The organism is Francisella-like endosymbiont (assembly GCF_003069505.1).
GTDB lineage: Bacteria > Pseudomonadota > Gammaproteobacteria > Francisellales > Francisellaceae > Francisella.
Map to the genome: position 1 here is coordinate 1 of NZ_QAPC01000005.1, position 57,671 is coordinate 57,671.

Below are 57,671 nucleotides of genomic sequence, written 5' to 3' on the forward strand. Positions count from 1 at the left end.
TAGCAGAAGAGGATTCGTTAATCACACTAGAAACAGATAAAGCGAGTATGGAAGTACCATCTCCTGTAGCAGGTAAAGTTGTTGAAGTTGTTACAAAGGTTGGTGATAAAGTTTCGCAAGGTAGCTTGATTCTTAAAGTTGAGACTGGTACTAGTGCAGTAGCTCCAGCACTAGTATCAAGTTCAGTAAATGAGTATGCCGTAGATAACTCTAATGCTCATGCTTCTCCTACAGTGAGAAAGCTAGCACAAATTTTAAATGTTGATCTAAGCAAGGTTAAAGCTACAGGTCATAAGGGTCGTGTAACTAAAGAAGATTGCTACAATTATATCAAGCACGCTGTTATACAAGTGCAGACTGGAAAGGTCGCTGCTAGTGGAAGTCTTTTAGATCTTTTAGATGATCCAGTAGTAGATTTCAGTAAGTTTGGTGAGATTGAGACCCAACCATTATCAAGAATTAACAAGATTAGCGCTAAGAATTTACACCGTAACTGGGTTAAGATTCCACATGTAACATTCTATGATGCTGCTGATGTCACAGACTTAGAAGAATTCAGAAATGCTAAGAAAGTCTTTACTGAGAATGAGGGTATCAAGATTACACCTTTATCATTCTTAGTTAAAGCTGCTACAGTTGCATTACAAGAGTTCCCAAGATTTAATAGCTCATTATCAAATGATGGTGAGAACTTGATTATCAAGAAATACTACAATATTGGTTTTGCTGTAGATACTCCAGCAGGCTTAATAGTTCCGGTAATCAAAGATGCTGATAAAAAAGGTATTATTGAAATATCAAAAGATATTATGGAGTTGGCTGGCAAAGCTCGTGATGGTAAACTTGGTGCAAAAGATATGACAGGTGCTACGTTTACCATCTCAAGTTTAGGTGTATTAGGTACTACATCATTTACACCAATTATTAATATGCCAGAAGTAGCTATTATGGGTGTATCTAAAACAGCTGTGAAACCTGTTTGGAATGGTAAAGAGTTTGTTCCTAGAACTATGCTACCATTATCACTATCTACAGATCATAGAGTGATAGATGGCGCATTAGCAGCTAAGTTCTTAACTAGATATTGTCAGATTTTATCTGATTTACGTGAAATCATAATGTAAGTGGAGTTTTAAAAATGAGTGATATTAAAACACAACTTGTAGTTTTAGGTAGTGGTCCTGGTGGATATAGTGCAGCGTTTAGAGCGGCTGACTTGGGACTAGAAGTAACTTTGGTTGAGAGATATGAAAATATTGGTGGTGTGTGTCTAAATGTTGGTTGTATCCCATCTAAGGCACTTCTTCATATTGCAAAGGTGATAAATGAAGCTAGACATTTAGCTGCTGATGGTATCATTGAAATGAATGATATGAAAATTGATAAAGCTAAAATTCTTAAGTATAAGGATGATGTTGTAGCTAAGCTTACTGGCGGTCTTAAAGGTATGGCTCAAATGAGAAAGGTCAAGATCGTGCAAGGTTATGGTAAATTTATTTCTGATAAAGAACTAGCTGTAGAGGCTGCTGATGGTAAAGTTACAAAGATTACTTTTGATAACTGTGTTATTGCTGCAGGTTCAAGTGTTATTAAGCTACCGTTTGTACCAAAAGATGACAGAATTATTGATTCAACTGGTGCATTACAAATGAAAGAAATCCCTGAAACTATGCTTGTAGTTGGTGGTGGTATTATTGGTCTTGAGATGGCACAGGTTTACTCTGAGCTAGACACAAAAATTACAGTTGTTGAGTTTGCTGACCAGCTTATGAACGGTGTTGACAAAGATATCATCAAAGCCTACGAGAAGATGAATAAGCATTATGAAGTGCGTTTGAAAACTGCTGTAACAGCTATGGATGCGCGTAAAGATGGTATTTATGTAACTATGGAAGGTGATCATCCGGCTAAAGAAGAGCGCTATGATAGAGTACTTATGGCTATTGGTCGTAAGCCAAATGGTAAGTTAATAGATGCTGAAAAAGCAGGTGTTAAAGTTGATGAAAGAGGCTTTATCCCAGTAGATAAACAACTTCGTACTAATGTTCCGCATATCTTTGCTATTGGTGACATCGTTGGTCAACCTATGCTTGCGCATAAAGCTGTACCAGAAGGTAGAACTGCTGCTGAGGTTATCTCAGGTCTTAATCATAGTTTTGATCCTTTAGTGATTCCTTCTGTTGCTTATACTGATCCAGAAGTTGCTTGTGTTGGTGAGACAGAGACTTCTGCAAAAACTAAAGGTATTAAGTATGAAAAAGGTGTGTTCCCATGGGCTGCTAGTGGTAGATCATTAAGTATTGGTAGATCAGAGGGTATGACTAAGGTTCTATTTGATGAGAATCATAGAATTATTGGTGCTTCTATCGTTGGTACTAATGCTGGTGAGCTTATTTCAGAAGCAGCTCTTGCAATAGAAATGGGCTGTGATGCTGAAGATATAGCTCTTACAATTCATCCACATCCGACTCTATCTGAAAGCTTAATGATGGCTACAGAAGTTTATGAAGGTACTGCAACAGATCTTCCGCCACAAAAGAAAAAGTAATTTCTATTAATTTCAAATTCTGTAAACTTTTTTCTTTTTATATATTTCATTTTGTTATAATCATAAAAAAATTCTAAAAAATAGTCTTTCAATGGTTATAACTGAATCTCTATCAGCTAGAGGCTCATTTAGGTATTTAATTAATTAAATTTTACAGGAGTGCCAAAAATGACTTGGTCAGATATTCTCTCAGAAGAAAAACAAAAACCTTATTTTAAACAAATACTTGACTTTTTAGCTTGTGAAATCGCTAAAGGTAAGGTGATTTTCCCAGCTAAAGAAAATATTTTTAATGCTTTTAAATATACTGAGCTAGATAATCTAAAAGTGGTCATTTTGGGTCAAGATCCATATCATAGCTATAATCAAGCACATGGTTTGGCCTTCTCAGTACAAAAAGGGGTGGATATTCCTCCATCGTTACAAAATATTTATAAAGAGCTTGTTCAAAGTATTCCAGAGTTTGAAATTCCAAATCATGGTTTCTTAGTTGATTGGGCAAAGCAAGGAGTATTTTTATTAAATACTACTTTGACAGTTGAAGCTCATAAAGCAAATTCACATAAAGATATAGGTTGGGAGACTTTTACAGATACTGTAATTAGCAAGATTTCAGAACATAAGGAGAACGTTGTATTTATGCTTTGGGGTTCGCATGCACACAAGAAAAAAGCTCTTATTGATAGTTCAAAGCATTTGGTTTTAGAGTCTACACATCCATCGCCGTTATCAGCAAATAGAGGTTTTCTAGGCTGTAATCATTTTGTTGATTGTAATAAGTATTTGATTGAGAAAAAGGGTCAGAAAATAGACTGGAATTTACTTGACTAAATCATTCCACCATGGGCAGCCTAGAAAACCATGATTATTTAACAATATTCCAAGGATCTTGATATTGAGTATGATTTTCTACAGGATTAACTCTTTTATTCCACCATTGTACGGCGTATTCGACACCATTTATTTCAACAATGTCACCAGTAATATACTCTTTTGTAGGATCCCATGTGCCTACTGGAGTTGGTTTGGGTTGAGGGCTTAGGGTTTTCCTAAGCAGCATCAGAGAAGTTTCCTAATGGAGTGTAGGCAGAATTGTTGCACCAGTCAGCTACTTTACTCTTATACTCACTATTACCTGCTTTTAATACAAGTTCCATTTACATAGCTACCAATAACCATCTGGATATGTATATTGACGCTCTGGCGTAGGTCCAGACTCTGGTCCTGGTTTGCTTGCATCATAAGTTTTAGTGAAATCAATATCATTGTTTTGAGCAAGATTAGTTATTGATTTTTTAATTATCTTATAAGTTAATAATCTTTGTTGATTGGCTGTTTTTTGAGTATTTGAGGAACTTAGTTATTCTAGTATTTGCCCATCTGTTTTTGTAACTTGATTGATAGTTTGATCAAATGCTTTATTAACATCTTTTACACTGATAAAGTGAAGATCATTATTATCTCGATAAGATAATTTATGTATCACCATTGCCAATACTTGTTTTAGTCTTGCCACTGAGAAAGTAACTTGGTTGTTTACTTCAATATACCTGTATCTTCAAGTTTTTTGTTATTATTTATTGAATATTTGATTGATATAGAAAGAAACTTGACGTGGATATCTGTAATATGTAGCTTCACCAGTATTCGGCTTTTCAGCTCCAATTCTAGTTTAATAACTGATTGTATCTAATAACTAATTATTCATATTTTTATACTCTTTAGTGTTGAAACTACCTTCAGCACAGATATTTATAATATGTCTTAAGTACTGGACTATAGTCACCAGCATTATAGACAACATTCATCATAAATGGGAATGTTAAACCACCAGCAGTATTTTTTTGAGAGTTTTGTAGACATTTATTCCATTGCTCATGGTACATATACCAATCATCTGTCGAGTTAACATTCATTCTATTAATATCGTTGCAATGATAGAAAGTAGTTATCATTGGCCCAGAGTAGATATTATCTAATGCTTCAGGACCTATTTTTTTGTATGTGAACCATCACCTGATCTTGTATTGAATGCGGCTACAGCATCGTAGTTTGCTAGACCAAGAGCTACCTTAGCTTCAGATGAAGGTAGCTTTTTGAGTAGTCATTAATCTGATAAGGACCACCTTGATCAGCTTGTAGTAATATATTTGCATATGTGCTGTTATGAATCAGTTAATCAGGATTGTTTGGCTCAAAGTTTTGAGCTATTTGACTAGACATATCCGACTCTTGCATTAGCTGGCCTATCAATGAACCATATAAGATAGTCTTTGTTAAATTTCATGTTTGGATATTTTTGCTTAATCAAATAACCATACATCACACCAGCTATAGCATTTGACATAATAACTATATTTGCATATTCGGTATTGGTAATAAAAATATCATATGCCTCTGACTGACTGATAGGAAAAGTATTGTGATAGGCTACTTTCACCTTGATTTAATTGTTTATTTATTAGCAAAAGTTGCTGCTGGCAACATAATTGATACATTAATAGAACTAATGATAACTTTCTTCCTTGTTTTTCTAAAAAGTTAGATTTTAAAAAAGGTATTTCAGATTATAGATTTTTTTGCAAGATTTTCCTTATCAGTTATTTAAATAAGAGTTATCAAAAATTGATAGGTGTAATTTTATTATTTGTGATAGTCAAGATATTTTTGGCAGTTAGATTTTGTAAGGTTTTTGAATGGATTGCTAAAGAGTGCTTTTTGTTATAGGTTATGTTAAAATAACGATTATATGTTTTATCTTGATTAAAAGCGATAACTAATGTCTATAACTACAAAAGAATCATCATCGATAAATATCGAAAAAGAACTAAAACAATCATATCTTGATTATGCGATGAGTGTAATTGTTGGTCGTGCTTTGCCAGATGTGCGTGATGGTCTTAAGCCTGTCCATCGTCGTGTACTTTTTGCGATGAATGAGTTATCTAACTACTACAATAGGCCATATAAAAAGTCTGCAAGGATTGTCGGTGATGTTATAGGTAAATATCATCCACATAGTGATACAGCTGTTTATGATACTATTGTTAGGATGGCACAGCCTTTTTCATTACGTTACACTTTGGTAGATGGACAAGGTAACTTTGGTTCTGTTGATGGCGATTCGCCAGCAGCAATGCGTTATACCGAAATTAGGATGGAGAAACTAACGCACGAGCTTTTAATCGATATAGACAAAGAAACTGTAGATTTTTCACCTAATTATGATAATACTGAGTTAGTTCCGGATGTGTTGCCAACAAGAGTTCCCAATCTTTTGGTAAATGGTTCATCAGGTATCGCTGTTGGTATGGCGACTAATATTCCACCACACAATATGACAGAGGTTATCAATGGTACTATAGCTCTTATTGATAATTCTCACTTAACTATCGAAGAGCTTATAGAATATATTCCTGCACCTGATTTTCCTACTGGATCATACATTAATGGTACAGATGGAATACTAGAGGCGTATAAGACAGGTAGAGGACGCGTAATTATGCGTGCTAAAGCTAATATTCATGAAGATGAAGCATCTGGTAAATCACAAATAGTGGTCACAGAAATATCTTACCAAGTAAATAAAGCTAAGGTTGTAGAGAAGATTGCTGAGCTTGTTAAGGATAAGAAAATAACAGGTATTTCAGAGCTTAGAGATGAGTCTGATAAAGATGGTATTCGTGTTGTAATTGATCTGAAAAGAGATGAATCACCTGAGGTTGTCCTAAATACTTTATATGCCCAAACACAATTACAATGTAGTTTTGGGATTAATATGGTTGCTCTTAGTGACAACAAGCCTAAGTTACTAAACCTCAAAGAAATTCTAGAACAGTTTATTAAGCATAGAAAAGAAGTTGTAACTCGAAGAACAATTTTTGAGCTGAGAAAATCAAAAGAAAGAGCGCATATACTAGAAGGTCTGTTACTTTCATTAGTAAATATTGATGAGATGATTGAGCTTATCAAGGAATCTCCTTCACCGGCTGATGCAAAAGAGTCTATACTTGCTAGATCATGGAATGGTTCTATGGTTAAGAGTATGCTAGAGGGTGTGGATGTCAAAATGTATCGTAAAGAAACTTTAGCATCTCACTATGGTATACAAGCTGATGCTTCATATAATCTAATTGACGAGCAAACAGATGCGATACTTGCTTTGAGATTACACAGATTGACGGGTTTGGAGCAAGATAAGATTGTCAATGAATTCAAAGAGCTTATTGATAGAATTAAATATCTAATTAGTATTTTGAGCGATGTTAATGAACTAATTCGCGTTGTTAAAGAGGAGCTTGTTGAAATTAGAGATAAATATGGTGATCAGAGGAAATCAGAAATTATAGAGTCAAGATTAGATCTAACTAGAGAAGATTTAATTGCAGAAGAAGATATGGTTGTAACTTTGTCTATGGATGGTTATGTTAAAACTCAACCATTAAGTATATATAATGCGCAAAAGCGTGGTGGTGTTGGTAAATCTGCGACTAAGACTAAAGAAGAAGATAGTATATTTAAGTTAATGCTTGCTTCAACTCATGATACTATGTTGTGTTTCTCAAGTTTAGGTCGAGTGTACTGGTCAAAAGTTTATGATTTCCCAGTCGCAAGTAGAATTTCGAAAGGTAGACCAATTAACAATATTTTGCCATTAGAGAAGGATGAAAGAATAACATCAATGATGCCAATTTCTCAGTTTAACGAGGGTTGGTATGTGTTTATGGCAACTAAACTTGGCAGAGTCAAGAAAGTTGATCTGTCTGAATTTGCTAGACCGCGTTCAACAGGTAAGATAGCAATTGGCTTAAATGATGGTGATGAATTATCTTACGTTGCTCTTACAGATGGTAATAAGCAGATTATGATGTTCTCTGATGCAAGTAAAGCAATCCGTTTTGATGAATCTAATGTGAGGGCTATGGGTCGTTCAGCAGCTGGAGTAACTGGTATGCGTATTCAGCCTGACCAAAAGATAGTTTCAATGCTTGTGACAAATGCAGATGAGGGGATTGTTTTAGCAGCTACAGAAAATGGTTATGGTAAGAGAACAGCAGTCTGTGAATATCGTAAAACTAAGCGTGCTAGCCAGGGTGTTATAGCTATATCAACATCACAGCGTAATGGTAAGGTTGTAGTAGCTGTTTTGGTTGAGAATGATGAAGATATTGTGATGATTACTGATAATGGCACTTTGGTAAGAATATCTTCTGATGAGGTTAGAGAATGTGGTCGCTCTGCTCAAGGGGTTAGATTGATTAATCTGAGAAATAATGAAAAACTTATTAGCTTAAAAGTAGTTAAGCAGGATGATGTTGAGAATAATGAAGATATAGAATCTTCTGATGATACTGCACAGAGCGAATAGTTGGTATGTTTAAAAAAACTAAGATTACCATATTAGGAGCTACAGGATCTATAGGTGATAGCACTTTAGCTGTTATTAGAGAGAGTAATGATTTTGAAGTTTTTGCTTTAACAGCATTTAGTAATATTGAGAAACTGGCAAAGCTATGCCAAGAGTTTAAGCCTAAGTTTGCTGTGGTTCCAAATTTAGCTAAAAAACAAAAGTTACAGTCATTAGTTACTAATGTTGATATTTTGATAGCAGAACAGGGGCTTGAGAAAGTATCCAGTTTGCCAGAGGTTGATATAGTTATGTCTGCTATAGTTGGTATCGCAGGGCTTAGGCCAACTTTTGCAGCAGCTAAAGCAGGTAAGAAAATTTTGCTTGCTAACAAAGAATCGTTAGTAACAGCAGGACACTTATTGGTAGATGAAGTTATAAAAAATAATGCTCAACTTATACCTGTAGATAGTGAGCATAATGCAATATTCCAATGTATAGATAATGCTAACAAGCAATATGCCAAAGATATTGACCAAATAATTTTGACAGCATCTGGAGGACCTTTTAGAGATAAGCAGTTGCATGAGCTAATTGATGTAACGCAGGAGCAGGCATGTGCTCATCCTAAGTGGCAAATGGGACGCAAAATTTCTGTTGATTCATCAACAATGGTGAATAAAGCTCTAGAGGTTATCGAAGCATATTGGCTTTTTGGTGTCCTAGCTGATAAAATAAGCGTTCTAATTCATCCTCAGAGTGTAATTCACTCAATGGTGAGATATATTGATGGTAGTTATTTGGCTCAGCTAGGAGCACAGGATATGAAAACGCCTATAGCAAACGCCTTATACTATCCTCTTAGAGGTGAAACACAAGTCGCTAAGTTTGATTTTACAAAGTGTGAATTGACCTTTAGAAAAGCATGTTTTGAAAGATTTGAAGCATTGAAGATTGTATTTGAGAACTTACAGAATAAAAATTATGCTGCTAATATAGTTTTTAATGCTGCTAATGAGGAGCTGGTAGCAGCATTTTTAGATGAAAAGATTAAGTATTTAGAGATTATAGAAGTAAACAAAAAAGTAACAAAAGAGTTAAATTTTGAGAATCCAAAAAATATAGAAGAAGTTTTTGAAATAGATAGAAAAACTCGTGAGTATGTGGATTCTGTTTTGGGGTAAATTGAGTGTTTTTTTTGAGAAAGAAGTTTGTATTATCCTCTCTTCTTATGAGTATTGCATTTAGCGGCTGGGCTGATAATGACAACTTTATATTAGATAATGTATCTATTAATGGATTAGAGGGCTTACAGAGTGATGTAGTTAAAAGCCGCATTGGTTATAAGAAAGGAAGCTACATTACATCTGAAGATACAAATCAGATTATTAATAATCTTTATGGCACTGGATTTTTTAACAGTGTCGATTTATATCGTAAAGGAAGTAATCTTTTTATTAATGTCAAAGAAAGACCGATTATAGCAGGGTTTAGTTTTAGTGGTAATAAAAAGCTTAGTAAAGATAATCTTGAGAAAGTTTTTACTGATGCGGGTATATATGTAGGTAATGTTTATAATCCTAATATGATGTTTTTGCTTAAGCAATCTTTGCTTAATCAGTACTCTATGCTGGGTTTATATGGTGCAAAAATACAAGAAAACATCAGGAAACTACCAAATAATAGGATTGATATAAATATAAACTTTCAAGAGGGTAAACTTGCAACTGTTGATTCGGTAAACTTTGTCGGTAATAAAAATTTTGATGATGCCGACTTAGGTACTAGTGTTGCATTTCAAGTGCCTTCGATATGGAATTTATGGGGTTTTTTGTCATCTTTTGATAGTTATTCACCAGATGGTATGAGTCAGTCTGTCCAAGGCATAACAAACTATTATTTAGATAGAGGTTATTTAGATTTTAAGGTTACATCGAAACAAGTATCAATGTCCAAAGACCGTGAGCATTCATATATTACTTTTGATGTTGCAGAAGGACAGATTTATAAAGTTGGTAGTATTTCTTTAACTGGTAAGTTTATTTTACCAAAATCAGAGTTACAATCTTTGGTAAAGATAAAACAAGGCGAAGTGTTCTCAAAATCCAAACTGGTTGATACAGTTAAGGGTATAAAGACTCTGCTAGGTAGTAAAGGATATGCTTTTGCTACAGTTAATCCTATTCCTACGGTTGATAAGAATAATCGTATAGTTTCTTTTAAGATTGTTGTCGATGCTGGGAAGAAGGTTTATGTGAATAGAATAAATTTCTTTGGAAATAATGTAACTAATGATTATGTATTTCGGCGCCAATTACAATATTATGAGCAAAGTCAATATAATAAGGAGGCAATAGATAAGTCTCAAAGAAGGTTAGACCAATTGCCATATGTTGGCTCAGCTGATATGGAGCTTGTTCCTGTTGCAGGATCTGATGATTTGGTTGATATGAATTATAATATCAAAGAGAGGAATGCTAACTCAATAAGTGGAAGCTTAGGATTCTCGGATTTGTATGGTTTTATGATAGGCGGTAGGCTAAATATGCCTAACGTTTTTGGTACTGGTAATACTTTTAATGTTAATGTGCAGCTTTCGATCCCATTCCAACAATTAGATATAAGTTATATTGATCCATTTTTTACTACTACAGGAATTAGTCAAAATATTTCTGCATACGTAAATAGATCAAACTTTGCTAAGACAAATGCTGTTGCTGCGTATCAGTTAGATACTATTGGTGCAAGATTGATATATGGTTTACCTATATCAACGTTTAGTAATGTTTCAGCAGGTATAACTTTTGCTAATAATACAGTTAAGCAATCAACTATTTATCAGTCTTCAATTGTACAATGGTTTATCCAACAACAAGGCGGTAGAAACAACTTTAATGAGCCTGCATTGACAGCAGGTTGGAGTTACGATAATTCAAATAAATATATTTTTGCTACATATGGAGGATCATTTAATTTAAATGGCTCTGTTAACATTCCAGTTATTAGTAATATTAATGCATATAAGGTAGAAGTTGGAGGTACTTATAATATAGCTGTGCCAAATACTGATATGTCAGCGCTAACTATTAGAGCTGGAGTTCTATATGGTGGCGGTTTTGGTAAAACAAAAGAACTACCTTTCTACGAGAACTTCTATGGTGGTGGTTGGGGAAGCGTACGTGGTTTCCTACAAGGTTCACTTGGTCCACGTGATATTAACTTAATAGATGGTTCGACGGGTAACTCAATTGGTGGTAACCTTAATATTTACAATAACTATGATCTATTGTTTCCTGTACCTTTTATAAAGGATAGTTCTAATATGAGGATAGGCGCATTTGTCGATATAGGTAATACATATACAACTTATAATTTAAATGGGGTAGTAGCTTCTCAACCAAAGCAAGAAACTGTACCTTCATTTTCTAATTTGAAATACTCTATTGGTGTTGAGTTTAGATGGGCTTCGCCAATGGGACCATTAGCTATGTCATTTGCTCAGCCATTTAATGTGCAAAAAGGTGATATAACTCAAGTATTCCAATTTTCATTAGGACAAAACTTCTAAAACAGATATGTTATTTTCTTGTATAAAAAGCTAGATTAATTGTATCTGGTACCTAAAACGGCTTAACAACTTTGGTAATATTGTGTTAGAATCTATTATTAAAATGATTATAATAAATTTAAGAGAGATCTTCTAAATGAAAAAAATTGCTTTATCAATATGCGTTTTGGCGAGTGCATTTACTGCAGCGTATGCAGACACTAAAATAGTTGTAGTCAATCCAGTTGAGATCTTCAATGATTCTGATTTAGGATCTGTGAGCGTCAAAAAACTTGAAAATGATCTTAAGCCAGATGCTACTAAGCTTAAGCAAGAACAAGATAATATTATGCAGCAGATGAAAGCTTTACAAGATAATTCTGCAACTATGACTAAAAGTGAATTAGACAAGAAACACCAGCAAATCCAACAAGAACAACAAAACTTTGCTGAAAAAGCACGAATCTTACAGCAAAAAGAGTATATGGCAAAAGATAAGCTATCAAAGAAATTTCAAGCTTCATTTGATAAGGCGGTACAGACAATTGCTAAGCAAAAAAATTATAACATAGTGCTTACAACACAGGCATTAGCTTATGTCAATAATGTTGATGATATATCAAACCAAGTTATTGAGTTGATGAATAAAGACTCTGAATAATCTTAGGGAGTTTTATTAATGTATACTTTAGATTTTCTAGCATCAAAGCTTGATGGTAAAGTCAAGGGCAATAAAAGTATCGAGATAAATAAGATTGCTACACTATCACAAGCTGGTGAAGGCAATATTTCTTTTTGTACTAACCCTAAGTATTTAAAGGCATTATTTAAGACAAAAGCATCAGCAGTTTTAATTACAGAAGAGGAATTAGAATACTGTAATACAAATGCAATAGTGTTATCAAATCCTTATATGGCTCTAGCAAAGGTTATGGAATTATTTGATAAATCGCCGCGTCCAGATGGTAAAATTCATAGTAAAGCTGTTATAGCTGCAAGTGCTGTAATTGGTGAAAATGTCACTATAGGAGCTAATACGGTTATTGGCGAAAATGTAATTATCGGTGATAATGTCTGCATAGGTGCCTGTGCAACGGTTGATAATGGCACTAAAATAGGTAATGATACTCTTATTAAGAGTAATGTATCTATTGCTCATGATGTTGTAATTGGTGCTGGATGTATTATTCATCAAAATACTGTAATTGGTTGTGACGGTTTTGGTAATGCAAGAGATGAAGATGGTAGTTGGACTAAGATTCCTCAACTAGGTAGAGTGATTATCGAAGATAATGTTGAGATTGGCTCTGGAACAACTGTTGATAGAGGGGCTATTGATGATACGATAATTAAAAAGGGCGCACGTATTGATAATTTAGTACAGATAGCTCATAATGTAGTTATCGGTAAAAATACCGCCATAGCTGGTGTTACAGCTGTTGCAGGTAGTACAATGATTGGTGATAACTGTCTTGTTGGAGGTCAGTCAGCTATAACTGGACATATCAGTATTTGTGATAATACTATCATAGGTGGCGCATCTAATATTGGTAAGTCGATTACTAAGCCAGGGATGTACTATGCTGCGTTTGAAGCTAAACCTAGGATCCAATGGGGTAGGTTTGTGGCTAAACTAGCTAAGGTTGATACTCTAATTACAAAAGTAAAACAACTAGAAGAAAAAATTAAATAATTAAGGATTGTTTAATGAGTCAGTTTAATGAAAATAATAAACAGATAGATGTAATTGGAATTAGAAAAATCTTACTTCACAGGTATCCTTTTGCATTTTTGGATAAGATCGTTGATTGGAGTATTGAAGATAGAACGATTGTTGCACAAAAAAATGTCACTGTAAATGAGGATTTTTTTAACGGGCACTTTCCTGATTTTCCAGTCATGCCTGGTGTATTAATAGTTGAAGCAATGGCCCAAGCAACAGCAATACTTGGTGAATTAATGGCAGAAACATTGTTTGCTCATGTGGTTGAGAAAGCTGGCGGTGGTAGAAGAACGTTTATGCTAGCTGGTATTGATAAGGTAAGAGTTAAAAAACCTGTTATACCAGGCGATGTGTTAGTGATTGAGTCACGCATGGTAAAACAAAAAAATATCATCTGCACTGCAGAGTCAGTAGCGAAGGTTGATGGACAAGTTGTTTGTTCAGCTGAATTAATGGCAGCATATAAGGACTATTAATCGTGATACATAGTTTGGCAGTAGTACATGAGAGCGCCAGAATAGCCGATACTGCTATAATAGGACCATTCTGTGTTATTGGGAAAAATGTTGTTATTGGTGAGAATACTGAGTTAAAAGGCCATGTAACAATTGGCGATAATGCTGTTATAGGCAAAAATAATCGGATTTTCCAGTATGCTTCAATCGGTGATGACCCAATTGATTATACATATAAAAAAGGCGATTTTTCTCAGGTTGTTATTGGTGATAATAATATTATCAGAGAATGTGCAACCATTCATGGTGGAACCGCAAAAGAAACTGGAATTACATCAGTTGGTAACAACAATATTATTATGTGCTATGTGCATATTGGTCATGATTGTAAAATAGGTAGTTACATAAATTTGGTTAATGGGATTGGTTTAGCTGGACATGTGCATATTGATGATTATGCAATCTTAAGTTCTAATGTTGGTGTTCATCAATTTTGTAGAGTCGGTAAACATGCTTTTATTGCTCATGCAGCACTGGTTGGTAAGGATGTCCCTCCATATCTAATGGTTACTGCTGTGAATGCTGGCTCAACTCCTTGTGGTATAAATACTGAAGGCTTAAAGCGCCGTGGTTTTACACCTGAAGAAATGAAAAAAATCAAAGAAGTTTACAAGGTGTTATATCGTAAAGGTTTAATGATGAAAGAAGCTTTTGAGATAATCAAAGATATGGCTAAAGAAGACAAAGTTTTAGAGCCTTTTGTTGATGTGATTAGTACTTCGCGAAGAGGTATACTAAGGTAATGAGAATAGGTATTGTAGCTGGAGAACTCTCAGGTGATCAATTGGGTGGTACACTAGTTGAGGTTTTAAAGCTAAGATATCCTAATGCAACAATTGAGGGTATTGGTGGCCCTAAAATGGCAGCAGCTGGTTTTAAAAGCCTCTACTCAATGGATGCACTATCATTAATTGGTTTTTTAGAAATTATCTCAAAAAGTCTACGCATATTAAGTATTCGTAGCAAAATTATCAATTATTTTAAGCAAAATAAACCTGATATATTTATAGGTATAGATGCCCCTGATTTTAATCTTACGGTTGAAAAAGAATTAAGAGCTGCTGGTATTAAGACTATACATTATGTAAGTCCCAAAATATGGGTTTGGCGGGAATATCGTATCAAAAAAATACGCAAAGCAACTGATAAGATATTAGCAATTTTGCCTTTTGAAGTTGGATACTATAAAAAAAGGCATAATTTTGAAGCTATATATGTTGGCCACCCATTAGCTAAGAATATCCCAATACATATTGACAGAGCTAAGTATAAAGAAAAACTCGGTTTAGAAAATAATTCTTTGTCAATATTATCAGTTTTACCGGGAAGTCGTACTACAGAAGTTACAAGGCTGTTACCATTATTTTTGACAGCATTACAGAAATTAGTAGATGCCGGGTATAAATTTAAAGCTATTATGCCTTTAGCTAAGCCATCATTAAAACCACTATTTGCTAAATATAAGCAGCAAATTGATGATCTAGGGATTGAAGTTTTTGAAGCAAGTTCGCATGAAGTTTTAAAAGCATCTGATTTGAGTTTATTAGCATCAGGAACAGCAACATTGGAGGCTATGCTATGTAAACTACCTATGGTTGTAGGTTATAAGTTATCATGGCTTTCAGCTTTTATTGGCAAAATCCTTATTGGTAACCATAGTTATTGGGCTTTCCCTAATATCTTGCACAAAAGCGAAATCGTTAAAGAATTAATACAAGAAGACTGTACAGCAGATAATTTATTTAGCGAATTAAAAAGATTGTTTGATGATAAAAAGCGCAACGATCATATAGTAAAAGAATTTGAAAAAATTCATACAGAAATGGTTATTGATACTGAGAGTAAAATCATCGAAGTATTAGATATTATGATAGAAAAATCTTAATTTTTATAGTCTTTAGAGATATAATACATGAGTATAAAAACATTATAGGTGTTAGGTAAATGACAATAATATTGGCATTAGTTTTAGTTTTGGTGATATTGATCATAATAGATTTATATCGTAAAAGTTTGCGTCTCAAACAATTAGAAATACTTAGAAATATTGAACAAAGTAATACTCAAGAGCTTATAACTCAAGCTAAAAGTTACTCAGAACATGCTGCTAATGTTGAAAATATTCAGCATGAATATCCGCTCTTAAGAGATGGTTTTTTACTACTTTACTTTGAAGCGATTGAACCAATTCAAATAAAAGATTTAACCGAATTTTTAAAGTACTATGGAGTGAAATATACTGATGACAAGGTTTTCCAAAAAGTTAATTATAAGGATGTTATCTTTAGCATTTTACTTGATAACCAAGAGCAAGAGTTTTTTAGTGCTAAAGATGGTAGTATAACTGGTATTATCGCTGTAATGAATTGTAGAAAACTTGCCAGTATCGATTATGATGTTAAAACATGCTATAAATTAATGCTAGATGTCTTAGAAGATTTAGCTAAGTCTTTTCATGGTACGTTAATGAATGAGCATAAAGTTAGACTTACTAAAAAAGATAAACAAAACTATTTAGCAGCAATTTTATAACAATAAAAATATAAAAAAACTTTTATTTTTGGTTAATCATGTCCATAATTTTTGATAAAAAATGAATATCTAATATTTCTTAAACTTTACATCAGGTAGAATTTGTATTAGATTTCTGTCTTTTATATCTTTTTCAACTAAGCTATCAACAGTTAAAAAATTCCAATCCTATCTTTACAGACTTGATTAAGTACATTAAAGTCATCCATAAATAATATTGGTGTGGAACATGATATATAATCTCTTTTCTAAGAGCAGCTTTGTCCATGGTTTTCTTAGGCTATATGATATAAATGGATAATTGAGTAAATCTTTTATTGTATTTGGTGTACCGTATTTTTAAATTAAATCAAGTGGTGGTACATAATATATTTGATATGAGTTGCATTTTTCTATATTTAAGGTTGTCAGTAATAAGGGGAATTTGAGGAAAACCTACTATTATATTAATATTGCTTTTTGCTAAATCACCATTTTGTTCAGAAAATATTAGTTCACTCTCAATTAGAGGATATTTATTTATAAGGTCACTTAGATGCTTTAAGATTAGTTTTTTAGCTAAAGTCTTTAATACTAATACAGTTAATTTACCTTGAGGAGTTTTTTGTCTAGACTCTAGAAATTTTTGAAGATTATTTACCTTCTTTAAGTAAACTCTGGCATTTATCAAACATTATTATACCAAAAGTTATTAGCTGGACATTCCTCGTGTTACGAAAAAATAGTCTCTCAGATATTTGATTTTCTAGGTTTTTATTTGCTTACTTACAACTGTAGTTGAAATACAAAGTTCAGCACTAACTTGTTTGTAACTTAAATATTCTACAATTTTTATAAAACATCTTAATTGTGAATAATTTAAAATATTTATTAATCTTTTATGTTTCTGTTATTATTATAAACCAGAGATTTATAAAGCATGGCTATAATTTGATTAAATTAATTAATAATTTTTTTTATAATATAGATATAAATAAAAAATATGGATAAAAAGTTATGAAATACGAATACCACCATGTAGGAATTTCTGTCACTGAACGACGACCTGGAGAACGCTATAGCCCTATTATGGATATGTATACCTCAGGTGGTGAACTCCCAGACAGAATACAATATTATCGTTTTAGACTAAACTGCCTATAAATAAATTTAATTCAAACACTATCTCATATAGCCTATAAAGTAACAGATTTAGATAGTGTTATTAAGAATAAAAATGTTCTTTTAGAACCTTATTTTCCTATAGAAGGATTTAAAGTTGCTATAGTTGAGGAAAATGTAGCGATAATAGAGTTTATACAAACTGATTTGTCAGACGAAGAGGTATAGAAAGCATGATTTAAAAAAATCAATCTTGTATACTACATTTAGATTTTTTTATAAAGCTATACTTTCTATATTGTTTTCTAGATTTTTAATTTAGAAAAGGGAAAATAGAGTTTCTCAAGCTGGTTACTACTGACAAAACTATTGAAGTACAAATTTGGTGCCTAATAGATTAAGCACTCTTTCGGTAGCAAACCTAGAAAGTGCTTAATAATTTATTTTAATTAGTAGCATATTAATTATCTTTATATTGTATTATCCTGTCTCGTTACTACATTTTAAATTACTACATTAACTACAATAAAAATTAAAAATATTGAGAAAAGTTAACATGAAATATTTTTTTTAATAAAATGAGCTTTATTTAATACTAGTCTTGCTAGCAGATTTAGATAAGTAGCTGTGAGCGATGAATCTATCAAAGATATGTGTAATATTTTTGCTTACTTATTTTAGCCATGAGTGTAAATTGAAAATGGGTACAAGTACTCTTAATGTACACCACAATATAATCTACTACTATCAAGGATTAAATAATCTAAGTAATACATAGTTTGATACAACAAAGATATATCAAAACATCTTTATTATTTGATTTGTGATATAGTATGAAACAGTATGAGAAATATGTTTGGTGGGCCCAGTAGGACTCGAACCTACGACCTACGGATTATGAGTCCGGCGCTCTAACCAACTGAGCTATAGGCCCAAAACTTAGACGTAATTATATTTAAAATAAGGCTATTAGTCAAGAGCTATTTTTGTTTTAGAGTGTTATTTATATATTTTTGAAGATGTACCTACGATAAGAGGATCCGGTGGGATTGCTACCTCATGATCTTTGTTGTCATACTCAGCGTTATTAAGTATATATCTTATTGCATTTAGTCGGGCGCACTTTTTATCATCAGATTTAACGATTACCCATGGTGCGTATGGTTTGTCCGTATATATAAACATTCTTTCTTTAGCTTCAGTATAATCATCCCATTTATCTAAAGATGCTTTATCTATTGGGCTAAGTTTCCATTGTTTTAAAGGGTGACTTTCTCTGGCAGTAAATCTGTTTTTTTGTTCCTGTTGGTTAACTGAGAACCAAAACTTTATTATCATAGTACCACTATCAACTAGCATTTTCTCTAGTTGAGGAGCCTGTTCTAGGAATAAAAAATATTCCCTTTCGGTACAGAATCCCATAACTCTTTCAACTCCAGCACGATTATACCAAGATCTATCAAAAAGTACTATTTCCCCCCAGATGGTAGATATTCTATGTATCTTTGAAAGTACCATTGATTTCTCTCTCGTTCTGATGGTTTCTCTAGGGCAATTACCTTAGCACCACGTGGATTGAGATGTTCCATCATTCTTTTTATAGTTCCACCCTTACCAGCGGCATCTCGCCCTTCAAAAATTACCAGAACTTTTTTATTATTTTCTTTTACCCACTTTTGAAATTTTAATAGTTCTATTTGTAGATAATGCTTTTGTTTTTCATATACATTACATGGAATTTTATGCTTATATGGAAAAATATTTTCTAAAAGAGCTTTTGGCGCTCCTCTTGGCTTAAAACTTTCATATAGAATTATAAAAACAGCTTAACTTAGCTAATATATTATCATATAGAAGTGATTAAGAGATAAACAGATTAACTTTTTACAGGTTTAAAATTTAGCTTTAGACTAAAAAATATATAAAATATTGAGAACATTAATATTATTGTTATTAGAGGTGTTGGTGTTTTTAGTGGGTAAAGTAGTACTGCTAAGAAAGTTACAATAGCCACTAACATTGTGAAAATAAATGTAAATGTTTTGACAAATTTACTCTCACTAATATGCTCAGTTCTTGATAGGTATATATATTTTATCGGTATAAAAGAGAATATTGATAATATTATTATCGTTATTTCATTAATCAATTGACTTGACTGAAAACACATCATATACATTACTATAACATTCCAGTAACTTGGAAAGCCGACAAAAAAATAATCATTAGTTTTTGCATTTAGTTGACAGAACTGATAAGAAGAAGAAATAGTTATCATTATTATTATTGGAATTAGCCATTGTTGGCTAACTATTGCAGACACATATATCCAAATGCAAGGAACAATTGAATATGTTGTAAAGTCTATAATGTTATCAAGAAGGGAGCCATCTAGAGGAGCAAGTTTTTTGATATCAACCAATCTCGCTAGGCTACCATCTATTGAGTCAATAAATATCGCCATTATAATGCTAAACATTGAAAGCTTAATATAGTAGTGATGTAGATACGTTTGACCTAATACAATTGTTTTGGCAGCTTCTATTGAAAATATAATAGCTAAGACACCAAATACAGCACCTAATGATGTAAAAAGATGCACTAGCCAAGCATATATTTTTTGTAGGGTTTGCATTTTAAATTAACTTTTAAATAAACTTACGGAATTGTAGCAAAAATAACTAACAGTTTCTATTAATAACTAAATTAATAAGTTTTTCAAGTTTGATTGAGCTAATGTTGTTATTTTTGAGGTTGTTGATAATTTGATTGATTTCATTTTTTTTATCTAATAAATATTTATTTGCGCCTTCCAATCCTATTAATGAAACATATGTGGATTTATTAGCATCTATATCTTTAGCACTAGTTTTCCCTAGCTCAGTAGTTGTCTTCGTGACATCTAAAATATCATCTTTAATCTGAAAGCATAAACCTATTAAGTCTGATAACCTTATTAATAAATCTTCTTTTTTGTTATTTTGATTTTGTGAGAGAATATAAGGTAAAACTATACATGCTCTAAACATTTTTGCAGTTTTGTTAGCATGTAATATCTCTAACTCATTAAGCATAAGTTTTTTATTCTCACCCTCAATATCTAACTGTTGACCACCAACCATACCATTAGCGCCACAGCATTGAGCAAAGAATTTATTTATTTTTCTTAGTTTATCTATATCTCGACAGTTGATATCTTGTAATATTTCAAAAGCTAAAGATTGTAAGGCATCACCTGCTAATGTTGCAGTAGCTTCATTAAATTTGATATGACAAGTAGGTTTACCCCTACGGAGTCTATCATTATCCATAACAGGAAGATCATCATGTATTAGCGAGTAGGTATGGATAGATTCTATTGCAAAAGCAATTTTATCACAGTTTGCTTTATCAATAGCTAAAGCCTCGCCAATTACATAAACAAACTGTGCTCTTATTCTCTTACCACCACTAAAAAAACTATAATACATCGCACTTAGTAATGTTTTGGATATACATCCAAACTGAGTAAATACTTTTTCAGCAAAAATTTCGAAATCTTTTATTATCTTTTCACTACTCATAAAAATTTTACGATATTATTATACTGCTTTTCAAGCACATCACTATGCGCTTTAAAGGTTTTAAGCGCGCCTGAAGACATCTGTTGTGATAGTTGTTTATCTTCTAATATTTTAAGGATGTTATTTGCAAGCTCTTGTTGACTTCTTACACGAGTTAGAGCTTTATTACGAATTAGTTCTTTGGATATTTGACTAAAATTATAAAGACTTGTACCGCTTAAAATTGGTTTTGCTAGTGCAGCTGGTTCAAGTAAATTATGTCCACCATTATCTATTAAAGTTCCGCCAACGAAAGTTATATCTGCAATGTAATAAAGATGTAGCAGTTCACCCATTGTATCGCCTAAATATACTTGGGTGTGACTAGAGATTTGACATTCTAAAGAACTTCTTTTTTGGTATGTCAAAGAATTATTCGAGATTAGTTTTTCTACTTTCTGAAAGCGTTCTTTATGTCTTGGAACCAATATTAATAAACAGTTTGGACGTATTTTTAAGATTTGTTTATGTGCTTCAAGGATTATTTCTTCCTCGCCTTGATGAGTACTGCCTGCGATCCATGTTGGTCTAACTTCTAAACTATCTTTGATGCTATCTATTTTATTTTCAAGGTTTTCTGGAGTGATAAGGTTATATTTTAAGTTTCCTGTTACAGAAATATTGTTTTTATTTGCTCCCAAAGAATGAAATCTCTTGGCATCTTTCTCAGTTTGAGCATTGATGTGAGATAGATTCTTAAATAGAAATTCTTTACCAAAAGGAATTTTGGTATAGTTTCTCATTGATTTTTTCGATAGTCTGGCATTTGTTATTATTACAGGAACTTTTTCAGCAAAACATTTATTTAGAATATTTGGCCAAATTTCTGTTTCAATAATTATAAAAATTTTAGGATTGACTTTAACGAAAAAACTATTAATAAATGGAATTATATCATAAGGGATATACATATGATGTATATTTGAATATTTACTATATAAATTATTTACAACATCACTACCAGTTGGTGTAGTTGTGGTTATAATAAAATTTTCATCAGGAAAATTTTTTAGTAATTTTTTTACTAGTGGCGCAGCAGAAATAGTTTCACCAACTGATACTGAATGTATCCATATGCTGCTGTCAAATCGAAGGCTAGTTTGTGCGAATCTTTCAGCCCATCTTTTTCTATAATTGATATTTTTGAAGCTTCTTTTTAATTTTTTTACATATAGAAAGGGTATATATACAATAAATAAGCTCGAGTATATGTGAGCTAGAAAAACATAAAAGAATTTTTTTAATTGTTCCACTCTTTAAACCTAAAGCTAATTGTTATATTCTTGATAAGAATTATTTGTACATTTTAGCACATAACAATATAAATTTATATAATCTAAATTGGTAAAATTTAGTTTTCTATAGTAGTTGTATCATTTTATCAAGTGCAAGGGCTCTATGGCTTATTTGATTTTTATCTATTTCAGAGATTTCAGCTAAGGTTTTTTGCAATTGTGGCAATACGAATATAGGATCATAACCAAAACCATTTGAACCACTAGTTTGATAAGCTATCTGTCCCTCTAAAAAACCATAAGCTAAAATTGGGGTTGGGTCAAGCTCATGCTCTACATATGCTAGGGCACAAACAAATCTAGCGTTCCTATTATCATTACCAGCTAATTTAGCTAGTAATTTTTGTATATTAGCCTTATTGTTACCATGTTCTCCACAATACCTTGCTGAATAGATTCCAGGCTCACCATTTAAAGAAAATACTTCAAGCCCTGAATCATCAGCAATCGCAGCTCGACCTGTATGTTTAGCGCAGTTTCTTGCTTTTAAAATAGCGTTCTCAATAAAGCTAAGTCCAACTTCATCAGCATGAGGAACATTAAAATCTGTTTGAGGGATAATCTTAATATTCTTTTGATTAAAAATGTTAGTAAATTCTTTAATCTTACCTTTATTACTAGAGGCTAAAGCTATTTCTTTCATACTACAGACTTTATATAAGTTGTTTGCTTAAGAATATATTAGCAATATTTGTTGTAAATGTTATCCTTTAGGTACATGTATTTTGAAATATTGGTAGAGTAAATTAATGAAAATATGTTTTATCGGTGGTGGCAATATGGTAGCAGCAATGATTGCTGGCATGACTTCCCATGGTTATAAGGGTCAAGATATAATTGTTTTTGATAGAAATGATTATAAGTGCTTAAACTTATCTATAAATACAATATTGAGATATCTGCCTCATTACTAGATGCAGTTAAACTTGCTGATATCCTTATTTTAGCAATTAAGCCACAAAATATGCCTGAACTTATCAAAAATATTAGAGAGGTAGTTACATCTAGACAAGTAATAGTTACAGTAGCTACGGGGATACAGACTAATGCATATGAGAGATTATTTAATAAAGAGATCTGTTTTGCTAGAACGATTCCTAATATACTAGTAGCTTAGGCTATGGTGCTACGGGGATTTATTTTAACGGCAATATTACTGCTGATAAAAAACTATAGTTATAGACATTATGCAGACAATAGGAGTAGTAACAGTTGTTAGTGATGAAAGGGCTTTGAGCAAGCTTTTTGGGAGCATTAGTGATTTTAAATTAAATATTTATTTTATGTATCTTATACTATATACTTGTTTTAATAAAATGCTATGCAAAATATTTTTAACAGTAAAGGTGAATTATGAGATTATTGTTAGCTGAAGATGATCTTAATTTAGGAGAAGGTTTATTAGAAGCTTTACAAAAAGATGGACTTATTGTAAACCTAGTTTCAGACGGTGAAGCAGCACAAACTTTTATAGAATCTGGTTTGTATAACATAGTTGTTTTAGATATTGGTATACCAATAAAGACAGGTTTAGAAGTTCTAAGGAATGTTAGAAATAGAGGTATTAAAGTTCCAATAATCTTGTTGACTGCTAGAGATGGTTTAGAAGATAGAATTAAAGGCCTAGACCTTGGTGCTGATGATTATCTGACAAAGCCATTTGAGCTAAAGGAGCTTGTTGCTAGAATTAAGGCTATTTCTCGCCGCATCAATACTAGATGCGGTAAAAGTCTTAATGAAGAGATTAGATTTGGCGATTATAGTTTTAATCCAAGTTCTGAAACAGTAACTAAAGATGGTATTATTATTCCAGTGTCTAAAAAAGAGTTAGCACTACTTGCGATACTAGTACAAAATGCTGGCAGAGTAGTGCCGAAGACTCAGCTTTTAGAAGAGGTTTATTCTACAGATAAAGAAATGGATACAAACACCTTAGAAGTGCATATGCATAATTTGAGAAAAAAAATTAATATTCCTAATTTTATACAAACTATTAGAGGGGTTGGTTACTTTGTACAAAAGGATAAAGTAATTAAGTAACTTCATGGAACTGTTAAATTATATTCTAAACCTAGGTTTTACATTTTGGCTTTTGTTCTTAACCTTTGCAAGTGGTTTGATCTATATTATTGATCTTGTATTTTTCCAAAAATCAAGATTAGCTCCCTATGCTAATGAACTAAAAGGTTTTTCTAAGAAACAGAAATGCCAATTCTATAAAGATAAAGGGTTAAAAGCACCTTTTATAGCTGATCAAGCAAGGTCTTTGTTTAGTGTATTTTTTGTGGTATTCCTACTTAGAACTTTCTTGATTGGTAACTTTTTAATCCCAACTGCGTCGATGACACCAACACTTCCAGTTGGTGACTTTATTTTCGTTAATAAAACTGCTTATGGTATCAGAGCTCCATTTTCAAATGAAACTTTAATAAAAGTCGGTGAACCAAAAAGAAGTGACATTGTAGTATTTCATTTTCCAGTTAATCCTAATGTTGATTTTGTTAAACGCGTGATTGGTTTACCAGGTGATGTAATTTCATATAAAGATAAAATGCTAACAATAAATGGCAAAAAGCTTGAATATACTGATTGTAATCGTGATGCTATAAACTATTACAACCAATCTTTAGCTGATGGCAGTGGTGATACAGTATGTACAGAGAACCTTGGTAGCGTTAAGCATGAAGTTAACTGGATAAAGTCTATAAAAGGAACTGATTTTGAAAATCTTAAAGTCCCAGCTGGTCAATACTTTGTTATGGGAGATAATCGTGATAATAGTGAAGATAGTCGCTATTGGGGCTTTGTACTTGAGAGAGATTTAGTAGGTAAAGCAAAAATTGTCTGGATGAGCTGGGATAAGGTAGATAAGAAAGTTCGTTGGGATCAAATTGGTAAGGTCTTTTAACCAAAAATGGTTCCTGAATATTCACGATTTTATAATATACTTGGTTATAGTTTTAAAGATTATACTCTTCTAATAAGAGCCTTGACACATCGAAGTAAGACTAAAAAAAATTATGAGAGATTAGAGTTTCTTGGTGACTCTATTTTAGGTTTTGTAATTGCTGAAGCATTGTATCTACAATTTAGAGATATAGCTGAAGGAAGACTTTCGCAGCTTAGATCTAAACTAGTCAAAGGAACAACTTTAGCGCAATTAGCCTTAAGCCTTAAAATGGATGAGTACGTTATTTTAGGAGCTAGTGAGCAGGGTGGACGAAAAAGTGAGAAAGTATTAGAAGATGTTTTTGAAGCTGTTATAGGAGCTATTTATCTAGATAGTGATTTTGCAACTGTCAAGAAAGTTATATTGAAATGGTATCAATCAGTAATATCGAATATTAATCTAGATACTATCAAAGTCAAAGATAGTAAATCAAAGCTTCAAGAGATTCTGCTACAGAATGCTTTGAGTTTGCCAGAATATAGTATTGAAACTATAGAGGGTAAAGACCATGAGCAGCAATTTACTATAGTTGCTATATCAAAAGATTTAAATCTTCAAGTCAAAGCTAAGGGAACTTCACGGAAAAAAGCTGAGCAAAAAGCAGCTGAAAAAATGATAGAAATGTTATCACAACAAGGCTTACATGAAAAAAAATAGACTAAACTTAAATGGTGTGGTTGTTATCAATAAGACTAAAGGTGTTAGTTCAAATAAAGTTTTACAACAACTAAAGTATTTATTTAACGCACAAAAAATAGGTCATACAGGTACTTTAGATCCTATGGCGACAGGAGTTTTGCCTATATGTTTTGGTAGAGCTACTAAAATAGCACAATACCTGCTTGATGCTGATAAAGAGTATATAGCTACGATTAGGCTTGGTATTGAAACAGATAGTGGTGATGCTGAAGGTCAAGTAATAACTAGAAATAATAACATACCGAAGCTATCAAATCATCTAATAGAAAAAGTATTAGCAAATTTTCGTGGTAATATCGTACAGGTTCCGCCTATGTACTCTGCACTTAAACATAATGGTCAGCCTCTTTATAAACTTGCCAGAGAAGGTAAGAGTGTTGAAATTAAACCAAGAAATATCAATATTTATGAGCTAGAACTATTAGATTTTGACAAAGATACTTTGAAAGTTAGAGTTAAATGTTCAAAGGGAACATATATCCGTAGCTTAGCGATAGATATTGGTAAGAAACTAGGTTGTGAGGGGCATTTGATAGCTTTACAAAGAACTCAAAGTGGACCTTTTAAGTTAGCTGAGGCTTTTGAGCTAGAACAACTAAAAGATTTAAGTTTTGAGCAAAAAATCGCTAGTATAACTAGTATAGAGAGTGTATTTATCGACAAGCCGATATACTCTCTAGTAGAAAATGAGAAAGATGATTTATATAAGAGAGGACTCTTAGCTACTAAACGAAATTTAGATAAAACTGTAAGAATATATGATAACGATCAATTTGTAGCTATAGCAGAGTTTGATAAAGGTAAGTTGATTAATAAAAAATTTTTTGATCAGGATATATTGATAAGTGAGTAAATATAGCATACATAATGATCCGAATAGGGATATTGAAGCACAAAAATATGAAAATCCAATCCCAAGTAGGGAGATGATTTTAAATTATATAAGAGATGTAAAACTTCCTGTAAGCATTGAGAATATAGCAAATGCTCTAGAGATTTTTAAAAAAAATCTTTTTGAATGTCTTGTAAATCGTTTAGGTGCAATGGTTAGAGATGGTCAGTTAGAGAAAGATAAGTCATATTATAACTTACCAGAAATGGCAGCAATTTATATAACTTCTAAAGTTACATCTGATAAAGATTCTCACCTTGAGTTATTTAGTCATGCTTTGAATACTAAAGTTGTTATTGTCTCTTATCAAGCAAAAATGGTAATGGTTGGCGATGAGGTCACAGCAAAAGTTTTAGGTCTTAATAAACGTGGACGAATTGAAGCAGAAATCAAAACAATTGTTTCACGAGCACAAAAGACTATAACAGGTTATTACTATAAAAGCTTTGATTGTCATTTTTTAAAACCTATAAGTAAGAACATTACAAATAACATTGTTCTGTTACCACCGAAACAAAAAATAGAGCATAATTCGTTGATAGAGGCTGAAATGATAGTTTATCCTAGTATCAATAGTGCTGCAGTAGCTAGATTTAAACAAGAGGTAGAAGCTGTATCTCCAGTTAAAGAAGCAATGATGATGGCAACTCAAAAATATGATCTAGTAGAGCAATGGAGCAAAAAAGCGCTGAGGTATCTAGATGACATCTCAGAACAGATAACTGTAGGTACTAGAGTAGATTTGCGCGATAAACACTTTATAACTATAGATGGTGAGGATGCTAAAGATTTCGATGATGCAGTCTATGCACATAAAACTAAGAGTGGTAGTTGGAAGTTATATGTAGCAATTGCAGATGTTTCAAATTATGTTGAGAAAGATTCAGCTTTGGATTTAGATGCTACACGTCGTTCAACATCAGTATATTTCCCTGGTTATGTAATACCGATGTTACCAGAGAAACTATCAAATGATTTGTGTTCATTAAGACCAAACGAAGATAGGTATTCTCTAGTTTGCGAGATGAATATCAGTAAGGAAGGTAAACTTTCTAGGTATAAGTTTTATTCAGCAGTAATAAATTCAAAAGCGCGCTTAACATATACAGAGGTAGCTAAGCTTTTAGAAAAGAAGCAAAATCTTATTGTTGAGCAAAAGCCAGAGCTTGTAGTAAATATTTTTGATTTATATGAGTTGTATAAAATACTTCATCAAGCTAGAGTTGAAAGAGGCACTATAGATTTTGATACAGTTGAAACACAGATAATCCTTGATGAGCATAATCATATCGAATCAATTGTGCCAAGGCATCGTAATGATGCTCATCGATTAATAGAAGAATGTATGCTTGTGGCTAACGTTGCGGCAGCTAACTTTACAATAAAACATAAGAAGACATCACCATTTAGAGTTCATAGTGAACCTAAACAGGATAGAATGGATACTCTTAAGAAGTATCTAGCTAAATATGGTATACATCTTGCTTATGGTAAAAATGGTAAAGTCACTCCAAAAGCATTAGCACAGATGCTAGATAGCATAAAAGATCGTCCTGATTATGATGATATTCAGATAATGACTTTGCGGAGTATGAATCAGGCTATTTACAGTATAAATAATGATGGCCATTTTGGTTTGGCATATAGTGAATATACACATTTCACATCACCAATTCGTAGATATCCAGATTTAGTAGTACATAGGATAATTAAATCAATTATTGGTGAATATGAGCATGGTGCTGCTGATTATAAATCTTCTGAACTAGCTAATATTTGTGAGAATGCTTCAGATCAAGAGCGTAACGCTGATGCGGCATCTAAGCAAGTTGAGAATTGGCTTAAGTGCTACTTTATGCAGGATTATATTGGTCATGTCCTTGAGGCACAAATCAAGCATATAAATGGCTTAGGTCTTTTTGCTGAGCTAAAAGATATGTATATAGAAGGTTTGATACATGTATCAGCAATTCCGGGTGATTATTATATTTATGATGAGACTAAGGATATATTGATAGGTAAGAGAACACATAAAGTCTATAAGATTGGTCAAGATATAACAGTAAGAGTTGTACGTGCGGATCTAGAGAATATTCATATAGATTTCGAGTTATTTGATCCAAAAAAAACATTTGGTTACAATAACTTAGATAAACCATTTGCTAATAAAAAGACTAAGAAAGTTAAAAAGAGAAAAGCAAGACATAGAAGAAAAAATAAGTCAAAAGTGAAATACTAATCGTAATTTAATCTTAAAATTAAGTGGTTTTTTAGGTTGTTTAAAATCCCAGACAATCCTAAGTTTCGAATTATATAAATAATATTAATTTGCCAAAATTTGAGGTTGTTTCTCACCGAATAATCAAATTTATGATGGTTGTTGTGCCAGCCTTCACTGAATGTAATTAGTACTATAAGAAATTATTGCGACTATTGTCTGAAGTTTCGTAATCTTTAGATCCAAATATGTGGCAAATTGAATTTACACTAAATGTAGTATGATAAAGTAATACTGTACTTAAAATTCCTCCCCAGAATACAAATACTAAGCCTGATGTTTCAAGACTATGATAAAAGTGATTTATTAAACTACCTAAGATGAAAAGACCTATTAAATACAAGGCAAAAGATAAATGAGCGTGCTTATCAAACCAAACTATTTCAGGGTATTTAAGCCAATCTTTGATAGATTTAGGGTCTACTTTATCACTTCTTGTTTCAAAAAACCAACCAACATGAGATTGGAAAATGCTGTTTTTAGGTTAATGAAGATAGTATCTTTATCAGAGTGAATGTGGTGATATCTGTGATGATCTGATCACCATAATGGACCTTTTTGTGATACCCAAGTATCTATTAGCGCTAGAATAAATTGAAATACTCGAGAAGTTTGAAATGCCTTATGTGCAAAATAACGATGATATCCAGCAGTCAGTGCAAATGTTCTTACTGAAAATGTAACAATAAAAACCACTAGTGCAGTAATAATTATAATTCATAAAAAATATTGCCAAGTACGCTAAGTGTATAATAGCAAATGCTATTAATCGTCAATTTATTAGATTGTGTTTACATGATTTCTCCGATTTTAGATCATTTTCTTAGTAATCTTAAAGTATAGTTTATAAGGTAGTGCTGCAGTAAGTTTTAGAATTATAGTGAATTTTTTATAAAGTGAACCTCAAATTTACTTGTTTGAAAACCTTTAATAATACTCAAGGCTATGCCTATCGAGTAAATCTGTTGCCCATTTAAGAGATTTAGAGCCATCTCTCAAGCCATGATTTTATCATATAAACTATATAAATTAGGTTTGTTTATACTTAAAAAATTAGCTTTGTTTTGATTAAGTTCAAACATATCCAAAATTATATAGTATGACCTATATACAAAAGAATTTTGCTTAGGATGGTGTCTTTTGTGAAAGACTTTTGAGCTTAAAACAAAATCCTTCATCACGAGGTTGTAACTTCTAGTTTAGCTGTAACATTTACAGCACTTAGTATACCATATTCATGGAAGCCAATATGGCTCCACAATAATAGGTATTATTAACTCCTTGTATTTTATCAAAGTCTTCTTGTGCTTGTATCGCTTTTTTATCAAAAACAGGGTGCTCAAAAAATATGTTGATTAATAATTTTCGACTGCTGTGGTTTTTGATCAGGATTAATTGTTACAAAATAGTAGGTAGTGTTCAATGGTTGAAGATTATTCATCCAGTAACTAAGAGAGACAACCTTACGTTTATCTATAGTTTGGCTACTTAGATAGTTCCAACTTGACCAAGCAAGTTGACGCTTTGGCATGATAGAGTCATCTGTGTGAAGTATTGCCATGTTAGGTTGATATTATAATAGTTAAGATTAGCTTTTTTCATTATGATTTGGATCATCTAATAGCTCTAAAATTTGATTAAAATGACAGGCAAAAATTACTTTGTCAAACTCACTAATATTGTTATGGTTATTAGTAATGGTTATTTTATCAGCTCGTGATATTTATAGTCGCTTGTAGAGCAAACTTAACATCAGCTGATTTTAGTTGATTAATAATTTTTTCAACATATACTTTACTGCCGCCTTTAACTCGTATACCACTGAACTGGTTTAGTAGTTGTAAGTAATCCATGATTATTAAAAAACCTAATAAAACTAAGAGTAGGAAAGTCATACATCTTCTCTAACTGAGTACTCTAGATACAAGCTTCCATAGCTAATAAATAATAGCCTTTAAACCATCTACCAACTTTTATATCATCATAGATATTGTGCCAAAGTGATGTTTTCATCAAGAGTGTTTTATTCATGGTGTTGTTTTGATATTTTATTAAATTTTTAAGATATCTTTTATTATCCTATAATTATATAATAGCGTGGTCTAAATAATATTAGACCACTGTGCAAATAGGCTCTTGATACTACTAGAACCATATTTAAATTGACCATTCTTGATAGATACACCAAAAAGACATATTACTCTCAGCAACTGGTATATCTAAGTGCTTAAATAATCTAGATAAGTGATAGTATGTATGGTAATTAAAAACAATAAAACCTGTCTCTATAGGAGTATTATTTACTTCTAAAGTACGCGCATGACCACCAAAATAATTATTTTTCTCGTGGAGAGTGATTGATAATTATATTTAAGCAGATAGCTTATCGCAAGTTCAGATATATCGCTACCTATTACAGCTATTTTTTCCATATAATATGTATTTTTTATAAGCTAGTTATTACAATAAGGTTAATTTCATAAGTCAAAAAAATATAGTTAAAATTTGTTAATGTAGAGATAGCGATATTATTATTTTTAGACCTTGAGGATTGTTATTTTTGGCGATAATATTACCATCATGTAGTTGAATAATCTTTTTAACTAGAGAAAGTCCTAAGCCATTACCTGTTTGGCTACGGCTTTTTTCTTCACGGAAAAATCTTTCAAAGATTTTATCAGTATTTTCATTATTTATACCAATTCCTTGATCAGCTATTTCAATTATGTACTTGGAGGGTTGTATTTTTGTAGTAATTGAAATCTCAGTATTATGATCAGAGTACTTGTAGCAATTATCGAAAATGTTTGTAATACTCTGAAAGATCAGATTTTTATCAATATTAAGATTCCTAGGTAATATATTGGTTTGTAGCTGAATATTTTTTTGCTCAAAGATTGGCTCGTATAGTTCAATAGCATCATCAATAATATTTTTTATATCTAAGCGTTTTTTGATTAGATTCTCACGCCCATGCTCTAAGCGATTAAGCCTTAGTAAGCTATTAAAAATATCAAGTAATTGGTTGCATTCTGCTAGTGCTTCTACAATATCTTTGCTTGGATTGGTATGCTCAAGGTTTTCTAATCTATTTTTGAGCCTGGTCAAAGGTGTTTTTAGGTCATGGGCAATGTTATTTGAAACGCTTTTTATATCTAATAAAAGATACTCTATATTATTAGCCAAAAGAATGTTAAGAATATTAGCTAGATTACTAAGGTCATCCCAGTTAGTATTTGATTTGATCCTTTGACTAAAATCTTGGGTATTTACTATTGAGGCTGCTGAGCTGGCGATGTGATTAATTTTTCTTACAACAAAGACACTGATCAGATAGCTTATAATCACAACACTTGCTGTGCAGAAGATTCCTATACTCAAAGGAACTATATGTTCAATAACTCTATCTCCAAGAGCAGTGAAAATTATATAAACCCAAGAGACTATACTTAGTCCTAGTAATATGGTAAAAAGCATTGCCATTTTAAAGCTAGAACTTATTATGTATCTACGCTGAATAGTATCAGAGAGACTATTCTTGGATGACATAACCAAAGCCCCGCATAGTTTTTATTGGATCTGTAAGACCATCTTCAGTTAATTTGTTACGCAGACGAGAAATATGTACTTCTACTACATTGGTTTGCGGATCAAAATCATAGTCCCAAACTTCTTTGAGCATCATCGTTTTGCTGACAACTTCATTTTTATGTTTTAGAAGAAGGTGTAGAACCTTATACTCGCGTTGTTGTAGATGTATTAACGCACCATTACGTCGTACTTCATGGGCAAGCTCATCAAGAACAAGATCACCACAACTTAACTGATGAGTTTTAGCCTCGGTAATTTGTTTAGTTCTTTTGTAGAGTATATTTACTCTTATCATTAATTCATCTATCGAGAAAGGTTTGGTAAGATAGTCATCACTCCCTGATTTGAGGCCTTGAATTTTATTTTCAGTACTATCAAGAGCGCTTAGAATAATAATGGGAGTATTTATATTTTGCTTGCGTAATATCTTAAGCAAAGAAATACCATCTAAATATGGCATCATCCAATCTATAACGATGACATCATAGTTATTGGTGTCGATTAGAAATAGAGCTTCTTTACCGTCAAAAGCTACAGTTGTGTCGATGCTATTTTCTTCAAATTTGGTTTTTATGAACTGAGCTATCTTTTTATCATCATCAGCTACTAAAACCTTAGGGTTGTTACTCATCGTATTTGGTTTATAATTCTAATTAGATATTATATTATAGCTAATTAATAGCTTTCTATCTTGAAAAAATAGCTATAAAACTTATTTAAAAAACAAAATCTTTTATGTGTAAAATATTTATAGCAAAAAAAGGAGGTTAAAATGAAGAAAGTTCTAGCGACAATCTTAGGGTTAACTGTAGTTTCTGGAGTATATGCTGATAGCTACACAATGTATGTAAAGCCAGATACTAAAACACAAAAGCTTGCAACTATAAATGATCAAGATCCACGTTATAAAGCAATTTTTGCAAAAGATGACTGGATTGAGGTAGTTGATAATAAAGATGGTAGTGTAGGTTGGGTCAAACAAAAACCACAAGATAAAAGTTCACAAACTATCACTCAAGATCCAATTGAGCAAATGATGGCAAACTTTCACAAGCAACAACAGTTATTAGATGAGCATTTCAACAAAATGCTAGCTAATATTGATTACAATATTACTCAAATGCAAGCGCAGTCTGGCACAACTCAAGCTAAGAATAATCCTCAAGTATTTAAAAAAAATAGTTCTATTACTATAAATTTAGATGGAAAAACTGCAAAGATTGTTAAAAAGACTGAGGATAGTAATGGTGATATCCAAACTATAGAAAAAGAAATTCCTGCAGATCAGTTAGGTAATATTAAGCTTTAGTTGAGTATGGTGCTTATTCTGTTAACTGATATCTTCCGCAAGCTAATCTGCTTGTGAATCTATTTAAAAGCTTATTGTTATAAGTTAGTGTTATGAGTAGATAAATGATTAGTCTGAGGAATTGGTTATGTATGAAGAAGATTTCTTATTAGAAAAGTTACAACAGTTTAGCTTACTAGACATCACTTTAGTTTAAGTTGTCTATTTATTAATGTTTCTAACTGCAGCATAATAGTAATACATTTATTTTTTTTATTTGATTTCATATATTTAAAAGGTGCGTCAATACCTAAAAACTAATAAGCCATCGTATCAAGGCTTTTGTTCTTTAGTATGTTCTTTTTGCATGTATGTTAGCGGTGTTAATTCCAGCTTTAACACTAGTGCCATGGTATGTTTATCTGATACTAATAGTAGTTTTTGCAATTAAAACAATGCACTAAAATATGTTTTGGTAATAAAGAAATGGTTTTAACAATATTGCCAAAATGCTCAAGTATGATGGAGTAGCTTTCGGCTCAACAATAATCATCAATATAACTCAAAGTTAGTTACTACAGGTTGCAAAAAAATTAATGATAAAGGTATTTTTGTAATAAAAATGACACTAACAAATCTATAAAAATTATCTTAACAAGAATTTCAAACAATACTCAATTAAGAAAATAGGCTCAGTATGTGTATATACTATGAGCCAACCGCTAAAGTAATTTTTACTATTTATTAACAATAACATTATTAATTATTTTTGTTATAATCGCTATATAAGTAATTTTTAAAGCAACACATTAAATGAAAAAAACTTTTGTTTACAGCTATATCTGCTGGGTTAGTATTAGTACTTAGTTCATGTGGTAAAACTACTGTAGCATATGAAGATCCAAATGGTGTTGATACAACATCTATAAATTTTAGTTCAACAGATTTACAAGCTATAACTAACAAAATGGCTGAAGATATGCTTAATTCACCTGCAGTTAAAAGGATTACTTATATGGATATGCCGGACATTGTTTTTTAGTAATATCAGTAATGAGACTCGTGAGCATATAAATACGACTATGCTGTCAAATACAGTGCAAACGCAGATTATAAAATCAGGGTTATTCCAAGTTACAGATATGTCACAAATTAAAAATATCCGTGAGCAACTTGGCTATCAAGCAAATAGTGGTATGGTTGATCAAGCTACTGCAACTAAGGTTGGACAGCATATCGGTGCTAGATATATGGTCTATGGTTCTATCCAAGATATTGATAATACTAATGTTGATGGTGATAAGAGATCTAAGTTCTTCTTAGCTACACTAAAAATGATAAATCTAAAAACAGGTTTGGTTGTATGGCAAGATGATAAACAGATTCGTAAATCTCAAACTAAATCAACTTTTGGTTGGTAAGATATAAAAATTAGATATCCTTAATTACTGTTAAGATTCTTAAAAAGAAGATATTATATGAAAAAGAAAATTTTAACTTTATTAATTGCCTCGTCGTTGCTAGCAAGTTCATTATTTGCTGCAGATGCTACAGCTGTAGACTCTAAACCAATTGCGACAACTACTCAAGATAAAAGATCAGCAGAAGAGATATTAAATGATGTTATGGAAAATTACATTGATCAAAATAATCTCAGAGATAGGTATGATTATGTTGGTTCTACGATTGGTACAGCATCTGTTAATCAAAAAAATCGAACTATGTTGATAGTGTGCAGCTTGCATTTGAGAAAGTATTAATAAAGGCCCAAGCAAGAGTATATATCATTTATCTCAGCAAATGCCAAAGTTGATAAGAGTTTAAGTATAGATAATACTCAAGGCTCAACTGCGAATGAGGTTGATACAGATGCTGATAAACCAAAACAGGGAACCCAAGCAACTATTTATGCTAAGCAAAAGGCTCTTGATGAAGCAAAATTAGATAATCAGCTTAAAAAGCAAGGCCTAAATCCTAATGATTTTGCGACACCAGAAGAGAAGAAAAAATATCTATTAAGCCAGCAAATGACAATAAAAAGCTTAACTATAGGTTTTGGTAATTTATCAGGATTACTACCAATTAAGACTTTTGTAGTTGAGAAAGACGGCAATGCTGCTATTGGAGTAATAGTTATCTACTCAGACAAAATTAAAGGGTTGTTTGAGGATATTAAGCATGGTAATGAGTTAGTAATAGTTGGCAAAGGTGGTCAATCATCATCTGACTTATATAAAGATAAGTCAGGTGAGGATATGATGGGTGATTATGGTATCCGTGTTGGTTTTGGTGAGGATAACAAACCATATATTTTAGCTTATAGTCAAGGTTTTTATAATGGTCTGAGTATTCAAGGTGTTTCAGCAAGTGATTATGGATACAAACAAGCAGCAATTATGGCAAGAGCAAATCTTGTTACTCTAATTGCAGGACAGATGTCGACACAAGAAGCATTGACTATGTCTGAGGATATATCAAGTACTCTGGCTAAAAATACAAAGACCCAACAAACACTTAGAATAGATGCTACAGATATTGAAAAAACACTATCGATATATTACAAACCAAAAACTAATTTAGATATCATCGGTCTTAAAACTGTCAAGAGATGGAGCTATAAGCTGCCAGGTACTGAGAAAATCGTCTATGGTATAGTACTTAAATGGGATCCTAAGCAAGTAGCTAGGGCTAATAAGATTAAAAACTTTAGTTATGACGAGTATCGTAAGCAAAATACCCAAAATACTGAAAGTGGTCAAAGTTCTCTAAATGGTAAGGTAATTATCAGACAAAGTGATGATAATAAGTATCTAAATTAATACTAAGGACCTTAACCATGCAAAAAAGATTAATTGCTCTTTTAGTATCATCTATATCTTTTGTCACAGCTACAGCTATTGCGGCACAGAGCACTTTAGTAAGCACTAGTATGCTCTCAGGTAGTACAAATATGAGCTCTGCAAGTTCAATGCTTAGCTCAGCTAGTAGTGTTGGTTACAAAGGTGCAGATGAGCGTAGTAAACTAAAAATGTTTAGAGTTGCAATATTACCTTTTGATACAAAAGGAGCCAAGATAGATGGTGACATTGACCAAGAGCAACTTCAAGCAAGCTTAAATGATATTATAATTGCACAAATCACGCAGTCACGTAAATTTAGAGTATCAAATCATGATGTCAATGATGAGAAAGCTTATGAAAAAGAAATTAAGCGTATATTTAATTCTGATACAGATAATGAGAAAGAAAAACTTAATCAAAAAATAGACGTGGACTTTATCCTTACTGGCGATATTTTAAATCTAAATATAACTAAAAACAAAACCTCATACTATGGTGAAGGGTTTACGACACTAAATGTTTCTGCTACTGTGGCATATCGTATGGTAGAATTAGCGACAATGGAGGTTAAATGGTCAAATGTTGTTACTATTGAAGTACCAACAAATATTGCTAACCAATATGCTAATGCCGATGATGCTAATTATATGCAACTATTAAGATATTTAGGTAAGCAGCTAGGTAAGACAATATCAGACCAAGTTATTGGAGCTATATATCCTCTTCAAGTCTTGAAAGTTGATGATGATGAGATTTATTTTAATTAAGGTGGTACTAGAATTATCAAAGGAAGTGTCTATGAGGTTCGTCAAGATGGTCGAGTTATATTAGATCCTACTACTGGACAACATATTGTACTTGATAGTAAAGTTTTAGCAAAAGTTAGAATTACTGATGTTATGTCTAAATATTCTATTAGTATAGTGATTGATGGTAGTCTAGCTAAAGTTCAACCGGGTTTACGCGCTTATCTAACTAAATAGCATTATGAAAGCGAAGAGTTGTTTACTACTACTTTTGTGTGGGATTACTTCGAGTTGTGCTACATTGAGTGGTAGTAGTCATCCTAGCAAAGTTGGGAATGCTAAAAAAGCTATAGAAACTTGCCAATATAAGCCGGTAGAAACTAAGTTTATAAAAACTTTTGATAATGATGGTGTTGATGCAGCTATTGGATTTTTAGAGACTGGTCGTTTTGAGCAACTAATAGGTAATACATATTTATCACAAAAAAATATACCAAAGCAACTGAGTATGTTGCTAAGTCTGAAGCTGAAGCAAAATAAGAGTTAGAAATATTCTTAAAGATACTCAAGCAACTCTGTTAAGTGATAAAGAAAGATATTATTACATATCTGATTATGAGATAACTTTTTTATATGCTTATCAAGCACTTAATTACCTAAAACAGCATGATTTAGAAAATGCTGCTGTAAGTATCCGCAATCTATCCTATGCACAGTATGCAACATTTCAAGCCAAAGATTTAGCTACTCAAACTCGTGATACAAATTATCAACAGTTAAGTCATGTTAATTCTAGGCAGATATCATCAAATATCTCAAACTCAAAACAGTACAGACAGCTAGCAACAATCGCTAACAGAGTAAGAAACTCTTATGAGAATGCTTTTGGCTATTATTTAGAAGCGGTAATATATCAATCATATGATACAGATTTAAATAATGTTAATCTATCAATGAGTAATGCATTTAGGATTGTGGCAGATAATCCATATGTCAGCGCAGATTATCAACAAATTAAAAAGGCTTTTGATAGTGGTGGCAATATCTATCCACAAGGACAGGGAAACTTGTAGTTATCTATGAAAGTGGTTGGGTTGAGTCGCTAAAAAAGTTTGATATTCCAATAACTGTATTTTTCAACAAGCTGCTGGTGTACAAAAAATTTCTTTGCCATACTACAGCCCTTATAACCTAGCACAAAGTGCCGATATTAAGATTTTTAAAGATAACGAGCTTATTGATCATGGCAAAAGCGCCTTATTGGTTGATACTACTGCAATGGCAGCTAAGTCTTTAGCTGATCAGTATTCTGCAATTGTGACTAGAGAAGTTTTGCGTTTAGTTACCAAAATAGCAATTTCTGTAGCAGCAATTAAATCTTCTGGAGACTATGTAGCTTTAGCTGCTATCGGTACATCTATTTACAACTTAGCAACGACTCAAGCAGATCAAAGAAGCTGGAATCTTTTACCTAAGAATGTTGATTTGTTTTCTAAGAACTTAGCTGAAGGTAATTACACTCTAAAAATTAATAATAACACCACAACTATTACACTACAATCGCAAAAAATAACTCTTGTGTGGTTAACTAAAGAAGGCTGTTATGAGCGGATTTTATTAAAACAAGTTCTGTAATATAGCTAAATCACTATATTTTAGTTTTAATATTTCGTTCACTAGATTTTCGTCAAAAAGCGCTATTGATAAAAGGGTTAGAAGGTTTAACATACAAGCTACAGCAGATAGATTTAAAGTTCAAAACATTTATATTTAACTCTGCTAGATAATCAATTATAGCTAAATGTAAAAACTTTTTATTTCCTAGTGTTATTGATAAGGTTAGGTAAGATCTGCTACCGATAGGTTTTATGCTCATATTAAGGAAAATAGAAAGCCTAAATATAATAAATTAGATTCGAATTTATATTTTTTTATTATAGCTTGTTAAAAATATATAAAGTATTTTGTTAACAGTGTCATATGTGATTTATTAAAAAGATAGTCTTTATTGACAAGACTTTTTAACAGAGTGTTTAAAATTACAAATAGGAGTTATTTTACCTAAAATGACAGGAGAGATTTCAACTCCTATACTAAATTTTTGATGAGCTGGTTGAATTTATAAAGTCTGCTGGAACTAATATATGAAGATATAAATAAAGATGAAATAAAAGAGACATTAATCAAGGATTTTGAGATTTTTTAGATAAAAAGATAATTCCAGAATCACAACTCTTAAAAGAAAAGGTTAAAAGCGTCGTTGAAGACGAGTAAGCTAAAATGATATAGGATAACTTTTTGATCGAACCACAGGAAAAGTGGTCGGGTGGTAATTTTAGCTGTAAAAGTTTAAATTTGGTGTAACCTAGGGGTTGGGAATATTAAATCTGTCAGCTTATAAATGGATTTTTGTTTCATAGATAAATTAGTTTTCCATGAAAACCCTAAAATATAAAGCTACTTTAAATTACTAGCTTAATTCAAAGAATAAAATAAATTGAAATATTGTTAGTTTCTAAGACTAATAGAATAGCTTCAATTTTTTAGTTGCTAAATTGTAAGGAGATAAGTTTGAACTTAGTTATATATTTTTCTGGAACTGGTCAAACTGGTATTCTTGATAACTCGAGAGGGATGGACAACTACTAGTGGTAAAATGTGACACAATCGTTGTCATGAATCATAGACACCATTGCCGTATATGTAGTGAAGGGCATTTCTGTGATAAATGTGCCCCAAACTTTTCAGGCCTTGATAATCTAAGGGTTTGTGAAACCTTGTATTATACCATATAATAATTCTTATTTGGACTATGATATATAACTATCTATAAAACTAGTAAATATATACTTTTCTACAGAACGCTTATATAATCTAGGCTAGATGTAATGTTATAGTGGAGATTGATAGTAAATTTTGCCTTAATTATTCAAACATTAAACAGTTTTTAAGTATGACTTTTAAATTTTCTACAATTACGTATTCAAGAGATATATTCTGGCTTTAATGAATTATAGGTGGTACTTATATATAGTTTAATAATATTTTTAGTAGTAATTAATAGAAGAGCAGATTGGAATATAAGTAATATTACAAAGCTTTTAATCAAATCTATTAATAAACCAGTTTCAACAAGTAATTTTTTTAAAAATTATCTTAATTCAAAAGCTTAACGTCTCCATGAATTATGATAAAATGGCCCTGAATGTAAGCGGTTTTATATAGGAACTTCTGAAAAAATGCTAGACAAAAAGTGGTTGAACTACCAATAAATTACTACTTTAAAAAGAACAATGGCAGACAGTTACTACTAGGACTAGTGTATGTAACTGTAGAGTGCAAATAAAGCCAATGGCAGAAATATTAAATTGTCATAAAGTTGAGGGAGTTGCTTATTCTATTTGTCTAGTAGTTATTGGTCATGATTTCGTTTTAGATGATTTTGAAGGAGAAATTAAATATGAGTCAGAACATATTTTTAACTTTGAAGAAACACGATATTTGATATTTGATGCGTAAAAAAGGTATTTAGCTGATTTCTCAAGAGAAATGCTAAATTCTTCAAAATTGAGTGTGTTGGTAATAAATATAGTCAGAAAATAATATGGATTATTTTATTCCTGATGAAAAAATAAATACCCTACGGCACGGCAAAAGAAGGCAATGATTTAGCTATAGTTTGCTTTGAGCCTATAAAGTCGGCTATAGAAAGAGAACTTGTTTTAAAAACTCTTCAACAGTCAAATAAATAATAGATATATTCTTAGAGCAGATGTACCAAATGTGTGGTAATTTTTTAGAGTTAAAAATAAAGATGATAAAAGCTTTTTAATACTCTCGCAAATTGCATACAATGGTTTTTCTCAAAGTCAATTGGCAATGATTGATAAATATGCAACATCTATAGCTTGCGATATTATAAATATCGAAGTGGTTGGTGAGGGTAATGCTAGATGTGTGTTAGCTGAGGTTTTTTATAGCTAGACTAGTTATTTAATTGATGTAAGCTAACTATACTGAGTTATTTTATCAGCGTATCTAATCTATAAGTTACTTTATATAGTATAATTGTTTTAGTTGTTATTTTTTATAGTAATACTATATTAGAAATTGATTTTTATGATATTTTAGCTATTGTTATGTCTTAGTAGTAACAAAGTAATCATCCATATATAAATATTTACAAGTATTAGATATCTAAACTACAATGACACAAGTTAACGATTAATAGGCATAATATGAGAATTTTATCAGTCCAAGATATGGCAAAAATAGAGCAAATACATGATTTTAATAATTTCATAACAGATCTTGTTGAGTATATAAAACAAGATTTTATTTGCTGAAGTGAATTTGATAAGTCTCCACGCTATGCAGCACATGTACTAGGTGGCGTTTTAGAACTTATGCCGACAGCAGATAAGAAACTATTTACCTATAAGTATGTAAATGGTCATCCAGGTAATATAAAATATGTTAAACAAACAGTAATTGCTACAGGACAGCTTAGTGAAATCAAGTATGGTTATCCATTTTTAATATCTTAAATGACAATTCTTACTGCACTAAGAACAACAGCTACAACAATTTTAGCAACTGATTATCTAGCGCGTAAAGATAGTAAAACGATGGTACTAATAGGTATAGGAGCACAGAGTGAGTTTCAAACTTTAGCACATAAATTGATTAGATCTATACAGACAGTTAGATATTTTGATATAGATCAACAAACTATAAAAAATATGCTAATAATATGAAAGATGTCGATCTTGAATTTATAGCATGTGATAGTGCTAAAGAGGCTTGTGAAGGTGCTGATAATTATCGTTGTATGCACTGCATGTAAAATTCATGCAATTGTTATTGAAAATGAATGTATCAAAGAAGGTGTTCATATCAGTGGTCTAGGTGGCTTGCCCTGGTAAAACTGAGCTTGATATTGAGGGGTAAGGTTGTAGTTGAGTATAAGAGCAGTCAATGATTGAGGGCGAAATTCAAAATTTATCTCCGCAAGAGGTAGAACAAGTACTTCATGCTGAAGTTTGGGAAATCTTAACAGGCAGAAAGGGCATGAAAATGATAAGGAAATCACAATCTACATTCTGTAGGTTTTGCAATTGAAGATTTCTCCACTTTACTCTTAACTTTAGATCTAGCTGAAAAATATGATATTGGCAGTCAGATGGACATGGTTCCGCCAATAAAAGAGCCTAAAAACTTATTTTCAGTTCTTTAATCTATATTTATTATTTTATTCTCATCCTATATAAGTTTATAATTTCTGTTATTTACTAGTAAATTATATTATGAGTTTTGATAACCTGCTTCTAATGACAGATAGTTATAAGCATTCACATCCGTATCAATATCCTAAAGATACTAGCTATCTACATTTTTATCTAGAAAGTCGTGGTACAGCAAATCAAGATTTAGGTAATCATACTAAGTTTTTTGGCTTGCAATATTATATAAAAAAATATTTATCTCAACCGATAACTCAACAAATGATAGATGCTGCAGAGAAAATCTTATTAGCTCATGGGTTACCATTTTATCGCGTTGGATTTGAGAAGATATTAAATATTTACAATGGTTATTTACCAATTAGAATTCGTGCAGTTAGAGAGGGTAGTCTAGTTCCTTTGCATAATGTTTTGATGACTATAGAAAGTACCGATAAAGAACTATTTTGGTTACCTGGATTTGCTGAGACTTTACTTTTAAAAGTATGGTATCCAACAACTGTAGCAACAATTAGTTTTAATATAAAACAGGTAATAAAGAAATATCTATTTGAGACAGCAGATAGTTTAGATAAATTAGACTTTATGCTTCATGATTTTGGTTATAGAGGTGTTTCGTCAGAAGAGTCAGCTGGGATTGGCGGTGCGGCACATCTAACTAATTTTTTAGGTACAGATACATTAGCAGCATTACATGTTTGTAAAGAATTTTATGCTGAGAATATGGCTGGATTTTCAATTCCTGCGAGTGAACATTCAACTATGACAAGCTGGGGTGTCGGCACTGAGTGTGAGCATCAGGCTTTTGAAAATATGATAACACAATTTGGTGATAATAGTATTTTATATGCTTGTGTTTCTGATAGTTGGGACTTCAAAAAAGCAATTCAAACATGGATTGATTTAAAGGATAAGGTTACAGCTAAAAAAGCAAATTTAGTTATTCGCCCTGATTCTGGAGATGCGGTTGATAATATCTTATATGCATTATGTGAGTTAGATAAAGGTTATGGTAGTAGGTTAAACTCTAAAGGATACAAAGTTCTAAATAGAGTCGCTTTGATTCAAGGTGATAGCGTAAGTATTAGCTTAGCAAAGAAAGTTTTAGCAGCGATGAAAGCAAAAGGTTACTCAGCGGAGAATATGGCTTTTGGTATGGGTGGGGCGTTGTTGCAAGGTAATCATGAATCATCAGTAAATAGAGATAGTTTCAAATTTGCAATCAAGTGTTCAGCAATTATGCGTGGAAATACTCTAATAGGTGTCAAAAAAGAACCTATTACAGATCTAGCTAAAAAATCAAAACAGGGGCGTCTTGATTTAATAAAAGATGATAAGGGAAATTATAAAACTATAGTTCTTGATGACAGTTATGCTCTTGGTGAATACCACCATGAGACACAACTACAAACATATTATGATAATGGTGAAATCAAGTTTGAGCAGAGTTTAGCTCAGATACGCAATTACAGTAACTAAAGTTAATTATATAATTTGTTTGCTTTTATCTCTTAGTAGGTATACAGTTAGGTTATAAATCAAAAATGCTAGGAGCATTTATATGTTAGAACATCATCGACTAGTCAAAGAATTCCCTGAGTTAAGAGAGCAATTAAATAATATTAAAGAAGATTATCATATCAGTAACCAGATGAAAAAATATGAAGAGCTAAAAAAATATATAATCTCGAAAGTACTGGTATGTTCGAGGATTCACAACTTGAAGATCTTAAAAAGCAAAGACTAGAAATTAAAGATATGCTTTATAAATCACTAAAAATATTATTTAAGTAAAATCTCCAATAAGTAACTTTTCCTTTAATTTCTTATAAAACTTTGGCTTTATTTAGTATATCATTTATAGTTATGAGGTTATTAATTAATTGTTAAGTACTTAATTCAAATTTATAATAAAGAGAATCTAATGCTAGTAACTCAATACCAAAAAATAGTCATAACCCTAATAATCTTAAGAGGTATTTGCTCTGGATTTGATATAGGCGTGATCTCAATGTACATTAACATTTATAAAAGAGGAGTTATCCCTTAATCTTACGCAACTATTGGAAATAGCTGGTATTGTATTTTTTGGTGCACTGATATCGAAGTTTATATCAGGACCTTTAATGAATTTTTTAAGTAGAAAAAATGTTTGAGCTGAGGCATTCCTATTTACAGTTTCTATGGTTTTGATGATGTTTTCTAATGCTTATACAACATTATATTATCAATGCTTCTACGAGGAATATCAATAGGATTTTTATTAACGGTAATTCCGGTTTATATCTCAGAAACTAGTGTAGCTAAATTTCGTGGTAGAGCAATGGAGTATTTCAGTTATTTCTAGTTTCTGGAATTTTCTTAGCCAACTTTTTTTGCTATGGTATTTGGGTTGTGTCTAGAGTGTGTATCTGGTTAGTTTTATCAGAGGTTTTGCCTGTACATATACGTGATATTGGAATATCTGTGGTTCTGGTTTCAAAAGCACTTATAGAGAGTATGTTTATTTCAAGGGTTTTGGATCTTACTCATAATTATGGTTATGCACCAGTGTTATATTTTATGGGAGCTTGTATTGTTGAATTTATCGTTATTGTGTATAAATTTTTACCAGAAATGGCAAATAAAGAACTTATTTAAGATGTGCGACTAAATCTTCAAGATTGTAACTAGAGATATTTTTTTGTTTGGTATGATGTTCTTCTAAAAGTGCAAAATCCGCATCTGCATAAGCACATAAATCACCTTGTTCATTATATATATTAACCTTAATCCAAACGGTTGTGCGACCCTTACGAATAATAGTAGTTTTGAATATATGTTCTACCTTACTATAAGTTGGTTTTAGGTACTTGATATTTAAGTTGCGAGTCATACAAAATGACTTACTAATACTTAAAACATGCTTGCCAAGAATATAATCACAGATTAATGCGATAATACACCATGAATGACATTATCCCAACCAACATGATTCGGTAAGCATTTGAATCTGGTGTACGTTCACCGATATAATACAGAGGTAATTGTATGCCAAGAGGATTTTTATCTATCTTACTAAAGCAAGTAAAATCCCATGGAAAATCAATTGGTGTGTAATTACTTAAATCTATCATTTTAGTTAGCCTATAATTAATTTAGAATTTGGTTATATAAGTTTAGCTATTTATATAGGTTGCTTAGCTTTAATGTACATTAAAATTAGCATGCTTCAATAATACCTGCAGCGCCCATACCAGTACCGATACACATTGTAATCATAGCATATTTTTTACCAGTACGATGTAGTCCATGTAGGGCTTTGACTGTTAGTATAGCTCCAGTTGCGCCAAGCGGGTGACCCAAAGCAATAGCACCACCACAAGGGTTAACTTTGTTTTTATCAAGCTTTAAATCATTAATAACAGCTAATGATTGTGCAGCAAAAGCTTCATTTAGCTCAATCCAGTCAATATCATCAATATTTAAGTTAGTTTGTTTAAGTACTTTTGGTATAGCCTTAATTGGTCCTATTCCCATAATGCGTGGATCAACACCAGCTACAGCAAATCCTAGAAATTGACCTAAAGGTTTTAGATTGTGTTCTTTAAGATATTTTTCGCTAACCAAAATTACTGCTGCAGCACCATCTGATACTTGTGAGCTATTACCTGCAGTAACTGAGCCGCCATATGCAAAAGCTGGTTTTAACTTAGTCAAAGCTTCTAAAGAAGTATCTTTACGTGTACCTTCATCAACTGTTATAGTTTGTTTGTAATTGATGATGTCACCTGTTTCTTCATTTGGTTTAAAATGATCAACATCGATAGGTAGAATTTCATCTTTGAAATAACCATTCTCAATTGCATTGATAGCTTTTTGATGACTTTCAAGGGCAAAAGCATCTTGATCTTGTCGTGATACATTCCAATCTTTAGCAACCATTTCAGCAGTGATACCCATACCATAAGCAATAGCAACATTTTCATCCTTAGCAAAGATCTCTTTGCTAAAAGACATCTTATTCCCACCAAATGGAATCATACTCATACTTTCAACACCACCACCAATAGCAACATCGATGTTACCTAGAGCAATCTCATTCGCGGCAATAGCAATAGATTGTAAACCAGAGCTACAATAGCGATTAATCGTAAAAGCAGGGACAATATTAGGTAATCCTGATAAAAGTGAAGAAATTCTTGCTACATTGAGACCTTGTTCAGCTTCAGGCATAGCACAGCCTACAACGATATCCTCTATGTCATTAGGATTAATATTGGATTCAGCGACTGTTTTTTTAAGTACATCTGCTAGTAACTCATCAGGACGTTTTTTCGCAAAACCACCTTTTTTACCTTTTGTAACAGCAGAGCGTTTTGCAGCGACTATATATACGTTTTCACTCATGACAATTACTCCTTAATTTCTTAGTGGTTTGCCAGTTTCTAGCATATATTTCATTCTAGCTTCTGTTTTTTCAGATACTGCTAGTTCTTTGAAGTTTATTAACTCTCTTTCTAGTAGCCAATCTTCAGAAACTTCAGTATCTTTTTCTATTTGACCACCACACATAGTATCAGCTAGATTTACAGCAATTTTATAATCATGTTCAGATATCTGATTACCATCACGCATATTTACTAGTAGAGCTTTGATCGTAGCAATACCAGTTTCACCAAATACAGGAACTTTTTGTTTTAAAGGAGGTTGGTAACCAGCCAAAGCCATTAGTTGAGCTTTCTTAATAGCTACTAGTAATATTTCTTTAATGTTCATTACAATTATATCATCATCGCGTAAAAAGCCCATTTCTTTGGCTTCATAAGCGCTTTTAGCAACTTGTGCCAGAGCAAGGTTTCTATAGAGACGCTCAAAGTCTTTCCAATAGTCTTGAGCTTTTGATGCTCTAACAGTCATTTCTTTGGAGCCACCCCAACCAGGGATAATTCCTAACGCGGCTTCAACAAGACCTATATAGCTTTCATAGGCAGCTACAGCAGCATCACTATGTAAGACAGTTTCACAACCACCACCAAATGCAAAACCTTTGACAGCTGCTACAACAGGTATTTTACTATAACGTAATTTTTTGCTGATAATTCTGTGACCCTTACGAATTACTTCTTCAATAGCAGCTTTACCATTCATCGCAAATTTTATAACAAACTCTTCTAAGTTGGCACCTACTGAAAAGACATCTTGTTCTTGCCAAATAACAATCCCATCAAGATTTTCTTCAGCATAGTTAATAGATTCAGATATGCCATCTAAAACATCATCACCAATAGCACACATTTTGCTCTTAAATGATAGTATCCCAATATTGCTATAATCATCTATTTGCCATAGTTTGACACCATCATTTTCATAAAGTATTTGAGTATTTAGCGTAGTTGTATGCTCAATTACATTATCAGGGAAGAGTTGGCGTTTATAGACATCTAGGCTATTACGAGATATTAGTGTTTTATCATCGAAACTAAACTCTTTATTATTTTGATAAACACCGATATCTAGAGTATCAACCCAACTAGGTAGAGTATTTGTTGATAAAGCTTTGCCTGCTGATATATCTTCTTTTAGCCAAGTAGTAACTTTATGCCAGCTAGCAAGTTGCCATATTTCAAAGATACCTTGTTTCCAACCGAATCCCCAACGAATTGCCAAATCCATATCTTTAGGAAAGTTAGAAATATCTCCTACTAGATGAGCAGCATATAAGAACATCTCTCTAAAAGTTGCCCATAGGAATTGAGCTTGAGGGTTGTTACTATTGCGTAAACCTTCAAGCTTTTTACTCCAATATCTTTCAGCTAAAATATCTAAGACTTCTTTATCAGCTTTTTTATCAGCAGGGAGATATTCTCCAGTATCTAAATTAAGTATTTTGATACCATCGGTTTCTTTTATGTATATACCTTTTTTGGTTTTTTGACCAAGTGAACCATTATCGATTAAATCTTGAATCCAACTAGGTGTTTCGTATAATTTTTGCCAATCATCTTCTAGATTATATTTCATGGTCTTAACAACGTGAGATAGTACATCTAAACCAACTAAGTCTGCAGTTCGGTAAGTAGCACTTTTAGCACGACCTAGTTTTTTACCTGTAAGCTCATCAACAACTTCTAAGGGGATATTCATTTGCTCAGTGTAGTAGCAAGTAACAAGCATCGAGAATATACCTAAGCGATTTGCGATGAAATTTGGAGTATCTTTAGCACGGATGATACTTTTGCCAAGTTTTTCAACCAAGAATGTTTCTAGTTTATCTAAAATTTCAACATTAGTATTTGCATGTGGAATTAGCTCGACTAGAGGCATATATCGAGGAGGATTGAAAAAGTGCACACCACAAAAATTAACTTTTAGATTTTCTGGTAATACTTCAGCAAGCTTTGTGATACTTAAACCAGAAGTATTCGATGCTAAAATAGCATTTTCTTTTATATGACTAGAAACCTTTGTATATAAGTTTTCTTTTATATCTATACGTTCAGCCACAGCTTCTATAATTAAGTCACAATCTGCCAAAAGATCAAGATTATCTTCATAGTTTGCTGGAGTAATATACTTGATAGCATCTTTTGAACCAAAAAGGGTTGGATTAAACTTAGTAAGCTTTGCTAAAGAATCTTCAATAATAGCATTAGGATTATCTTGTTGAGATCTTAAATCAAAAAGTACAACTGGAAATCTAGCATTTGCAAAGTGAGTGGCAATTTGTGTTCCCATTGTTCCGGCACCAAGTACAGCAATTTTATCAATAGCTTTACGCTGTGATTTATGTTCTACAGGTTCCAGTTTATTTGTCACTGTGGTTGGCTTACTACTATCACTTTCTCCAGCAGGAAGATACTCGTTGCCAAAAACCTTTAAGTAACCGTGCATAGCATCTTCTTTCGACATACCTTTAATTGCATCCCACGCCATCCATTTAGCACGCTCAACCATCTTTAAAGCCGAAGGTTTTTTAGTATTGTTATCTCCTTCTTTAACTTGCTTATAAAAAGCATACAGTTTTAGTTTTTGACTATTATCAGGCTTAAAATCAATAGTCGCATCACGAACAGCTACTAGGATTTCTTCAAATTTCTTTTCTAACTCCGTCATATTGTCCTCTCAATGTCTATATCTGCATCATTTTTAGATTCCGCATTTAGGCGGAATGGCATTGATACACTATTTTTCAGGATTTTTCTGCCATTCTGGATGAGCATTTTTAGGTCCTAGAGCATAATCATCAAACTCATCTGTTTGAATAATATTATCAACCTTAGTAAGCATTTCTTTAACAGTATTAGCTTCTTGTTGTGAGATGATTTTATTTTCTATAGCTGCATCAATACAGTTTGACCAGTTAGTTTTAGGTAATTTATCAGCCTTAATCGCATCAGTTATTTTTTTCTTGATAGTATGAGTTGCTAACGATGCTAAGTATGCATTTTCAACTCTACCGATCGGATCATTATCATCATTAGGAATATAACATTTATTCTTCATAGATTGTCTAGTGGCACTGTTACTAACTAATGATTTACAGATTTGCGTTTCAAGTTTGTCTGAAGGTCTTCTGAACTTTTTACCATAAGGAAAAACAAAAAGTTTCATTTTAGTAGCAAATAGTCTATTTGGGAAGTTTCTAAATAAATCTAGCATTGCTTGTTGAGCTTGGTATAGACAATGTTGGACACTCCAATCGACAAAAATATCATCACTTTGAGGCTCATCGGTATCTTTATAGTATTTCAATACAGCAACAGCCATATACAGGTAACTCATAATATCGCCTAGACGAGCTGATAATCTTTCTTTACGCTTCAGACCTGCTCCTAAAACAGTTATTGAAATATCATTAACATAAGAGTATGCCGTACTCATATGTGAAATATAGCGATAGTAACGTTTAAACTTAGAAGGGTAGCTAGGAGCAGTGAAACCACCACTTAAACCATACCAAAGTGTGCGTGTACCGTTGAGAGCCATATATTTAAAATGACTTTTAAAATTACTAATAAATTGCTCTTCATCATCATTCATCAATCTTTCTATCTCATCACGTATGTATGGATGGCATTTCATCGCTCCTTGACCAAAGATCATCAGATTTCGTGTCATAATATTGGCGCCTTCTACGGTTATACCAATTGGCGTAGCCATATACGGAATAGCAAGATAGTTATTTGGCCCCATAATAATCGCACGGCCACCATGGATATCCATGGCATTGTTGATAGTAATACGACCCATCTCGGTTAGATGATACTTGGCTATAGCAGATGATACTGATGGTCGAATATCACTATCAACAGCTGCAACTGTAAATTGACGAGTTGCATTAGCGATATATGCAAGCCCAGCAATTTCAGCAAGTTTTTCTTGGACACCTTCAAACTGGGCAATTGGAACTTTGAACTGTTCACGTACACTAGCATAAGCAGCTGTCATAACTGTAGACATTAGTGTGTTAGCTGTGCCACAGGCTGGTAATGAAATTGCTCTACCTATAGACAAACACTCAACTATCATGCGCCAGCCTTCACCAGCCATTTTTTGTCCACCAATTATCCGATCAATCGGAATAAAAACATCTTTAGCTTTGATATAGCCATTCATAAAAGCCTGTCCAAGCGGAAAACCACGTCTGCCAATTTCTAGGCCTTTATAGTTATATGGTAGTAGTGCACATGTTATGCCTTCTTTACCGCTGCCATCAAGTAAGTTATCAGGATCTTGTAATTGAAAAGCTAAGCCAACTAGGGTAGCTATAGGAGCTAATGTGATATAGCGTTTATTAATATTTTTTAGCTTGATGCCGAGAGTTTTTTGACCATTGAAATCTTCATAGCAAACAACACCATAATCAGGTAGCGAGGTTGCATCAGACCCAGCTTTAGGACCAGTCAATGCAAAACAAGGTATTTCTTGACCAGTTGCTAGTCTTGGTAGATAATGATCTTTTTGCTCATCTGTACCATAGTGGACTAAAAGCTCACCTGGACCTAGTGAATTTGGTACCATCACTGTAATTGCAGCAGTGACACTTTTTGTTGCTAGTTTCATTACAATCTCAGAATGAGCCGCAGCTGAGAAACCTTTACCACCATAATCCTTACTAATGACTAAGCCTAAGAAACCTTTAGTTCGGATAAAATCCCAAGCCTCAATACTCAGATCTTTTTGTTGATAATTTATTTGCCAATCATCAAGCATTTCACATAATCGGTTTGTTTCATTTTCTAAAAATGACTTTTCTTCTGCAGTAAGTTCAAATTTTTTTAAGCTGTGTAGCTTGTTAAAATCAGGTTTACCTTGAAATATATCTTGTTCAAACCAATTATCACCAGCATTAAGGGCAGTTTGTTCTGTTTGCGAAATTACCGGCGTGGCTTTTTTGGCTATCTTATAAATCTTGTTGAACATTTTAGCTCCTTAAGCAGCAAGCTGTTTAATTTATTTATTGTTCATACTTATCAGCATATTCTTTTTGTAATGCATTTACATCTATTTTCCAACAGTATCTTTAGGTAACTCATCTTTGAAGATTACTTTTCGTGGTAATTTGTAGTGAGCTAGTTTAGTCTCACAGTACTCAAATATTTGTTTTTCGGTTAGTTTACTACCTTGTTTAACAACCACAAAAGCAACTGGCATTTCACCTGTTTCATCAGAATGTCCTCTAATAACTGCTGCATCTTCGATTTCAGCTTTTTCGGTTAGTATTAGTTCAATTTCTTTAGGAAAAACATTAAAACCTGAGACAATAATCATATGTTTTATTCGTCCAGATATCACTAAACGACCTTGCTCATCGAGATAACCCAATCGCCAGTTTTTAACCAGCCATCATTAGTAAAATGCTCTTTGTTTATCTCTGGCAAACTCCAAAAGCCAGGGTTTTTGGGGTCCAGTAACCCAAATCTCACCTGTTTCGCCTTGTGGTAACTCATTACCATTATAATCATATATTTTTAATATCAGTATTAGGTAGAGGGAATCCAACACTACCATTAAAGTTTGAGTTTTCAAGAGAGTTGACAGTAACTACAGGGGACATCTCAGATAATCCATAGCCTTCCTTAATCTCAACCCCGGTAACTTTTTTCCATTCATTCACTACAGCTTCGAGAGTTGACATGCTACCACTTATAGATAGTTTAAAATTGTTAAATTTACTTTTTCTAAATTTTTGATTGTTCAATAACGCGATATAAAGGGTATTTACACCAAAAGTTGTCGAGAAATTATTTTTCCTCATTTCATTAACAAAACTTTTGATATCTCTTGGATTAGGGATAAGAATCTGTAAGGCACCTGAGAAATAAAACAGAAACAAGTTAGCTGTTAGACTAAATATGTGGTATATTGGCAGCGCGTTGATAACTATTTGTTCACTGAGATTTACATCAAATCCTTCTGTCCAAGCTTTTATCTGATAGATATTTGCAACAATATTTCTATGTAAGAGTATAGTGCCTTTAGGTGTGCCAGTGGTACCACTTGAGTATTGCAATGCAGCAATATCATCAGAGGTTATGGTAATTCTTGAGTAGTCTGGTTTATGATCTGAGCTTATTGCAGCAGCAAAAGTATCAAATTTATCTTTTGAGTATTTATTTTTCATACCTTTAAGATACCTTGCTACAAAAGAGATTATTTGTTTCTTAGGGCTTGGGTAAAGATCTGCAATTTTTGTAACCATTAGGTGTTTTAAGTCTTTACATTCATCTGCAATAGCTTCAACATTATGAGATAGTGCTGATAGCACGATAATTCCTTTCGCTTTTGAATCTTGGAGAATTCCTTTAATTTCTCTACTGGTATAGAGTGGATTTATATTGATAAAAACACAACCTAGCTTTATCAAAGCAAAAATTACTATAGGAAACTGTAAAATATTTGGCAGCATAATCGCGATATGGTCACTTTTTTGCAGCTGCCAGTTGTTTTGTAAGAACCCAGCAAATTTATTGGTATAGTTATCAACGTTGTTAAATGTTATTTTCTCACCATGGCATACTAGTGCGTCATTATTAGCGAAATCTTGATTGACGCCTTTGAGCATATCGTTTAAAATTATATTAGGAATATCTATAGACAGAGGTACTTGTTTGGGGTAGTTTCTGTTCCATGGTTTAGTGATCATAAGGACCTCCTGAAGCTTTTTAGATTAGTTACTAAAGTTATTTTTTATATTGTTAAGCCTCTGAATATCTATTTTAAAACTAACTTTATTAACCCTAGTAAACATTATATAATATTTACCTATGTTGATACATTAAATAAACTTAATTAATTATTTTTTTATGACTTCTACACCAATGTAATTGTATAATTATAAATATCCCAAGTGTATTATACTGTTATGAAAATTTATCATAATCCAAAATGTTCAAAATCACGCCAAGCTAAGCAAATTCTAGATCAAAATGATATCAATTATGAGATACATTTATATCTAGATAAGCCTTTTCAAAAGAGGAGATCGTAGCACTACTTCAAAAGCTTAAGCTTTCGATAAAAGATATAGTTCGTACTAAAGAAAATATTTGGAAAGAAAATTTTAGCGATAAAGAATTTACAGAAACTGAACTTATCGAGATTGTTGCAGCTAACCCTAGGCTTTTAGAACGACCAATAATTGAGCATAAGGATTTTGCAGTAGTTGCAAGGTCTGATGAGAAAATACAAGAGATATTAAATACCTATTAGCTTTATGTTAGTATTTGAGGAAATGAAATTCTATCTATAGGAGATTTTAATGCATAAAATATTTTATACATTCACAGATGAAGCTCCAGCATTAGCAACTAGATCATTTTTACCAATAGTTGAGAGCTTTACTAAAGTCGCGGATATCAAGCTAGAAACCAAAGATATTTCTCTAGCAGCGCGTATTCTAGCAAATTTTAACGACTATCTATATGATGAACAAAAGCAGTCTGATGATTTATCAATACTTGGAGAACTAGCAAAAACTCCTGATGCAAATATTATCAAGCTACCTAATATTAGTGCTTCAATACCACAATTGATAGCGGCAATTAAAGAACTTCAGTCAAAAGGTTATAAAATACCTGATTATCCATTTGAGCCAAAAGATGACAAAGAGCAAAAAATTAAATCACGCTATGTAAAAGTTCTAGGTAGCGCAGTAAATCCAGTTTTAAGAGAGGGTAACTCTGACCGTAGAGCAGCTGATGCAGTTAAAAGATATGCTGAAAAACATCCACATTCTATGGGTGAGTGGACAAAAGATTCAAAATCACATGTTGCGAGTATGGTTGATAATGATTTCTATGCTAATGAGAAATCTTATATAGTGCCAAAAGCGACTAAGGTTAAAATAGTACATACAGATACTAAAGGCACTCAAAAAGTTCTTAAAGAAAATTTTGCATTAGAAAAAAAAGAGATTATTGATGCTACTAAGATATCTGTTAAAGCTTTAAGAGAATTTTATAAAACAGAAATTGCTAAAGCTAAAAAAGAGAGTACTTTACTATCACTTCATTTGAAAGCTACAATGATGAAAGTTTCTGATCCAATATTATTTGGTCATGCTGTAGAGATTTTCTTTGAAGATGTTTTCAAAAAATATGCTAAAGAATTTAAAGAGCTTGGTGTGAATCCTCGTAATGGTTGGGGTGATGCGGTAGAGAAAATCAAGCAACTACCTCAAGATCTCCAAGATAAAATTAATGCTGATATTGAAAAAGTATTTGTAAAACAGCCTGATTTAGCAATGGTAAACTCTGATAAAGGTATCACCAATCTCAATGTGCCAAGTGATGTGATTATTGATGCCTCAATGCCAGTAGCTATCCGTTCATCTGGTAAGATGTGGAATAAAGCTGGCAAGCTTCAAGATATAAAAGCGATGATTCCTGATAGGTGTTATGCTGGAGTATATGCTGCAACTATTGATTTCTGTAAAGAAAATGGTGCTTTTGATGTTGCGACTATGGGTGATGTTTCGAATGTTGGTCTAATGGCGAAAAAGGCTGAGGAGTATGGCTCACATGATAAGACATTTGAGATTCAAGCTGATGGTAAAGTTGAAGTTATCGATGCTGATGGTAATGTGATATTTGAACATCAAGTCGACAAAGGTGATATTTGGCGTGCTTGTCAGACAAAAGATATCGCTGTTAAGGACTGGGTTAAACTAGCTGTTAATAGAGCTAAAGTAACCCAGAATCCAGCAATTTTTTGGTTAGATTCAAAAAGAGCACATGATAGAAACCTAATTGCCAAGGTTAATGAATATCTAATTTTACATGATACAACTGGTTTAGATATCCAAATCTTATCACCGATAGAGGCGACTAAGTACTCTTTAAAAAGAATGAAAGCTGGCAAAAATACGATTTCTGTTACAGGTAATGTCTTGAGGGATTACTTAACTGATCTTTTCCCAATTCTAGAACTTGGCACAAGTGCTAAGATGCTGTCAATTGTACCACTTCTAGCAGGTGGTGGTTTATTTGAAACAGGTGCTGGTGGTTCTGCACCGAAACATGTTGAGCAGCTTATTGAAGAGAACCATTTAAGATGGGATTCTCTTGGAGAGTTCTTAGCTTTAGGAGCATCTTTAGAGGATTTAGCTATCAAAACAAGAGATGCTAAGATTAGAGTATTAGCAGAGGCGTTATCTCAAGCAAATAAGGATTTTTTAGATAATGATAAGTCGCCACGTCGTAAAGTTGGTGAGCTTGATACTCGAGGAAGCCATTTTTATTTAGCTTTCTACTGGGTTAAGGCTCTTGCTGAGCAAACAGATGATGCTGAGCTAAAAAATAAGTTTGTGCCAATTTATACAGAGCTAAAAGCAAATGAAGATAAAATTGTCAAAGAGATAAATGATGCTCAAGGTAAAAAAGTTGATGTTGGTGGCTACTATCATATGGATAGAGCAAAACTAGATGCGGTAATGAGGCCTAGTAAGACTCTAAATGCAATTCTAGCAAAGCTTTGATTCTTTATTAAATCAATTATCTTTTATTCATGTTATAATTCTTTCTTAAGAATATAAATTTCTATTGATTACTATGAAGCTAAAAGCTTTCTTCTCATTATTAGAGCTTTTCTGGAATATTTTAAAAGATATTATTGTTTTAGTTTTGTTAGCTGTTTTTGTTTTTATAAGTAAAACCATCATGTTGGTTTTAAGATTACTTAATAAAATTCTAAAACTAACAGGTATAAAAAAGCGATTAATTAAATAGAATGAACATAAATAAAAGTTTATATAGTGATTATATTAATCAAATACCAACTAAATTACGCGCTAAATATATAGCAATCTTTAAAACTAAAAAAATCCAGACATTGAGATTATTGCTGAGTTAAAGTCTTTGGTTGCATTATAACTAATCAGCAAAATTTACCTAAGATAACTTATCCAGATTTACTGTTAGTAACAAAGTTGAGCAGATAAAAAAACTTATCAAATAGAATCAAATTATAGTTGTCGCAGGTGAGACAGGCTCAGGTAAATCAACTCAATTACCTAAAATATGTCTAGATCTTGGTTTAGGAAAGCGTGGTTTGATAGGGCATATTCAGCCTAGAAGACTTGCAGCTAGAGCTATAGCTACTAGAATTGCTGCAGAAATTAGTTATCAGTCAAAAGTTGCCTATAAAATTCGCTTTAGTGATCAAAGTGATGAAAATACTTTAATAAAGGTAATGACTGATGGCGTATTACTCTCTGAGATAAAAAATGATAGATTTTTGTCACAATATGAAGTAATTATTATAGATGAGGCTCATGAGAGAAGTTTAAATATTGACTTCTTACTTGGGTATATAAAGAAGATTTTACCTTTTAGACCTGATCTTAAGATTATTATAACTTCGGCAACTATTGATTATCACAAGTTTATAACATTTTTTAATAATGCTAAAGCTATTACAATCAGCGGTAGAACTTACCCGGTAGAAATCGGT

General features: G+C 32.3%; 39 protein-coding genes, 1 tRNA gene and 18 pseudogenes (1 of these 58 running past the window's edge). 34 read left to right on the forward strand and 24 right to left on the reverse strand.

Annotated elements, in window-relative coordinates; genetic code table 11:
* From C9379_RS07355 to ung, 3 genes are all read left to right on the forward strand, one after another.
* A partial coding sequence (locus C9379_RS07355; RefSeq protein ID WP_343377575.1) for a 2-oxo acid dehydrogenase subunit E2 occupies window positions 1-1,124 on the forward strand: 1,124 nt, incomplete at its 5' end.
* A gap of 14 nt (window positions 1,125-1,138) precedes the next feature.
* Window positions 1,139-2,548: a dihydrolipoyl dehydrogenase gene (gene lpdA / locus C9379_RS07360; RefSeq protein WP_143385305.1), complete on the forward strand. Its 1,410-nt coding sequence runs from the start codon at window positions 1,139-1,141 to the stop codon at window positions 2,546-2,548.
* A 168-nt stretch (window positions 2,549-2,716) separates the two neighbouring features.
* Entirely contained in the window at window positions 2,717-3,379 is a 663-nt protein-coding gene (gene ung, locus C9379_RS07365; protein ID WP_143385304.1) for a uracil-DNA glycosylase, read from the forward strand.
* Window positions 3,380-3,413: 34 nt separating this feature from the next.
* On the opposite strand, the gene C9379_RS07370 is transcribed toward ung, so the two are convergent.
* The 4 genes and pseudogenes from C9379_RS07370 to C9379_RS07385 all read right to left on the reverse strand — a co-directional run bounded on the left by C9379_RS07370 (window position 3,414) and on the right by C9379_RS07385 (window position 5,035).
* Window positions 3,414-3,608, reverse strand: coding sequence for a carbohydrate-binding protein (locus C9379_RS07370; protein WP_318263463.1), 195 nt, complete (start codon window positions 3,606-3,608; stop codon window positions 3,414-3,416).
* 300 nt (window positions 3,609-3,908) lie between these two features.
* Window positions 3,909-4,064, reverse strand: a complete 156-nt coding sequence (locus tag C9379_RS07375; RefSeq protein WP_318263462.1) for a hypothetical protein — start codon at window positions 4,062-4,064, stop codon at window positions 3,909-3,911.
* 223 nt (window positions 4,065-4,287) lie between these two features.
* Complete coding sequence (locus tag C9379_RS07380; RefSeq protein ID WP_318263461.1) at window positions 4,288-4,464, reverse strand: hypothetical protein; 177 nt, start codon at window positions 4,462-4,464, stop codon at window positions 4,288-4,290.
* Between the two features lie 74 nt (window positions 4,465-4,538).
* A pseudogene (locus tag C9379_RS07385) lies at window positions 4,539-5,035 on the reverse strand (hypothetical protein).
* 292 nt (window positions 5,036-5,327) lie between these two features.
* On the opposite strand from C9379_RS07385, the gene gyrA reads away from it, so the two are divergent.
* From gyrA to C9379_RS07430, 9 genes are all read left to right on the forward strand, one after another.
* Window positions 5,328-7,916, forward strand: coding sequence for a DNA gyrase subunit A (gene gyrA / locus C9379_RS07390; RefSeq protein ID WP_143385303.1), 2,589 nt, complete (start codon window positions 5,328-5,330; stop codon window positions 7,914-7,916).
* A gap of 5 nt (window positions 7,917-7,921) precedes the next feature.
* Complete coding sequence (gene dxr / locus C9379_RS07395) at window positions 7,922-9,079, forward strand: 1-deoxy-D-xylulose-5-phosphate reductoisomerase (RefSeq protein ID WP_143385302.1); 1,158 nt, start codon at window positions 7,922-7,924, stop codon at window positions 9,077-9,079.
* A gap of 5 nt (window positions 9,080-9,084) precedes the next feature.
* Complete coding sequence (gene bamA / locus C9379_RS07400) at window positions 9,085-11,463, forward strand: outer membrane protein assembly factor BamA (protein ID WP_143385301.1); 2,379 nt, start codon at window positions 9,085-9,087, stop codon at window positions 11,461-11,463.
* 136 nt (window positions 11,464-11,599) lie between these two features.
* Window positions 11,600-12,103 (forward strand): OmpH/Skp family outer membrane protein, encoded by a 504-nt coding sequence (locus tag C9379_RS07405; RefSeq protein WP_143385300.1) that lies wholly within the window; start codon window positions 11,600-11,602, stop codon window positions 12,101-12,103.
* 18 nt (window positions 12,104-12,121) lie between these two features.
* Window positions 12,122-13,135 (forward strand): UDP-3-O-(3-hydroxymyristoyl)glucosamine N-acyltransferase, encoded by a 1,014-nt coding sequence (gene lpxD, locus C9379_RS07410; RefSeq protein ID WP_143385299.1) that lies wholly within the window; start codon window positions 12,122-12,124, stop codon window positions 13,133-13,135.
* 14 nt (window positions 13,136-13,149) lie between these two features.
* Entirely contained in the window at window positions 13,150-13,641 is a 492-nt protein-coding gene (gene fabZ, locus C9379_RS07415; RefSeq protein WP_143385298.1) for a 3-hydroxyacyl-ACP dehydratase FabZ, read from the forward strand.
* 2 nt (window positions 13,642-13,643) lie between these two features.
* Window positions 13,644-14,423 (forward strand): acyl-ACP--UDP-N-acetylglucosamine O-acyltransferase, encoded by a 780-nt coding sequence (gene lpxA, locus C9379_RS07420; protein ID WP_143385297.1) that lies wholly within the window; start codon window positions 13,644-13,646, stop codon window positions 14,421-14,423.
* Complete coding sequence (lpxB, locus tag C9379_RS07425; RefSeq protein WP_143385296.1) at window positions 14,423-15,565, forward strand: lipid-A-disaccharide synthase; 1,143 nt, start codon at window positions 14,423-14,425, stop codon at window positions 15,563-15,565. Before lpxA ends, lpxB begins: the two co-directional genes overlap by 1 nt.
* A 59-nt stretch (window positions 15,566-15,624) precedes the next feature.
* A complete protein-coding gene (locus tag C9379_RS07430; RefSeq protein ID WP_143385295.1) occupies window positions 15,625-16,212 on the forward strand; it encodes a cell division protein ZipA C-terminal FtsZ-binding domain-containing protein in 588 nt (195 codons plus the stop codon).
* A gap of 349 nt (window positions 16,213-16,561) precedes the next feature.
* On the opposite strand, the gene C9379_RS07435 is transcribed toward C9379_RS07430, so the two are convergent.
* The 7 genes and pseudogenes from C9379_RS07435 to rdgB all read right to left on the reverse strand — a co-directional run bounded on the left by C9379_RS07435 (window position 16,562) and on the right by rdgB (window position 22,853).
* Window positions 16,562-16,882 carry a type 2 periplasmic-binding domain-containing protein gene (locus C9379_RS07435; RefSeq protein WP_143385294.1) on the reverse strand — a complete coding sequence of 107 codons (321 nt, stop codon included), beginning with the start codon at window positions 16,880-16,882 and terminating at the stop codon, window positions 16,562-16,564.
* A gap of 1,288 nt (window positions 16,883-18,170) precedes the next feature.
* A tRNA-Ile gene (locus tag C9379_RS07440) sits at window positions 18,171-18,247 on the reverse strand.
* A gap of 65 nt (window positions 18,248-18,312) precedes the next feature.
* Window positions 18,313-19,120 (reverse strand): annotated as a pseudogene (gene ppk2, locus C9379_RS07445) (polyphosphate kinase 2).
* Window positions 19,121-19,189: 69 nt separating this feature from the next.
* A complete protein-coding gene (locus tag C9379_RS07450) occupies window positions 19,190-19,948 on the reverse strand; it encodes a CDP-alcohol phosphatidyltransferase family protein (RefSeq protein ID WP_143385293.1) in 759 nt (252 codons plus the stop codon).
* Between the two features lie 46 nt (window positions 19,949-19,994).
* The gene (locus C9379_RS07455; protein ID WP_143385292.1) at window positions 19,995-20,876 is read right to left on the reverse strand and encodes a polyprenyl synthetase family protein; all 882 of its coding nucleotides are present in this window, start codon (window positions 20,874-20,876) and stop codon (window positions 19,995-19,997) included.
* Complete coding sequence (gene waaA, locus C9379_RS07460) at window positions 20,873-22,168, reverse strand: lipid IV(A) 3-deoxy-D-manno-octulosonic acid transferase (RefSeq protein ID WP_143385291.1); 1,296 nt, start codon at window positions 22,166-22,168, stop codon at window positions 20,873-20,875. The genes C9379_RS07455 and waaA overlap by 4 nt, the downstream gene beginning before the upstream one ends.
* A gap of 106 nt (window positions 22,169-22,274) precedes the next feature.
* The gene (gene rdgB, locus C9379_RS07465; protein WP_143385290.1) at window positions 22,275-22,853 is read right to left on the reverse strand and encodes an RdgB/HAM1 family non-canonical purine NTP pyrophosphatase; all 579 of its coding nucleotides are present in this window, start codon (window positions 22,851-22,853) and stop codon (window positions 22,275-22,277) included.
* Window positions 22,854-22,959: 106 nt separating this feature from the next.
* Here rdgB and C9379_RS07470 point away from each other — a divergent pair.
* The 6 genes and pseudogenes from C9379_RS07470 to rnr all read left to right on the forward strand — a co-directional run.
* Window positions 22,960-23,437 (forward strand): annotated as a pseudogene (locus tag C9379_RS07470) (pyrroline-5-carboxylate reductase family protein); the annotation flags it as partial.
* 126 nt (window positions 23,438-23,563) lie between these two features.
* Window positions 23,564-24,250, forward strand: coding sequence for a response regulator QseB (gene qseB / locus C9379_RS07475; protein WP_143385289.1), 687 nt, complete (start codon window positions 23,564-23,566; stop codon window positions 24,248-24,250).
* 4 nt (window positions 24,251-24,254) lie between these two features.
* A complete protein-coding gene (gene lepB / locus C9379_RS07480; RefSeq protein WP_143385288.1) occupies window positions 24,255-25,118 on the forward strand; it encodes a signal peptidase I in 864 nt (287 codons plus the stop codon).
* A 6-nt stretch (window positions 25,119-25,124) separates the two neighbouring features.
* Window positions 25,125-25,817, forward strand: coding sequence for a ribonuclease III (rnc, locus tag C9379_RS07485; protein ID WP_143385287.1), 693 nt, complete (start codon window positions 25,125-25,127; stop codon window positions 25,815-25,817).
* Window positions 25,804-26,712: a tRNA pseudouridine(55) synthase TruB gene (truB, locus tag C9379_RS07490; RefSeq protein WP_143385286.1), complete on the forward strand. Its 909-nt coding sequence runs from the start codon at window positions 25,804-25,806 to the stop codon at window positions 26,710-26,712. The genes rnc and truB overlap by 14 nt, the downstream gene beginning before the upstream one ends.
* Complete coding sequence (rnr, locus tag C9379_RS07495; protein WP_143385285.1) at window positions 26,705-28,990, forward strand: ribonuclease R; 2,286 nt, start codon at window positions 26,705-26,707, stop codon at window positions 28,988-28,990. Before truB ends, rnr begins: the two co-directional genes overlap by 8 nt.
* Here the strand turns inward: rnr and C9379_RS07500 are convergent.
* The 8 genes and pseudogenes from C9379_RS07500 to bfpR all read right to left on the reverse strand — a co-directional run bounded on the left by C9379_RS07500 (window position 28,973) and on the right by bfpR (window position 33,251).
* Window positions 28,973-29,805, reverse strand: a pseudogene (locus C9379_RS07500) (acyl-CoA desaturase). The gene rnr and the pseudogene C9379_RS07500 sit on opposite strands and share 18 nt — an antisense overlap.
* Window positions 29,806-29,839: 34 nt before the next feature.
* Window positions 29,840-29,967 (reverse strand): annotated as a pseudogene (locus C9379_RS07505) (SDR family NAD(P)-dependent oxidoreductase); the annotation flags it as partial.
* A gap of 57 nt (window positions 29,968-30,024) precedes the next feature.
* Window positions 30,025-30,207: a DUF1365 family protein gene (locus C9379_RS07510; RefSeq protein ID WP_318263460.1), complete on the reverse strand. Its 183-nt coding sequence runs from the start codon at window positions 30,205-30,207 to the stop codon at window positions 30,025-30,027.
* 161 nt (window positions 30,208-30,368) lie between these two features.
* Window positions 30,369-30,590, reverse strand: a complete 222-nt coding sequence (locus tag C9379_RS07515; protein ID WP_318263459.1) for a hypothetical protein — start codon at window positions 30,588-30,590, stop codon at window positions 30,369-30,371.
* Window positions 30,591-30,738: 148 nt separating this feature from the next.
* Entirely contained in the window at window positions 30,739-30,882 is a 144-nt protein-coding gene (locus tag C9379_RS07520; RefSeq protein WP_343377576.1) for a hypothetical protein, read from the reverse strand.
* A gap of 304 nt (window positions 30,883-31,186) precedes the next feature.
* Window positions 31,187-31,387, reverse strand: coding sequence for an FAD-dependent oxidoreductase (locus C9379_RS07525; RefSeq protein WP_318263468.1), 201 nt, complete (start codon window positions 31,385-31,387; stop codon window positions 31,187-31,189).
* 150 nt (window positions 31,388-31,537) lie between these two features.
* Window positions 31,538-32,512, reverse strand: a complete 975-nt coding sequence (locus C9379_RS07530; RefSeq protein ID WP_318263467.1) for a sensor histidine kinase — start codon at window positions 32,510-32,512, stop codon at window positions 31,538-31,540.
* A 49-nt stretch (window positions 32,513-32,561) separates the two neighbouring features.
* The gene (bfpR, locus tag C9379_RS07535; RefSeq protein WP_143385283.1) at window positions 32,562-33,251 is read right to left on the reverse strand and encodes a two-component system response regulator BfpR; all 690 of its coding nucleotides are present in this window, start codon (window positions 33,249-33,251) and stop codon (window positions 32,562-32,564) included.
* Window positions 33,252-33,392: 141 nt separating this feature from the next.
* On the opposite strand from bfpR, the gene C9379_RS07540 reads away from it, so the two are divergent.
* The 13 genes and pseudogenes from C9379_RS07540 (at window position 33,393) to C9379_RS07600 (ending at window position 45,377) form a co-directional block, all read left to right on the forward strand.
* Window positions 33,393-33,929: a hypothetical protein gene (locus C9379_RS07540; protein ID WP_143385282.1), complete on the forward strand. Its 537-nt coding sequence runs from the start codon at window positions 33,393-33,395 to the stop codon at window positions 33,927-33,929.
* Between the two features lie 127 nt (window positions 33,930-34,056).
* Window positions 34,057-34,372: pseudogene (locus C9379_RS07545) on the forward strand (hypothetical protein).
* A gap of 362 nt (window positions 34,373-34,734) precedes the next feature.
* Window positions 34,735-35,329, forward strand: a pseudogene (gene lpoB, locus C9379_RS07550) (penicillin-binding protein activator LpoB).
* 57 nt (window positions 35,330-35,386) lie between these two features.
* Window positions 35,387-36,727 (forward strand): annotated as a pseudogene (locus tag C9379_RS07555) (DUF6844 domain-containing protein).
* Window positions 36,728-36,744: 17 nt separating this feature from the next.
* Window positions 36,745-37,731: pseudogene (locus tag C9379_RS07560) on the forward strand (penicillin-binding protein activator LpoB).
* 4 nt (window positions 37,732-37,735) lie between these two features.
* Window positions 37,736-39,129, forward strand: a pseudogene (locus C9379_RS07565) (COG3014 family protein).
* A 1,716-nt stretch (window positions 39,130-40,845) separates the two neighbouring features.
* The gene (locus tag C9379_RS07570) at window positions 40,846-41,013 is read left to right on the forward strand and encodes a hypothetical protein (RefSeq protein WP_318263457.1); all 168 of its coding nucleotides are present in this window, start codon (window positions 40,846-40,848) and stop codon (window positions 41,011-41,013) included.
* A 140-nt stretch (window positions 41,014-41,153) separates the two neighbouring features.
* Window positions 41,154-41,478 (forward strand): annotated as a pseudogene (locus C9379_RS07575) (arginine deiminase-related protein); the annotation flags it as partial.
* 254 nt (window positions 41,479-41,732) lie between these two features.
* Window positions 41,733-41,840, forward strand: coding sequence for an ornithine cyclodeaminase (locus C9379_RS09005; protein ID WP_318263456.1), 108 nt, complete (start codon window positions 41,733-41,735; stop codon window positions 41,838-41,840).
* A 60-nt stretch (window positions 41,841-41,900) separates the two neighbouring features.
* Window positions 41,901-42,251: pseudogene (locus C9379_RS09010) on the forward strand (hypothetical protein).
* A gap of 549 nt (window positions 42,252-42,800) precedes the next feature.
* Window positions 42,801-44,216, forward strand: a complete 1,416-nt coding sequence (locus C9379_RS07590; RefSeq protein ID WP_143385281.1) for a nicotinate phosphoribosyltransferase — start codon at window positions 42,801-42,803, stop codon at window positions 44,214-44,216.
* A gap of 82 nt (window positions 44,217-44,298) precedes the next feature.
* A pseudogene (locus tag C9379_RS07595) lies at window positions 44,299-44,531 on the forward strand (DUF465 domain-containing protein).
* A 130-nt stretch (window positions 44,532-44,661) separates the two neighbouring features.
* Window positions 44,662-45,377, forward strand: a pseudogene (locus C9379_RS07600) (MFS transporter).
* On the opposite strand, the pseudogene C9379_RS07605 reads toward C9379_RS07600, so the two are convergent.
* From C9379_RS07605 to C9379_RS07625, 5 genes and pseudogenes are all read right to left on the reverse strand, one after another.
* Window positions 45,370-45,853: pseudogene (locus tag C9379_RS07605) on the reverse strand (PaaI family thioesterase). The pseudogenes C9379_RS07600 and C9379_RS07605 sit on opposite strands and share 8 nt — an antisense overlap.
* Before the next feature lie 85 nt (window positions 45,854-45,938).
* Window positions 45,939-47,126 (reverse strand): acetyl-CoA C-acyltransferase, encoded by a 1,188-nt coding sequence (locus C9379_RS07610; protein WP_143385280.1) that lies wholly within the window; start codon window positions 47,124-47,126, stop codon window positions 45,939-45,941.
* A 12-nt stretch (window positions 47,127-47,138) separates the two neighbouring features.
* Window positions 47,139-49,832: an acyl-CoA-binding protein gene (locus tag C9379_RS07615; RefSeq protein ID WP_143385279.1), complete on the reverse strand. Its 2,694-nt coding sequence runs from the start codon at window positions 49,830-49,832 to the stop codon at window positions 47,139-47,141.
* Between the two features lie 69 nt (window positions 49,833-49,901).
* A complete protein-coding gene (locus C9379_RS07620; protein ID WP_143385278.1) occupies window positions 49,902-52,142 on the reverse strand; it encodes an acyl-CoA dehydrogenase in 2,241 nt (746 codons plus the stop codon).
* A gap of 34 nt (window positions 52,143-52,176) precedes the next feature.
* A pseudogene (locus tag C9379_RS07625) lies at window positions 52,177-53,865 on the reverse strand (long-chain-fatty-acid--CoA ligase).
* Window positions 53,866-54,084: 219 nt separating this feature from the next.
* On the opposite strand from C9379_RS07625, the pseudogene arsC reads away from it, so the two are divergent.
* The 3 genes and pseudogenes from arsC to hrpA all read left to right on the forward strand — a co-directional run.
* A pseudogene (arsC, locus tag C9379_RS07630) lies at window positions 54,085-54,431 on the forward strand (arsenate reductase (glutaredoxin)).
* Window positions 54,432-54,480: 49 nt separating this feature from the next.
* A complete protein-coding gene (locus C9379_RS07635) occupies window positions 54,481-56,697 on the forward strand; it encodes an NADP-dependent isocitrate dehydrogenase (RefSeq protein ID WP_143385277.1) in 2,217 nt (738 codons plus the stop codon).
* A 251-nt stretch (window positions 56,698-56,948) separates the two neighbouring features.
* Window positions 56,949-57,671: pseudogene (hrpA, locus tag C9379_RS07640) on the forward strand (ATP-dependent RNA helicase HrpA); it runs 3,076 nt beyond the window's last position.

Bases quoted from the DNA above. Each gene is read 5' to 3' on its own strand.
- C9379_RS07370 (WP_318263463.1), bottom strand. From the start codon at position 3,608: ATGCTGCTTAGGAAAACCCTAAGCCCTCAACCCAAACCAACTCCAGTA.
- C9379_RS07590 (WP_143385281.1), top strand. From the start codon at position 42,801: ATGAGTTTTGATAACCTGCTTCTAATGACAGATAGTTATAAGCATTCA.
- lpdA (WP_143385305.1), top strand. From the start codon at position 1,139: ATGAGTGATATTAAAACACAACTTGTAGTTTTAGGTAGTGGTCCTGGT.
- gyrA (WP_143385303.1), top strand. From the start codon at position 5,328: ATGTCTATAACTACAAAAGAATCATCATCGATAAATATCGAAAAAGAA.
- lpxD (WP_143385299.1), top strand. From the start codon at position 12,122: ATGTATACTTTAGATTTTCTAGCATCAAAGCTTGATGGTAAAGTCAAG.
- C9379_RS07510 (WP_318263460.1), bottom strand. From the start codon at position 30,207: ATGAAGGATTTTGTTTTAAGCTCAAAAGTCTTTCACAAAAGACACCAT.
- C9379_RS07515 (WP_318263459.1), bottom strand. From the start codon at position 30,590: ATGGCAATACTTCACACAGATGACTCTATCATGCCAAAGCGTCAACTT.
- C9379_RS07615 (WP_143385279.1), bottom strand. From the start codon at position 49,832: ATGACGGAGTTAGAAAAGAAATTTGAAGAAATCCTAGTAGCTGTTCGT.
- C9379_RS07520 (WP_343377576.1), bottom strand. From the start codon at position 30,882: ATGGATTACTTACAACTACTAAACCAGTTCAGTGGTATACGAGTTAAA.
- dxr (WP_143385302.1), top strand. From the start codon at position 7,922: ATGTTTAAAAAAACTAAGATTACCATATTAGGAGCTACAGGATCTATA.
- ung (WP_143385304.1), top strand. From the start codon at position 2,717: ATGACTTGGTCAGATATTCTCTCAGAAGAAAAACAAAAACCTTATTTT.
- C9379_RS07530 (WP_318263467.1), bottom strand. From the start codon at position 32,512: ATGGCAATGCTTTTTACCATATTACTAGGACTAAGTATAGTCTCTTGG.
- qseB (WP_143385289.1), top strand. From the start codon at position 23,564: ATGAGATTATTGTTAGCTGAAGATGATCTTAATTTAGGAGAAGGTTTA.
- C9379_RS07380 (WP_318263461.1), bottom strand. From the start codon at position 4,464: ATGAATGTTAACTCGACAGATGATTGGTATATGTACCATGAGCAATGG.
- C9379_RS07450 (WP_143385293.1), bottom strand. From the start codon at position 19,948: ATGCAAACCCTACAAAAAATATATGCTTGGCTAGTGCATCTTTTTACA.
- rnc (WP_143385287.1), top strand. From the start codon at position 25,125: ATGGTTCCTGAATATTCACGATTTTATAATATACTTGGTTATAGTTTT.
- C9379_RS07570 (WP_318263457.1), top strand. From the start codon at position 40,846: ATGGCAGAAATATTAAATTGTCATAAAGTTGAGGGAGTTGCTTATTCT.
- C9379_RS07540 (WP_143385282.1), top strand. From the start codon at position 33,393: ATGAAGAAAGTTCTAGCGACAATCTTAGGGTTAACTGTAGTTTCTGGA.
- bfpR (WP_143385283.1), bottom strand. From the start codon at position 33,251: ATGAGTAACAACCCTAAGGTTTTAGTAGCTGATGATGATAAAAAGATA.
- C9379_RS07430 (WP_143385295.1), top strand. From the start codon at position 15,625: ATGACAATAATATTGGCATTAGTTTTAGTTTTGGTGATATTGATCATA.
- C9379_RS07405 (WP_143385300.1), top strand. From the start codon at position 11,600: ATGAAAAAAATTGCTTTATCAATATGCGTTTTGGCGAGTGCATTTACT.
- lpxB (WP_143385296.1), top strand. From the start codon at position 14,423: ATGAGAATAGGTATTGTAGCTGGAGAACTCTCAGGTGATCAATTGGGT.
- truB (WP_143385286.1), top strand. From the start codon at position 25,804: ATGAAAAAAAATAGACTAAACTTAAATGGTGTGGTTGTTATCAATAAG.
- lepB (WP_143385288.1), top strand. From the start codon at position 24,255: ATGGAACTGTTAAATTATATTCTAAACCTAGGTTTTACATTTTGGCTT.
- fabZ (WP_143385298.1), top strand. From the start codon at position 13,150: ATGAGTCAGTTTAATGAAAATAATAAACAGATAGATGTAATTGGAATT.
- C9379_RS07610 (WP_143385280.1), bottom strand. From the start codon at position 47,126: ATGAGTGAAAACGTATATATAGTCGCTGCAAAACGCTCTGCTGTTACA.
- C9379_RS09005 (WP_318263456.1), top strand. From the start codon at position 41,733: ATGAGAATTTTATCAGTCCAAGATATGGCAAAAATAGAGCAAATACAT.
- C9379_RS07620 (WP_143385278.1), bottom strand. From the start codon at position 52,142: ATGTTCAACAAGATTTATAAGATAGCCAAAAAAGCCACGCCGGTAATT.
- C9379_RS07635 (WP_143385277.1), top strand. From the start codon at position 54,481: ATGCATAAAATATTTTATACATTCACAGATGAAGCTCCAGCATTAGCA.
- rdgB (WP_143385290.1), bottom strand. From the start codon at position 22,853: ATGAAAGAAATAGCTTTAGCCTCTAGTAATAAAGGTAAGATTAAAGAA.
- C9379_RS07455 (WP_143385292.1), bottom strand. From the start codon at position 20,876: ATGAGTAGTGAAAAGATAATAAAAGATTTCGAAATTTTTGCTGAAAAA.